Raw genomic sequence first — 57671 nt, 5'->3', positions numbered from 1 at the left:
TGATAATACTAATGCTGGTGTAGTTGCCAAGGCAATTGCTCCAACACCAACCAAAATATTTTTATATCCTAACATTATATATCATCTCCTGGTAAAAATATTTATATGCAATTCCATAAATATTATTTACACTTTCATTATATTCTTTTCTAATTTGTTAACAATATTTTTAATTATAATTATTAAAGTATCAATTTTGTTTCAAATTTTTGCAAAAATAAAGTAAATAATTTGCATACAATTATTAAAGATGTTATTTGCCAATACAAAATTATGCTATTGTCATATTTATTACACTCATTATTTACAATAGTTTGTTAAACTAGTTTTGTTATTTTTATTGCTAATAAAATTGCAACATAAGTTTCAAAATGAGTAAACAAAAATTATTGTAGCTATTAAAAGTTCAATTAGTGCTCAACAACGAAAAGAAATAATTAATGTTTCTTGGAACAGTGGTCTATTAATTATATAAGTTAAATATTCACCATACATATTTTTACCAACAGAAGAAATTGCGATAGGGAAAATATAAGATATCAAACTAATATTAAACTTTTTTCTAATTAATGTTTTTAGGATTAAAATATAAAACAAAAGACTTGCGAGTAGGGGAACATTACCAAGAATTAAAATGATAATATGGGAAGCCTGATTTTTTTCTACTTCCACAAAATTATAATTATAAGTTAGCATTAGTACAACATTTAATGTTATTAAGAAAATTAGAAACGAAGCTAAAAATTGTTTATTTCGATTAAAAAATAAATATCCTAATCAAATAAATAAAATTAAAAAAATCAATAAAATTAAAACAATGTATCATAGAATTTGTAAAAAAATTATATATTTTCTACCAAGATATTTAACATTAATAATATTACAAGTAATAAGGCCAATGGTTGGAAGTAATCAACTTGGATCTGCAAATCTTAATTTCAAAAATGTTATGTGTTGAAATACTCAAAAGAATCAAAAAATAACAGCTAAAAAGAAACCCAAAAAATATATTGTCATTCCTGCTTGATAAATTCATCCAACTGTTAAAGATGCTGGACTTTGTTTTGCCAAAATAAAACGTCCAATAGCATTAATCCCCATTGGTAAAAAAATAAGTAGCCATAATTTATTTGGTGTCTTAATAAATTCATGTCATGTTTTCTCAAAATTTACTAGTAGTTTAATAATTATTAGACAAATAAATATTAAAGCAATAGCAAAAGTTAAATATGATAATCACAACGCTTTAAAATGAAAACCATGATTAGTAGTAAACATATTTCAACTGTTTCCTATGACTAATATACCCAAAGCCTATGTATTAGAATTTAAATTATTTATCGTAGAGGGGCTTACTTAATTTAATAAATACATTTTATTAAAGTATCAAAATATCAAACATGTACTAAGATATATTACGTATAAACACGGAAATATTAAAGCTAATAATAACAAAAGATAGAAAGGAAATGATTAATGAAAAAATTATTGTCAATTTTAGGGTTAGCTGTTTTAACAACATCTAGTGTAACAACAGTAGTAAGTTGTACACCATCAGTTAATCATACTGAAACTATTCATGATAAAATCAAAAAATCTTTACAAAAACCAATTAATTTTGATGATAACTGAATTATTGACTACAGCGAATCAAAAGAAAAAATTGAAGATTTTTCTAATAGTATTATTAATGGTCGATGGACACTATTTAATAAATTGGTTACTGATTTAGTTACAAAGCAATTAATAAAAGATATTCCAAATCTTTTAAGAATGTACCCGTATTTTTCGCTTTCAGCAGCAGTTACTATTAAGAGTTTTAGTGGTATAAGATTAAGCATTCAGGAACAAACAAAAACAACTTTTAATTATGATGTGGGATATAACTTAGAACAATTGCAAGATATTCCAGCATCTGATTTGCAGGCAAGTAACCCAATATGAGATCCAACTTCAGATATGCTTTCTCTTTATGATGGTTCATCATTTGGACAATTTGTAATTGAAGGGATGGATAATCAAAATGAAATGTCATTTAAGGAAAAATCATTTATTAGTGATGATAAAACAAGATTAAATTATTTATCTGGAATGTTAAATAATAGTCGCTCAATAGTGGCATATGATGGTGAGTATAAAAAATTTTTAATGATGGGATACACTATTCCATATATAGAATTAGAAAAAGCTGATTTTCCAGAGCAAGATTTAATTAAACAAATTTATGTTGATAAAGAAATTTTTATTAAAAATAAGAAATTTTTATTAAAAAGTCTTTATGATAGCTTTATAGAAGAAAACAATGTAGAAGATTTGATAAAATGCATGCCTTCAGTATTAGACGATATGGATATTGATATTTCGCTGGTTAGAGCAGTTTTAACATCTGAGATTAAAGCAGATAAGAAATTGGAATATGTTTATGGGTCAAAACCAGGATATTATGACAAAGATATGTTGGTTATAAATGTTGAAGTAAAATTAAAAAAGGGTGATGTTGTGTCCGACATTACCATTAATGAACAATTAGCTTTAGCTATTTCCTATGTTTAATAGAAACAGAGGGATGTACTTATGAAGAAAAAAACTTTGTCTGCTCGTGAAGTAGTTGATAAAATTTTTAATATTGGTCAAAAGCCAATTTGAAAATCTAAACGATTTATCAGTTTAATTTCAACAGTTGTATTATTGGGAGCAACTGGAATCACGACAGGATGTATATTAGCAAATAATAAAACCGAAGAACAAGTATATTATAAATTTGATGGCAAAATCTTTAGCTCAAGATCAAATGCAATTGGTTATGCTATGAATAATGCTGATACAAGATCATTAGGATATAATACCAATAATTATTTATTTGATGGTGAAGTGTTCCAAAATCGTGAATCATTAAATAATCATTTGAAAGATAAGTTTTCAATTAGTACGGTAAAAACTATTAGAAATCCAGATGAGTACACTATTAATAGCGCTGGAGAGTTATCACGTGATGTTTTGACAGCATCATATGAAAAACCATTAACAGTTTATAAAGGAAATGATGGTAGTGCATATCTGAATAAAGATGAAGCACTAAGTACTTTCCAAAACTATCAAAAAATATATAACATTGAGGGTGATATTCGTTATAACGAGTATGAGGCAAGAGAGTTATATGAAAATTCAATTAAGAAAAAATTAGAAGACAATGCAAATAGTAAAACTACTTGTTATATTCAAGGTGCTATTTGTGAGACAGAACAAGAAATTAAAAATTGATTAAGAAGTAGTGTGAAAAATGGTTTTGAATATCAAGGCCAATACTTTTCAGATTATAACTTTTCAGATTTTAAAACAGTAATGAACAATATTGATCAATATACTGTTGATAAATATGTTAAAGAAGTAGTAGATCCTGATAAAAGTTCATATTGAATTTCACATGATAAAGGTGATTCAAATGATGGATTTTTTATTGGACCTAAATATGTTGAAACAGCACAACAATTGCCAAGTGTTCCAAAGTTTAATGAAGTTAGTTCATTTACACCGTCATTATTTTTTATTGGAGCAGCAATGCAACCATTTTCACAGTTAAGTGATTATCTGTATGAAAAACAAAATGTGCAATATGGATGAAAGAAAAGAAATTTTAAAATCTTTTTAGACTTTTTAACTACCAATAATATATTGTCTAAGCAAACAACTGATGATTTTGATGAGCTTATTAAGTTTTTAAAAATTCCTAATCAAATTCTTGCTGATGCCACAATTGGACTAGAAGATATCTCTGATCCAAGTTTCAATGATTTTCATAAATTATTAGTAGCCATGAAACGGATCTTAACTTTTGTTAAAGTATATGCTTCATCAGTAGAAAATACAGCAACAATATTAGAAAAAAGTTTCAAAGAAATGATTGTTGAAATATTAAATAATAATAAGGAAACTATGTCAGTGTTATTAGATTATACTAATCAAGATGATAACAAAGGGGCAGATGTTTTACTTAACAATGAAATATCATTTGATGATGTTTATAACATGTTTTTAAATCAAGCAGCATTTTATGAAGAAAATAGTGAACGTCGAGCAATTCTAAACATTGTTGAAAATATTCAATCAGCAGTTGATAACATTATGAATGTTATTGGTGCAGGAGCATCTATTGCTGGGGGATTTAAGGATTTGTACGGTTCAAATAATAGTAGTGATAAAGCAATTCAAGAAGGTCGTAAAAAATTGAATAGTGAATTAAAAAATTCAGTGAATAGTAATATGGATGTTGTTTTAGATAAGTTACATATTAAACCTGATACTTTTAAAGCACCTAGTTCATATGTTGGAGCAATTCCAATTGCAAATATTATTACGGGAGTATGAGAATTATCAAAAACATTAAGTTTTATTTCATTAAAAACAATAGAATTTAAAATTGATCAAAATAATTCATTGTACTATGTTGTACCAACTTTTAAAATTCCAATTTTAAATATTGAATTAACTTCAGCACAGCCGAATTCAAAAGTAACTGAATTAACACAATCACCATTAAAGTATATGTTACCAAGCGATGGTAGTGTTAAAGATAAAAAATTATATGAATTTAATGATCATTATTATTTATCAAAAGAAGCGGCTAAGAAAGATTTAATTGAACAAATATATTTACATCCAGAAAGATATGTACCAAATAAAAAATTACTAATAAATATTATGGCAAAAGATATTCCATATATTTTACCATCAGAAATTAGTAATGCAAATATTTGTGGAGCAACAACAGACGATCAAAATTGTATTAATCAAACTGATTATGATACAAAATTAAGTGAAGAAAAAAATAAATTTGTTGATCAAATCTTTGGTTTATATTATGAACCTAATAAGAAAGAATTCTTTTTAGATGGATTTGGTCATTATTTTGCAACAAGGCAAGAAGCATTAACTAGTTTAGCAGAAAATGTTGCTAAATCTAATTTTAATGTTTCATATAGCTATAAAACAAGAACAGGGAAAGAAATTATTACTGATACTAAAGAAGAAATAATTGATTTTATTAATAAGAATGAAGTTATTGATCAAAAACAAATTATTAATAGTGATTTAATAATATCTTCAGAATATGATAGTTTATCGGAATATAGTGGTATAAACTTTGATGTTTATAAAATGAATTACTATGGTGATTTAAAATATTTTATGTCATATGAACAAGCATGAGATTATTTAATGAATCATATTAATTATCAAGTATTAAACTTTGATGCAACATCAAATACTTTTGGATTTGGTAAACACGAATTCTTTTCTGAAAATGATTTTGTTGCATGAGTAAATGCAAACTTAGAACCTGTGAAAGCAAGTGAAGTCAAGGGAAAGGTTGTGAATTAAAATGTTAAAATTAATGTTAATAGCTTCATCAATCATATCAGTATCTCCATCAATTACATCAGTAACTTATTACTCAACAGTGGGAACTACTAATGAAAGAAAAATTAATGAACAAGTTTTAGCAGATGATATTCTGGCTAATCGTATTTTTAATGGACAAGTTAGTTATAGTGAATATGATGGTAAAACATTTTATTCGGATGAAGCTTTAAATGAATATTTATTACAAAACAATAAAGTAACTTCGTTAATTACTTCATCTAATCCAAATAAAATAATTAAAAATTATGAACATATGACATTAGATGATACAAAAATTTATGATGCTAATTTAGATAACTTTAAGCAATTATATCGAGATGCTTTTGGAAATATTGCCTATACTCGTCAAGCAGCTTTGGATACTTATACTAATGCGGGATTAGTAAAACCCCAATATAGTTATGATGGATTCTATTGGTTTGATTCACCAGAAGAAGCTAAAATCAACGAAAAATATAATATGAAAATTAATAAATCAATATACTACATGTTTAAAAATCAATACTATAATGCTTTCAATGACAAAGACATTAATGCTTTAGTGTCATTAATGGATGAAGGTTATTATGCGAATATTAATCAGTCATTAACAAATAAGCCACTAGTTAAACCAATTATTGAAAAAGGAGACAGTAAACTAATCTATGATTTACTAAAAAAAGATCTTAAAAAAGACTTTAATGGTGATTACTATGATTCAGTAACTAAAACAGAAACGAAATATAAATTATCAATTGCTGGAACTGGTTCTAATCGAGTTACGGTACAATATTATGATAAAAATGGAAAATTCTTAAATGGAACAGATTATGATAATGGTAAATCTATTACTGTTGAATTAAGAAATATAAATGCAAAAAGTGGTGCTGATTTTATTAATAAATTTAAGAATGTATCTTGAAACACAGGTTCAGAAGGAAGTTGATCTATTGGCCGATTTTATAAAACACATGATTTTGATGGAATTCAAGATGGCCAAGAGGTTAAGATTAGAATTAACTTAGTTCCTAAATGAAGTTATGCCGGTGGTAAAACAAAAGCACCGGACTTAGATTCTTATAATTTTGTTGATCAATCAGTTGGAAAAATTAAGTTATATAGTAATGAAAATAAACATGATGACCAATTTATTGATGTAACAGCTGAGAAAAAAGGAGTATTTTCTTCTGCAAACATAACAACAGAGGAAAAAACTAAATTCTTTTCGGAATGATATGATCAATACTATAATAGTGTTTTAACTAATTTTGGACCAGATAATAATCGCCAAGTAACTTACGATGATATTAAAAAAGGGAATTATATTAAAAATACTACCTTTGATGGTCAAGGGACAAAAGGATTTATTTATAAAGATAAAGCCTATGATGTAAACTATAATAAAGGTTATAGCCAATCATTAATTGAAAGTTACTTAAATTGAGTTCCAATTAAAGAAAAATTATTAGCAAAACCAGTTCAATATGAGGGCAAAACATTTTATGAATTAAGACCAGATTTCTTAGCAACAAAAGAGCAATTAGATAAATTCTTATATTTAGAAGGTAATTTTCAAACTAAAATAATGTACTCATATGGTCCAGAACAAGATGTATCTGATCGTGATGGGAGAATGCTAGCACAAACTTTACAAGAAGCCAAAGAAAAAGAGCTGATTAATGATAACAAAACTTTACGTAAGCAATATATGGCCTATGACGTTTTTGGTAACCAAGAATTAGCAACAAGTAGTGCCCAAGATGCCATTGCACAATTAACAAATAAAATCCAATTAACATCTAAATTTATTCATAAAAATGAAATTAATAGTTGAAATCCAAATCTAAAACGATCATGAGATTTAACAATTTCGGATGGACGATATAATGTTTATCGTATTGATGATGTAAATAATCCAGGTAAATTTATATATTTTCCATCGCAAGATTTAGCGTTAAAAGCTGTTAAAACAAATGCTAAACTTAGTTCAAGTGTTAATACTTTAGAAATTACACTGCCCAATCAGGGCAAATTGTCCCATTCATTTTCTATGATAATGATATTAATACTGTTATTGATAAAATTTATCGTTTTGAAAATTGAATTTAATAAATAACAATAGAGAATATAGTGATAAGTATCTATATCTTTTTTTATTTTTATTGAGCTCAATTCTAGACATGTCTTAAAACTTGACGAATAAATGATTAACATGAGGAGATAAGAAATTGGTCTATAAATCACCGGCATTAATAAACAGTTTCAAGATACACTGGGTAAAAAATAAAACTGATAAGGAATTTATTTATCTAGGTTTAGATGACACTTATACTAATTTATTTAAAGCCAAAAAGGAATTAGTTAAAACTATGATTCAATTAGCATTTTTGCATACTAGCATTGATTGAAATAAATCAACAGATAAACATAAATTCTTGGAAAATAAAAGATTATTAATGTATTTAAGAACTAATAATTTAAAAGAATTTACTTTAAATAAATTTAAAGATATTTTATGAAAATTTATTGATAATAGCTTTGATTTAACAAATAAAAACCTAAATGTAATGGGCGATGATTCTGAATGAATTAAAGAATTAGCTAATGATTTCCATTCTAATTATATTTTAGATAAAATTCATTTAATGGTTAAAATTCATCATTCCTTTAATTTTTAAAGACTAAAAATGATTCAAAGAGCATCTAATAAGATATCTTTGTTCTTACTCTTAAATTTGGTATAATTACTGTAGTTAAAAAGGTGATAGAATGCAAAATAACAAATTTAATTATTATAATTGAGCAAACAATAAATGAACTAAGAAATGACGAATGTCTAATGATGTTAAACAACGGTTATTAACCCTAAAGGCAAAAATTCATTTTATTCCTTTATGAAAACCAACAGAAGTTACCGTTGATCTTGATAATCATCAATTAATTATTCCAAAAAATTTAGCATTTTTAACACAAAAATACCAACTGCCTCAAACATCATATTATCTTTTTAAATATCATAATATCAATAATATAATGTTAGAATGTAATTATATTATTAGTAATTATTCAACAATTGTTGAAGCAAAAATTGATAAAAATTTTATTTCCTTACAATGATCTTTATCATACGGTGCTTACTTTTTTAAGAAAATTACAAATTATATTATAGCCCAGGATACTATTTTAGAAACTTATCGTGCAGCAAAAACCCGTAAACAACGGTTGTTATTTCGTCATAAGCATCAACATGCCTTTAATAAAACAAAGTGAAAGGAAGAATAAATTTTAATGAAAATGCGCTTAGACCAATTATTAGTTAATCATAACTTAGCTCCTTCCCGTGAAAAAGCAAAAGCAATGATATTAGCTAATAATGTTTTAATTAATAATGTTCCAGCTTTAAAGGCTGGTGACTTAGTAGATGTTAATAGTACTATTACTTTGCGAGGTGAACCATTAAAATATGTTTCACGAGCTGGGGAAAAATTAGCAAAAGGATTAGTAACCTTTCAAATAAAAGTTGATGATCTTATTTGTCTTGATATTGGATCATCAACAGGTGGTTTTACTGATTGTTTATTACAAAATAACGCCAAAAAAGTTTATGCCCTTGATGTAGGAACTAATCAGTTAGTTTGAAAGCTACGTAATAATCCACGAGTAATTTCATTAGAAAAAACTAACTTTCGTTATGTAACAAGACAATTATTTGAACCTGACCAAATTGAATTTGCTGCTTGTGATGTATCTTTTATTTCGTTAGATAAAATTATTCCACCACTAAAAGATATTTTATTATTAGAGCACTATGCTTTTTTCTTAATTAAACCACAATTTGAAAGTACAAGAGCCACTGTAAATAAGGGAAAAATAAATAGTAAAGAAACACATCAACTTGTGATTAAAAAAGTAATTAATTTAGCTCTTGCTAATGGTTTTAGCATTATTGGTCTTGATTATTCACCAATATTAGGTAATAAAAAGAAAAATATTGAATTTATTTGTTTACTACAACGAACAACAACACCAAATAATCATTTGTCTGATCTAAAAATTATTGAAATAGTTGAAAATGCTTGAAATTTCTTGTTATCTTAATTAAATTTTAGGATATAATATTATCGAAAGAAATAAAAAGGGGGATCAGAAATTATGGCTAAAGGAACAATGACTGGCGACGTCGCAACATTAATTGCAACAGATCATATTAAAATTGGTGATAACATAACATTTAAAGCAGATACCATTAAATGAGAGGATTTTGAATTAACAAATGTTAAAAAAGAATATAAAGTTATTTCTGCTGTTCCGAGTATTGATACTAGTGTTTGTTTATTACAAACAAAACAATTTAACGAAAAAATTATTAGCAAATATCCCGCTGTCCAATTAATAACAATTTCACGAGATTTACCATTTGCCTTACAACGTGCTTGTGAATCATTTATTAATCCCGAACATATTTTATTATCAGATACAAACTATCGTGAGTTTGGCCACAAAACAAAATTATTCTTTGAATTTAATAATTTACTAGCTCGTAGTGTTATGGTACTTGATCAAAATAATCAAATTATTTATCTGCAAATAGTATCACCAGTTAGTTCAGAACCAAATTATCAAGACATTTATCATTTTTTAGATACTTTGATAAAATAATAAATATCCCTTAAAATAAGGGATATTTATTATTTTATAATAGAAATTACCAAATTATTTCATTAAGAAAGTAATAATCATTATTATTAAAAAGAATAACATTGTTAATTTTCTATAAAAAATATATACTATTTTTTGTATTAACCCTATTTATCATTTTTATCGTCCATTTGTATATGAGAAAATTATCCATTAACAAATATTTTATTATAAGAGAGGTGTTTATTACAAGTATTTTATGAAAGGAGAACACAAAAAATCATGGCTTTCGAAAATAACAATACAACTGAAACAAAAAAAAGATTAGCAATGCCAGACAGTGTCTTTATTGGCTGTGAACAACATGCTAAAGAATGTTCAAAATGTGCGGCAATGCAAGAATCACAAAAGTCAATTTTAACATGCCAAATGTGTGAACAACCGGTGTTTTTCTGTCGCTCAAAACCTTGTGAGTATAAATTGCATTGTACTAATCCAGAATGTATTAAATCAAAACATAATTTTGTTTTTATTGGAAAAAATAATACCAAAACAAAAAGGTATCCAGATCAACAATTTCAAAAATAAATAATTAATAACCAATAATATCAAAACCATAGCCTTCTTTATAAAAAAAAGAAGGTGTTTTAATGTCAAAAATTTAGAAATTTATTTCAAAAATAATTAAAAAAAAAAAAAAAAAAACTTTTTATGATAAGATAAAAACAGATAGTTAAAAAGGACACAATAAAATGAATATTAAATTATTTTTACAACATTACATTTTATTAAGTAATACTAACGACCTAGAGCAATTAGATAAACACACTCAAACCTTAATTTGAGGAGGAGTAATTGGAGTTAGTATTCTTTTTATTGTTGTTTTTTTAGCAATTCATTTTTTTTACTGACAAAAGAAGAATAATCAACGCCATTCACAACGGTTAGGGGTAAATCGTGAACATGGGGTTTTATTTGAAATTAGACGAAATATTTTTTTAATTCTAACTTCATTATTTGCAATTTCCTTGGTTGTTGGTATTATCACTATTGTTAAATTAAATGTGTAATTTTTAACTATTTAAAAAACAAAAAATTACTATTTACAAAAAATTACTATTTAATAGAAAGAAGGGAATAGTAATGCAATATTTGCAAAAATTAGGAAAAGCTCTACAATTTCCAATTGTTGTATTACCTGTTGCTGCCTTGTTATTAAGGTTGGGGGGGGTTATGAATGACGCATCAATCAACCCTGAGTTATCACAAACAGGAACATTATCGGCTATTTGATATATTGGTTCTATCTTCCAAGCAGTTGGAAAAGCAGCAATTGAGAATTTAGCCGCATTATTTGCAATTGGGTTAGGGTTTGGAATGTCCAAAGACTTTCGTGGAGAAGCTGCTTTGGTTGCGTTCTTTGGATATCTTGTGATTAACAATTTAATGCTAATTGTTCCACAATGATATTACAATAATGTTTTATTAGGTCATACACCAATTGGTAATTTCCAAGATAATCAATTTTGAGAAAAACCACATTCACAAATTTTATATGTCTTTGATTTTAGTTCAGGAGATGCAACAAAGGGTTATGGTGCCAAATACAACATTAGTACAGGAGTATTTGGAGGTATTTTAGCTGGATGTCTTGTTGCTTTAATTTACAATAAGTATTCAAATATAAAATTACCAGCAGCATTAGGATTCTTTTCAGGACGTCGTTTTGTCCCAATGATGACTGCCGCTTACTTTTTACTTGGAACATTTGCTTTAGCAGCAATTTGACCTTGATTCCAATTAGGATTACAATATCTAGGTTATGGATTAGGTGCCATACCGCCATTGGGAGCATTCTTTTATGGTATTTTTAACCGGTTATTGTTGCCATTTGGTTTACACCAAGTATTAAATACTTATTTATGGTTCCAACAACCGATTATTGGTCATTTAATGAACTATCAAGGAACTAATTTATGACAAATTGTTAATGGTGCTTTACAATGAGCTGATTATACAATTAATAAAGACGGTGTTTTAACAATTAATGGTTGAAATTCAACTGGAATTATTACAACATTTAACGGAGATATTAGCGCCTTTTTAGGTAAATTATATGCTGATGCTAAATTTGGTTTTGCCGGTGGAAGTGGAATGTTCCAAGCGGGATTCTTCCCAATGATGATGTTTGGGTTACCAGCTGCATGTGCTGCAATGATTTTATCAATTAAAGATAAAACACGCCGCGCTGAATATGCTGGAATTCTAGGATCTGCCGCTGGAGTATCATTCTTAACAGGAATTACTGAACCAATTGAATTCTCATTTGTTTTCTTAGCACCAATTTTATTAGGGCTACATGCTGTTCTAACAGGTGTTTTTGCCGCAATAACAGTTGGATTTGGAATTCGTGTTGGATTTGGATTCTCAGCCGGATTTATTGACTGAGTTGTTTCAATGAAAACATCATGAGATATGGCAACAATTTCCGCCAACTTACAATCAGGAGTTTATAAAGTATTAGGAAATCCGTTAATGATTCTTCCAATCGGACTTATTCAAGGAGCTGCATACTTCTTTAGTTTTAAATACGTTATTAAAAAAATGAATTTATCAACCCCTGGACGAGAAGATGAAGCAGCAATGATTGCAAAATCATTAGGAAAAAGTGTTGAAAAACATGCTAAGAAAAAATCATTGCAAGAACAACAAACAGCAAATGCTACCGTTGCAACCTCAGCTGGAAATATTAATGTTCCTTTGCAAACTAACAGTTCGAATCAACGAATTGATATTCAAAAAGATCCCGAAGGACCATTAAAATTAGCACAAGTTATTTATGATGCAATTGGACATGATAATTTAATTAAAGTTGATAACTGTATGACAAGATTACGTCTAACAGTTGAAGACAACACTAAAATTGACCAACAAGCAATTAAAAATGCTGGTGTTGCAGGCTTGTCCTTAGTTTCAAAAACAAAAGGAATTCAAATTATTATTGGATTAAATGTTGAATCTGTTGCAACAAAATTATCAGAAATTTCTGGAAAGTAATTTTGAACTTAATATTTATTAAATAAAAATGTTTATCTTTGATAAACATTTTTTTAAATTCAAAAAAATCAATACAACCATTGTCATAACTTTTATTTCCGTTTTTTTTGATAATTATAAACTGATGTTAAAACACAACTTTGTGGTGCTCATTTAGTTAAAGTTTTTACCATCTTATTGACACTTCCTGTTATGATATAATTTTTACGTTTTGTTTTTAATCCCCGCATCAAACTTTTTCGAGCATATGTTGTTGTTTTCATTACTTTCACTGTTGAATGATATTTTGCATCTTTTTGATTACTACTGCGATTCCAAAAATCTGTTTTCAAGGGACCAGGACATAAAGTAATTACACGAACTGGTGATTTTGTTTTTTTCAATTCTGTATTAATTGCAACACCCAAACTTCAAACATAAGCTTTTGAAGCATAATAACTGGCAAAAACAGGAGCAGGGGTAAACGCTGCTAAACTACCAATATTTAAAACTCGCCCTTTATTTTGCTCAATAAAACGTTGCACAAATAGTTTTGTAAGAATATGTAGAGCCTTAATGTTTAAATCAACCATATTCATTTCTTGCTCTAAACTTGATTCATTAAAATATCCTCACACCCCATAACCAGCATTATTAATTAAAAGGGTAACATTTTCTGTTTTTACATCAACAAACAGCTGATAAGGATTATCTAAATTACTTAAGTCATAATTGATCATTTTAATTGCTTGGTTTGGATATTTTTCATGCAAAATATTAAGTGATGTTGTATCACGAGCAACCGCAATTACATTATAACCAAGTTTTAATAATTCTTCACAATAACAATAGCCCAAACCTTTACTAGCCCCCGTTACAACTGCTCATTCTAAATTATTTACTATTTTTTTAGCCATTTTGTTTTTGTTCACTCTCTAATTTTGGTTTTTTAATCACGGTCATATCAAATAATGCTTTACGATTTAAGTAAATATAATTTCCAGCAGCTACTAATGATAAAATTGTTGCTAAATACATTGGAATCATAATAACTTGATTAATTCATCCAAATTCATCTCATTGGCCAGTTTTTAAACTTTGTCCACCAAACATACGAAAACCAATAAAGAATAAAATTGTCATTCCAAACATTTCAACCGCTGCTCGAACACGTCCCAATTGATTAGCTGCCATTATCACTTTTTGTGCTGCCAAAATTTGACGAACAACATCAATTACAAAATCACGAGCAATTAAAACTACTGTCATTCACACAGGAATAATATTAGCACAAGCAAAAACAATTAAAACAGTATTTGTTAATAATTTGTCTGCAATTGAGTCAAAAAACTTACCAAAGGTAGTAACTTGATTATAACGACGGGCAATATAACCATCTAATAAATCAGTTAAACTAGCAATAATAAATAATACTCCAGCAATTAAATAACTAATTGGTAACGAATAAGTTACATTAGATCCTTTAATCATTAATCATTGATCTCAACCATTATATAGCGATGTTCCTGTAAAGGGAACAATTACCATTAAAACAATAATAATTGGTATTAAAAAAATTCGAATTAACGTAATACGATTAGCTCAATTCATTTTAAGTCCTCTTTTCTAAAATTATTTTTTTCTGACAATTTAATATTACTTACATATTATATTATATAAATGTATAATATTAAAGAAAGTTTTTGAGGTGACAAATAAAATGACACAAAAATTAATGCAATTATTACAACAAAAACAATGAACTATTGCAGCATATGAATCAGTAACTGGGGGTCTTTTTAGCCATCTTTTAACAAATGTCCCTAATGCTAGTCAGGTTTTTTTAGGTAGTATTGTTACATATACTAACGATATTAAAGTTAACGTTGGTCATGTTCCAGCAACTATTATTAATCAATATGGTGTTGTGTCTAAACAAACAGCCGAAGCAATGGCCATTGCTTGTCAAAACCAATTTAATAGTGATCTTGCTGTAAGTTTTACTGGCAATGCCGGACCAGGTCAACTAGATCATTTACCAATTGGAACAGTATTTGCCACTATTGTCTATCACCAGCAACCAACTACATATGAATTATCTTTAAATTCAACTTGACCACGAGAGAAAATAAAACTAATAGCAGTTGAAACAATAATTGGCCATCTTTTACAAATTATTTTAAAATCAGAAAAGGAATAATCAATTAAAATAGATAAAACTAATTAGAAAGGAGTGTTACAAATGGAAGACGATAATAAAGCAAATTCTGATAATACCAAAACCATTGACCAAGATGAAATCTTAAAAAATGTTATGAAAGAGATTGAAAAAGCATATGGTAAAGGGGCTATTATGAAATTAGGAGATAAGAGTAACTTAACCATTGAAGCGATTTCAACCGGTAGTTTATTACTTGATGAAGCCATTGGGGTTGGAGGATATCCAAAAGGCCGTATTATTGAAATTTTTGGTCCAGAATCTTCTGGAAAAACAACATTATCATTACACGCCATTGCTGAAGCACAAAAAAAGGGGGGAAGAGGGGCTTTTATTGATGCTGAACATGCTTTGGATCCAAATTATGCCAAAAAATTAGGTGTTAACATTGATGAATTAATTATTGCCCAACCTGATTCTGGTGAACAAGCATTGGATATTTTAGAAACACTCGTTAAATCAAATGCAATTGATTTAGTTGTAATTGATTCAGTTGCGGCATTAGTGCCAAAAGTAGAGTTAGATGGTGAAATGAGTGATATTACAATTGGGGCTCAAGCACGGCTAATGAGTAAAGCACTACGAAAATTAAATGGTGTTATTAATAAAACAAATTCAATTGTAATTTTTATTAATCAAATCAGAGAAAAAGTTGGTGTTATATTTGGAAATCCTGAAACAACAGCTGGTGGTCGTGCCTTACGATTTTATGCTTCAGTTCGATTAGACGTTCGTCGAACAGAAACATTAACCACCGCTGGGATTGCCACTGCCAATAAAGTTAAAATTAAAGTTGTCAAAAATAAAGTTTCTCCACCTTTTAAAACAGCAATTGTTGATATTAATTATAATGAAGGCATTGATAAATATTATGAATTAATTGACTTAGCAGTAAAATATGATATTTTAGAAAAAACAGGAGTATGATATGCTTATCAAAATAATAAATTAGGACAAGGACGTGAACGAGTAAAAGAGTATCTTAAAATGAATCCAAGTGTTTTTGATGAAATTTACCACCAAATTATTAATAGTTTTAAGATTAATGATTAAATTTTCTTTTCCAATATTCCAAGGAAAAAATTGCATTTTTCTATAAAATATTATATAAATAAGATAGCAGACACAAAACTGCTGATAGGAGGGCATAAGTAATGAAGAAATTACTAGCTATTTTAGGCCCAGCTATAATTGCTGCTAGTTCCGCAAGTATAGTTAATATTAAAAATATTAATCCTTATCAGAACAATGAAGAACTATTTTATAATGAAGAAGAAGAGGAACAAGATCAGAACGAAAATACCCACTTTTTTAGAGCTGAAATTGATTCAACAAAATATGGTGATGAGACAGAACAGCTTTATACAAGTATTTGAGATGAAACTGAAGCTTTAAAACAATTTGTTCATAAAGTTCAACAATTTCGTATTGAAAACAATGTTAAATCTATAAAATTAAAAGAATTTAAATCAAAATTTTATAGAACAGCTTTTTATGGTAATAATTTTGCTATAGGACAAGATAAAGATACTTATATTAACCTTATTGAAGGCTTTTTCTTTGGAAAAGAAATTGAAATTTTAAGCCAAAAGGTAGAAATTGAAAAAGTTGATGGATATGGAAACTATAGTTGAGCGGTAACTGTTTCGGCTATAATTGATGGAACGCATTACTCAAATGTTAGTTTTGATACATATCATTCTAAACAATATTTTAATGCTCATCAAATTTTAGGAAAATTTTATAATTATATTAAAGTTGAATATGAAACTCATTACAATAAAATTGAGGGTTATGATAGTGAATTTAATTCAAATATCTTTTTAAAAAATTTAGGATTTTATTGATATCCACAACAAATTGTAGATTCATTTAACAAGTGAGATTATAATAAAATTGCTTTAGATTATGTTAACTCAGTATTTAAACAAGATCTTCCACAAATTAAAGCAATAGGCGTAACTAAAGCAAAAACTATTATTGACAAAGTTACAACTTTTAAACCTATTATGGGACCTAGTGGCAATTATTCTGACAATACACAAATAATAGATAATTTTATCTATGTTCGTTTAGAATCAGATTCTGCTGAGGGAACTTATTATTTACTAATTCACAATATTCACCACTAAATTTGTAATTTAATAAAAGAAGAATCTTAATTTGAAATATAAATGTTAATTTAAACAAGTAAAAAAACAAACTATTTTCAATAGTTTGTTTTTTTATTTTTAATAATCTTCAACAATTGTAAAACGCTGCTGTAAATATTGTGGGTTTATAATCTCATTTGTTAAAGCTTTTGCCCCACTAAGATAACTTGCAAAACTATCACCACTAGAATTATATAAAGCACTATCACTACTTTTGGCTTGATATAAGCCTCGTGGCGGAATATCTTCAAAATCCAAAGCTGGTGATAAATATGATCATGCTATACTACTACTTTGTAATAATTTTAAAACTTCATAATGGCCATAAACTGCTGGCTTTCAAGCTGCTAATTCAACAGGAAAATCATCTATTGGAATATCAATTAATCTAGTATGTTCATTTGTTCATAATGAACCTGCACCACCACTTCAAACAATTCGTTGTTGATTTTCACTTGCAATTGTAATCATATTTTTTGCAATCAAAACTAATTCTTCAACACTATGTGCTCCAACAGTTGAAACGAGAACATCTTGCCCAACCGCCTGGGTTTTAAGGTTATTAAAATCCTTAGCATTTCCCGTTAGTTCTGTAATGATAACGTTATTATGATTATTAAGTTCATTAATAAGTTTTTGTCCCAGTTTTCCCTGAGCACCAACTAATAAAATTTTCATAAATTTCCTCCTTAGGAAATATCTTAACACATTTTACTATTATGAAAGTAAAAAAATAAACTAAATAAAAAGAGAAAAATATTGAAACCTACTTGTAATAACTTTACTAAGTTATATGATACTATATATAAGCAAAATAATTATTAATTAGGAAGGAAACAACTATGAATCCGAAATTTAAACCCTTATTTGAACCATTTACTTTTCTAAACGGGATTACCATATCATCAACAACCGCAATGTTATAAGTCCTATGATCATTTTCTCTGGTTTTGAAAATGGTAAATATACCCTTGATGAATTAAATTATTATCAAACTCGTACTAAAAATTTAGGAATAGTAATTATTGGATGTAGCTATTTTAATCGTAATGGTAAGGTTTTTATTAGTCAACCAGCAATTGATAATGATAAATATATTCCAAATTTAGCAAAATTAGCTAATATTATTCATCAACAAAATAGTTTAGTTATTATGCAAATTCATCATGGGGGCGACAATGTCCAGCGGCCACTTTACTTGATAAACAACCATTATCTGCCAGTGTTGTTAAATCATTACGCCCAGAATCAATTGAACCACGAACAATGACCAATGAAGAAATCAATACAATAATTGAAGATTTTGGTGCGGCAACTTTACACGCAATTAAAGCTGGTTTTGATGGGGCTGAAATTCATGCTGCTAACACTTATCTTATTCAACAGTTTTTTCATCACGAATCAAACCAACGGAATGATCAATGAGGTGGTAATTTAACAAAACGAAAAGTATGCGAGATAAAACTAATCCAACCCAACAATTACCAGTATTTTTACAACGATATCAAGGTAAAATCCCTTTAATTGGTGTTGGTCCAAAAGATGCTTTAAAAGGGTTAGAAAACGGATTATCATTGGTTGCGATTGGTCGGCAACTAATCATTGATCCACAATGATTAACAAAAGTAGTAACTGGTGAAGAAAAAACAATTAATGAAGCTCTCAACTTAGCAAATATTAGTGGATTATCTATTGCCCAACCTTTAATTGATCTTTTTGTTGAAAATGGACAAAGTTGAAAAATTAATATTATTAATATTCCAAAATAATTCATAAAAAACTAAAAATTGTCATTTTTTATGTAAGATTATTTTTTTTATTATTACTTTTTACATAAAATAATTTGTTAAATTAAAAAATACTTGCAAAAATTTTGCAAATAAAATATAATACTTATGTAGTTAAGCAAGTTACATAAAGACTAATTAGTTATTAATATGGTCCAATCTTAATAATTAATTACGTTTTTAATTATATGTTTCCCTTGTAAAAGACTACAAAACTATGCTGTAATTTCAATTAAATACACTTTATATAATTGTATAATCATTTAACGGTCCAAAATGTTACTTTTATTAATAAAAGTAATTTGTTTATAAAATTATTGAAATAATAAAATATAATTGACATTACAGAAAAATCTATATGTTGCCTTTGAAGCGCTTTACTTTAGTTAAAGCGCTTTTTTTATAGTAAAATTAAACAGATAAGTTTATAATTATTTTAAAGAACATTAATTAAGAGGGGAATTCATAAATGCAAGATGGATTAGAAAAACAATTAGAACATAATTTAAAAGGATCAGAACAAGCAATGTTTGACGCATTATTAAAAAGTTATTATTTAGATGATGATCAATTAGATTATTTACATAAATATTACCAACCAATTTTTACTTTTGCTGATAATGAAGCCTGTATTTGTTTAAGTAAACAAAAGTATGAAACTTGTTGTAAACCAAAAGTATTAAATTCAATAAAAAAACATGAAGAATATATTTCAATTTTACAAGCAGTAGGGGATCCAACCTTAAAAGAACAATATATACACCAAGAAACAACTCATTATCAACGTGTTTTAGAAGAATGTTCAAACCAAACATGTATTTTACAAGATTGTAATAATAAAGTATCAAAACATACTCTGTATCCAATTAATACAAGTAAAAATTGTTATTATTTAAATCGTTATAATTCAAAACATTTTTTTAAAAATATTAAAACACCGTTTTTAGATACAGTAAACGAAGAGCAGTCACCCTATTCATTTAATGTTTTTTGTCAAAACCATCTTGATGAATATGTAACGGCGGAAAAAGAACTTTCACCACAATTAATTGCCCTTTTAATAAATATCAATGATAACTTAATTGATCATCAAGAAGTTTACCAAACTTATGTAGATTTTTATCATGATTTAAGTGTTGCTGAACAAGTAATTTTAACAATTAAACTACGTCGAATTATAAAACTACACTTGATTTATGAATTAGAATTATATCGGTTAATTAATGATCTTGATAATATAAACCGTAATTATATTATTAAGAAAATTATGTTGCCAAAAGAAATTCATTCTATAGCTTGAAATGATATTTTATTAGCTCAATTAACACCAATTACATTTCAAGCTATTAACTCACCAAATAATCCATTTTTACCAAATAAAGTTTTATATAGTCAGTTAGTTAATAATAACAAAAATGGAGAAGTTCATTTTATTTATCACAAAAATAATCGAATTTTTAGTACTTACTTTGCTGAGTGAGAAGAAAAAAATAAAAATGAAAAACAATGACAAAATTTTATTTCTAGTCTTGTTATTAATCAAGGAACACATTTTTTAATTGATAAAAAATACTATGATAAATTAAATCAGAAAACAAAAGATTTAATTAATATTTATTACTATAATCGGTTTGAACAACCACGAAATTCAGCTGAAGAATTAATGTTGCAAACTTTTATTAATAATTTTAATAACGGCATTAATATTTTAAAATAGAAAGTGGATAACAATGACAACATTAGGATGAATTATAATTAGTATTTTTATTGTTTTATTGATTGTTTTTATTAGCTTTTTTGCATGGTTTTATCGCAAAAAACAACATTTATTTTATGAAATTTATAAGCAGTTGGAAATTGACAATCAAGAATACATTAATAATAAGCTTTCAACTCAAACATTACAACAAATTGCTGTTAAATTCAAATTACAACCTGGTGAAAAAGTATTCAGTAACACACCCGTTACTATTTATCTTCATCGCCAATCAACTAAAGATTCTTACAAACCCCAATCAAAATATCAAATTTCTTTTGATAATGGTATCAGTGTTGGCTATGGTGATGGTAAAAAAATTAAACTGATTGAACAAGTTCCATTCCAAACAGGCCATCTTTTTATTACAAACCAACGAATTTTAGTTATTAACAATGAGATTACAACAATATGAGATTTAAAAAAGATTGATAATCTTGAATTAAGCATCTTTCGGATCAATAATACTTTATTACAAGGGTTTTATTTATACATTGAACAAAAACGTTTCATGATTATTGTAAAAGGTTTTGAAACCCCATATTTAATTTATAAGGTGTGAAAAAATAATGAGTAGTTTATGAATTGGAATTATTTTATTTGGAAGCATTTTGGGAACAACAATTATCATTGTTCTAATTTTAGCTTTATTTCAACAACACAAAATCAAACAATTTAAACAAAAAAGAAACGAACTACAAACTGCCATTAATGAAAATCTCTTATTTTTAAATAGTTCATTAGCTGAAATTACTATTACCTATGAGTTACCTAAAAATGAAAAATGCTATTATCAGGCAAAAATTAATGGCTATGAAATTATAAAGAAAAAGGAAATTAATCAAAATATATATTATTTAAAACAACCAATTAATTTACAATATCACATTGAGAATCTTGTTGGTTATTTAAATCTTACTACTGCAACCGGAATTGAAACAATTAGTGGTGAAATTTATGTTACCAATTATCGCTTAGTTATTACAACAAAGCAACAAAATTTAGTAATTTGATTAAGGGATGTTAATTTTGCTTTACCTAGTATTTTTAATCTTAATGGCTTATATCAAAGTGGTTTTTTTATTAGTACAAATGAAAAAATCTATCGTTTTATTACAAATGATGTTAAAATATCAATGACAATTTTTAAAGTATGACAACAACAGAAGGGGATATAGCAAATGACGATGCATATTATTTTAATTTTTACTTTAATTCTAATGCTTGCTTTATATACCTTTCATATCTTATTTTTTTTACATTATCAAAAGCAAAAAGAAAATAACCAGTTCACGAAGGAATACAAGTGAAAACAAATGTTAATTTTTATTTTTGTAACAATCTATTTTATCTTAACACCAATTAATGTTTTTATTATTGTTGATTATATTTTACTAATGACCTTAACAAATATTCCTAATGTGCTAGTTTATTTATTTGTCATTATTGCAATTTGTAATTATGTTTTAATTCTTGGCTACTTAATTATTCAAACTTTAGTTAACAATAGTTTATGAATTAAAACTAATGATCAAACAATCTATTTTTTAGACGAAGAAATTGTTTTAACACAAATTATTGGCATTGATATTAATGGTTTTTTTAACAAAGTCCTTTATAATCTTGATGGTGAAACGGAAAAAAAGGTCATTATTGGTAAAAAAACATTCCAATTTCTTGAACAAATTAATGTTGCAAACTAAAAGAGATTACCTGTTGGGAAAACAAGTAATCTCTTTTTTTCTGCTTGGAAAACAAGAATAATTATGTTGGCGAAAATAAGGGTTTATCTTAAATTATTTTATGGTAACTTATATAAAAAGAAAAGATAAGAGATAACCTAAAGGGGAGAGATAGTAGTGTAATAATAAACCCTTAAAAATATAATTATTCTGTTTACTTTAGAGATTTAGGAAAAATATTTTTCCTTATTTATAGTATACTATCAATTTAAAAATAATACAATATTTTTTTATTTTTTAATAAAATAAAATATTTTTCCAAACTGGTTTTTCCTAATTTTAAATATTTATTTACATGTTTTAATAAATTACTTCATTGTCTTTTCAAAAGCATCTCGATCAAATCAACTTCCTAAGCCTAATCTTTGTTCTGACAAATAAAAAGTACTAGCTGACACCATTTCCTGGCCTGGTGGTTGTAATGCTAAAATTTTAATCATTCCTGTTCCTGCTTGCACATAAATGCCTTCTTCATCAATATTAATAACTTCACCCGGAAAAAAGATTTTCATTACCATCACAAATGTTTCATCTGGAAATAGTACCCGAGCCTTACCAATATATCACTTTTCATTGTCTAATAAAGTATATGCTGTTAATGCTGTATTAATAAATGTTACCACTTCTTGATCAGATTTAGTTCAATCAATTTTGTTGTTTTTCATTTTGAAAAATTCTCCTATTTTTAAGTTATTATACATCTTTAACAAGCAATATTAACAAAATTGTTTTTCTATTTTAAATAACTCTGTTTTAAGTTATAATAATGATAAATATATGAAAAGAATAGGGGAATTTTATCATGGGAGTACCAACATTTTGTCCAATTCACTTGAAAATTCATGAATGTCCAGAAAACAGTAATAAAGCGATTTCAAGTGCAAATGAAACAAAAATTAAAGCTAAAATGGCACGAATGCTAAATCCAGCGGCTACTACTGAACCAGAAAAAGCACAAGCTGCAGAAAAAGGAACAATTCAATATATTTTAGAAAATGCAAAAAAAAATAATAGTACTATTAAAAATAAATTAGGCGTTGAAGATGAAGAGGGGAGAAGTGTTGATGTTGATGAAAATGACATTAAAGCTAAAATGGCACGTTTACGAGCCTCAGTTAATGGGTCTCAAATTGCAACAAATTCCAACTCAACTTCCCCTACTTCTAATCAACAAGGATCTCAATTACAGGAAATAATTGATCATGCTTATCGTGTTAATCGAGGCATTGAACGAATTAAGAGTCCAGCAGAAGAAAAAATAACAGCAAAAACAATTAATCTTGATGATAAAACCACAACCAATAGTAGGACAAAAACAGTTAAAAATGGTTCTAATAACAATACTACTGCTTCTACTAAACAAACAAAACCTAAAGCTACTAATTCTTCAAATAAAGCAAATAATAAAACTGTTGTCTTAACAGCTGATGAAATTGAAAACTTAATTGAAAAAGCAGTTATTAAAGCAATGGCAAAAGAAAAAGATAATAAAAAGAAAAGGGGTTCTTAACAGATTATATTCCTGTAGTCCCCTTTTCTTTTTGTATTTTAAACATTTCTGTTAAAATTTGTTCTACTTCTCAGTTTCATCATTTTAAATCTAGCATACTTGCAATTTTTGTAACACTAAAACGATATTTAATTACTTTTGCAGGATTACCACCAACAATAGCATAGGGTGGAATATCCTTTGTTACAACACTACCAGCACCAATTACAGCACCAGTGCCAATTTTAACACCTGGTAAAATAATGGCATTGTAACCAATTCAAACATCATGCCCAATAACTATATTTCCTTTTTGCGGAGTAGTTTCTCGAAGCATTGTTATTAAATTCTGATCATTGGTTAAAAATGCGATCGGATAACTTAAAAAATTCTCATAATTATGATTTGCACCATTCATTAAGAATTTAACATTTTTTGCAATTGAACAAAACTTTCCAATAATTATTTGATCATTTAAATAAGGAAAATGATATAAAATATTATTATTTTGAAATTCAATTGCTTCTTGCTCTTGATCACAATGATAATAAGTATAATCACCAATTACAATATTTGGATTTGTGATATAATTCTTAATTAAATAAAAACCACTAATTTTTGTGTTTTGCTTACTAGTTGGTGGGATTATCATTAATTTCTTACTCATTATCCTTGCTCCTTAGCTTTGTTTCATCTAAAATTCGTTGATCGGCCTGAATATATTTTGTTTGCGCTTGTAAAACATATTTTAATTCCACTAATTTTTGACCAGTTAATAAGATATCTTTTCGATATTTTTTGTTAATTTCCTTAATTAACTTAACTGTTGAACTTTCAGACTGAAAATTAGATAGGGAATCAAAAGAGATTTGTTCTTTAATATCATATTTACTAATAATCCCTCGTAATCCAACTCCAATTAATCGAATTGGTTGACCCATTCAAAATTGATCAAATAAACTAATAGCAGTTGAATAAATATCATCTAATAGATTAGTATATTTTGGTATTGTTTGTTGTTTTGTAAAACGTTTTCGATTAGTATTTTTTAAAGTAACATATACGACATTACCAACCATTGTTCGTTTTTGTGCTCGTTGACTGACATGTTTTGATAACAAATAAATTTTATTTTTAATTTCTTCAAAATCACCTAAATCATATTCTAATGTTGTTTCATTACCAATTTGTTTTAACTTATTATGTTCAAATAATAATTTGTCACTTCCCCCACCCTTTGCTCGTTCTACAAAACTAATTGCTGGTTTACCTAATATTGTTTCTAATAAGGGTAAATCAGAAAACTCTGCTAAATCTTTAATTGTCATAATGCCAAGAGCATTTAACCGTTCTGTAGTTTGTTTACCAATCCCAAATAATTTATTAACCGGTAACGGATCAACAAGATGCGGAATGTCTTCTGGGCGAATTAATGTAATTCCCATTGGTTTTTTTAAATCACTAGCAATTTTTGCTAAAGATTTATTATACGAAATACCAATACTATTTGGCAATCCCAACTGTTGAAAAACATTTTGCTGCATATCAATTGCTAATTGCATTGCTGTACCATATTTTAAATAAATATTTGTTACATCAATATAACACTCATCAATTGAAGCAACCTCAATTTGATTAGTATAATGGGAACTAATAAAATCAAATAATTTTTGGGCAAATTCAACATATAACTCAAAATCAGGATTAACAATTTTTAACTGAGGATAAATCTCTTTTGCCTTATATAATGGCATTGGACTATTAATTCCTAATTTTCGTGCAGCATAATTTGCTGTTGTTACAATTGCTCTTCGTGATGGCGAAGATACCACTAATGGTGTTGCTTCTCATTGTGGGTCTAATGCTTGATGACAACTAGCAAAAAAACTATTCATATCAATATGAAAAATAACTTTCATAACAAAACTCCCCTACTCTATTCTTATAAACCAAATGGTCCAGTATATTTATAAATCCGTTTAAAAATAAAATTATATCCAAATAAATAGGTAAATTGAATTCCCCGAGCATAACTGCGAGCAATTATTCAATCATCATATAATTCAGGAAATTCTTTTTTAACAAATGGACGCATTTCTGTTTCATATAAATTTTCTAAGTTTTGTTTAAAGTGGCCATTAAAACTTAATAAAATTAAATAAGCCGCAATAACAAAAATTAAAATTAAATTTAAAACACCATAATGTTCAATAAAATAAAAAAAATTAAGATCTAATAAGTTTGGATTTGTTTTAATAAAAACATAAAAAACAATAATAAGAATTGATAATATTAGAAATAAAAATAATAATAATGGTGGAGCTAAATACAACAGTAAATTCATTGTTCGTACATGTCGATTTCTTAGGTGTAGCTGAGTAGCAAAAAAAGTTCGTCCTAAAACATAGTCTAAACCCATTCCTGATAAAAAATAAGACTGATTAAATAATTGTAAATCATTAATATAAAATGTTTTCTTTTTATAAGAATTAGTAATTAATACTTGATGTGGTTTTCGCACTACTTTTAGGCCACTAATTTGTTTTTTGGTTAAATAACGATCAATTACTTCTAAAGATGTCATTGTTTGACTAGGGGTATTGTTTAAATTTGGAATTGGCACTAAAATATTCCGGTAAGAAACAATTAAAAAAATTAACACAATAATATTGATTGCAACAAAAAAACCAATTAAAATAAAGGCAATTTCACTATTTCCTAATATCATCTAAATCATCCTTTGCTCTTAGTTATTTATCCTATTATAACTTGAAAATAATAACATTGATAGACTCTATTTAATAAAAATTACTTTTTTTTGCAAAATAAAAACTGATGTTTTAAGAAAACTAAAAGTTATTTTACTCATCAGTTTTATTTTGACTTGTTTCCTCGGTTAATTCGATTTCACCTTCATTAATTTTTTGCAATCGCTCTTTTACAATTTGGGACAATGATGTTAAACTACCATTATTTAATTTCATTTGTAATAATTTTTTTCGTTCCTCATTATTTGGATCTGCCGCTAATTTTAATAATCGTAATCGTTGTTCATAACTTAAATGATCAGGGTCCAAAATTTCATCTTCATTAATAAAAAAAGCTTCTTCTTTACTTATGGCAATCTTTTGTTTTGCATTTTTTAAAATATCACTCATAGCAGGATTCTGATCTGATAAACTTTCATCAGAAATGGTAGTTATTTCTGCTTCTATTAAAGGCAACTCTTGGTTAATTTCATTTGTTATTGAATTATTAAAAGTTGGTTTAGCAATAACTTCTCCTTGAACTCTTAATAATAAATCAGAATTATTAAAATATTTTTTTTCCAAATAAATTTCATCACCACCAGCACGTGGTGTTGCATCCAAGACAATTTTTGCTGGCTTATTCAACAATTCTTCTAATGTTTCTGGAACAAAAAAACTATATTTTCGGCGACCCTCAACACGAGGTTCTTGAACACGATTACGAAGAACATCTAATTTTCGGGTAATTAAATTACTTTTTGATTTTTGTCAACGATCATAAATTTGGTTAACATCTAAAACTGGTTCAATAGCATCATTTTCATCAAGTGGCATTAAGCGATGCTCATTATTTAAATTTAATTCATCTAAATCATTTAATTCTGCTGATTGATCAACTTCAACTGGTTTTCGAGGCTGTCCTGACAAGCTTTCAATTTGATCAGCTGGTGCTAATTCATCGTAACTATCACTATTATTAAACAAATCATCATCTTGTTTTTGAGTAACATCAAACTTATTATTATAATATGAATATGTTTTATAATCATCAGAGGTTTCAACATTATTTACAATGTTTCGTTCCAAGCGAATTTCATCAGCATTTGATTTAACAATTGATGTTGGTCGTTTTGCTGGATCAAATTCATTAGGATCATAATCATCTCAATAATCAATGACTTTTTTTGTATCCCCCATTGTTAAAACCCCCATACTTTTTTACCTATATATTATACTACAATTTTAGTTCAAAAAAAAGACCCCATATCTCATTCCACTATAAAAAAATCATATACATTTTAGACCACTTAAAGTTAGTACAATATATTAGGAGGTAAAAATGAGTAATAACATACTTAAAGAAGAAGAATTATATTCATTACAAAGAAGAACAAAAATTTAATTATGAGAGAAAACTCACAAAATTTATTAATTAAAATGTTTTATCAATCAAAACAGACCTTTTATAATTAAGCTAAAAAGATAAAAAATTTTATAGCCAATAATTTTGATTTTAATCTTTTATACAAAAAATCTGCAAAACCCATGAAAACAAGAAATCATTATCCTAAAATTTATAAGAAATTAAAACAGATAATGGTCCTGAATATGTTTACAGTTACAAACCCGAATATAAATATCATAAAAGCGAATTTACAAAAGCGTTAAATGAAAAAGGAGTTGCTCATCAGACAACTCCAATTCGTTCTCCCCGTAACTAAAATAAATTTTTTGAATATCTACCCCGATATCCTTCGGATATCAATGATATCAGAAAATTAATTAAGATCTTTCTTAATTATTATAACAACATTCAGCAACATAAAAACATAAATCTTTTAACACTGGCAGAAGCTATGTTAAAATTTTTAAAATACTAACTAGTCTAAAATGTATATAATGTATTACAGTATTTTTTTGTTTTGATGTAAAAATTAGACGTGTGGTAGCAATCACCCTAAAGCAAATAATATAATTCATAATTTTTGATAATTAAATTTAAAAAAGGTTATTTAAAATAACCTTAATAATACTTTTTACTTAATTAAAATAAATTGTAAATGCTGAACTCAATTTAATTGATGCAACTCTTTCAACAGTTGATCAACCAACACTAACTTATAATGTTATAAAAATTAAAAAAATTAACATAATAAGTTTTACAAAACAAAAAACATCACTTAATAAAATTTTATTATCTTTTATTAAAAAGATATATTTTATCAAGCGATGTTTAAAATTATTTTTGCAAAAAATAATAAAGTTCTTCACTAAGATTATTTAGCTCGTTTCATTGAATTCATAACTTTTTTAATGTCTGCTTCTGAAGGTTTTCTTCCCATTTGCATATACATTGCTCGAATTTGTTTTTCAGTAATTGGGGGATTATCACGTAATTGCTTTTGAACAATTTTTTTTGTAATTAAAAATCCTAATACCCCACCAATAACTAAACAACCAATTCCTATAATAAGTCCTGCTCATCAAGGCATCTAAAATTCCTCCTTTTGTCTTCTACCAATTAATTAACCTATAATTCCTATAATATTTTAACATATTTTAAGGCATTAATTAAATATTATAATTATATTTCACCTTAAAAACACAAAAAAGGTTAAAAGACTATACTCATATATCAATAATATTCAAGTTATCTGTTAATTTTTGAAACACAATATTTTTGTCTTTAGTAATAAAAAAGAAAATATAGTTTTTCAAATTATCTTGTATTTGCTGCCCAGTAATAATAATATTATCGCAAAAATTCATGAATTTAACAGTTAAAATAGCATTTTCATTAGACACAACTTTTGTGATTAATACCAAATCATTATTTAAAATATTATTTCGATATAAACTACCATCATTTAATAACAAATAAAGATAATAATTATTATCTCATGACGGAGTCGCAATTAAACTAATAATAGGATTATCTTCAAACATAGTTTCAACAACTAATGTTGGTTTTAAAGAATTTGTCACACGATATAAAACCATATCAAGTCCAATATATAAATAGTTATTAATAACCATCATTAGAACATTTTTAGTTTCAGTATCTCGAAAAGAAGCAATTATATCTCACTGGTAATTATGAAAACGAATTAACTTTTTAGTTTTGTCTTCTGGAAAAGTAACAACAAAATAGTCACTTCCAAATAAGGAGCAACTAGCAAAAATTTCATTAAATTGAATTTCATCATCAAAAATAAGAGTTTGGTGACTTGTTAATAAATTCTGATATTCAATATAAAGTCCTGTCTGCTCTCTTTTTTGATATAAATAATATACCAAAAGGTCTCCCATTGTTGATTGTACAAAATTGACACATTTTATTATTAAATTTTGTGGGAATAAAATTTGTTTAATTTTTATTTTTGTTAAACCATTAATTTTATAAAAAATAATATTTTGATCAAAATATTCAAAAAAGTAAAGTTCTCCCTTAAAACTAATTTTGTTACGATAACTATTATTTGTTAAATCACCAATTTTAGTTACTTTATTTGTAGCATACTGATATATCGCGTTATTTGTTACTAACAACATTCCCTCATAATTTGCCATTTTCACTCCTTTTTTTACAATTTTAACTTAATTCCTAATTCATCTAATTGTTTTATATCAACTGGGCTTGGTGCTTCTGTCATAGGATCACTTCCTGAGGCATTTTTAGGAAAAGCAATTACATCACGAATTGAATTACTATTTGTTAAAATCATTGCCAACCGATCAAGGCCAAATGCAATTCCACCATGAGGTGGCACCCCATAATTAAAAGCATTTAAAAATCAACCAAATTTACTTTCAATTTCTTTAGCAGTCAATTGTAATGATTCAAACATTTTTTGTTGAATATCACTTTGGTGAATTCGAATACTTCCCCCTCCAATTTCATACCCGTTTAACACCAAATCATAGGCATTAGCTCGTGCAGTAGCTAAATTTTGATCAAAATTAGCTAAGTATTCTGTTGTTGGTGCAGTAAAAGGATGATGTGCTGCTTCATAGCGGTTTGTTTCATCTGATCATTCATATAATGGTCAATTAATAATTCACAAGAAATGATACTCATTAGGAGGAATTAAAGCAAACATCTTTGCTAATTCAACACGAACTGCTCCTAATGCTTGGCAAGTAACCGTTTTTTCATCACTAACAAAGAAAAATGTACCCAGTTGTTTATCACTAATTTTTAATAATGCTGTTTTTTCTGCATCACTAATAAATTTTGCAATTGACCCTTCCCACACATTATTTTCTTGTTTAACTCATGCTAATCCTTTTGCTTTATTTTGTTGAGCAATTCGGGTTAATTCCTCAACTTGTTTTTTTGTTACTAAATGCGGAATAAAAATTCCTTTTAAACTAAGATTATTTTGTAAGGCACTAGCAAAAATGCTAAAAGTTGTTTGATCAAAAATAGTTGTTGCATCAAATAATTGTAAATCATAACGAGTATCTGGCTTATCTGTTCCATACTTTTCAATCGCATCATCATAATTCATTTGAATAAATGGTGTTTTAATTGTAACTTTCATTACTTCAGTCATAATAACCTTAAATAATGCTTCAACTAGCGTGAAAATATCTTCACGTTCAACAAAACTCATTTCTAAATCTAATTGTGTAAATTCTGGTTGTCGATCACTACGTAAATCTTCATCACGAAAACACTTTGCAATTTGAAAATACTTATCAAACCCAGCTAACATTAATAATTGTTTAAATAACTGCGGTGATTGTGGTAATGCATAAAAATTGTGTAAGCTTTGGCGTGATGGTACTAAAAAATCACGCGCTCCTTCTGGTGTTGATTTGTTTAAAATTGGTGTTTCAATATCAATAAATTTTTGCTCTTGCAAAAACTGTCGAATTGTATTTATTAAATGATTTCGTAACATAATTTTTTGTTGCATTACTGGTCGACGTAAATCTAAGTAACGATATTTCATTCGTACATCTTCTAATGCATCAGTTACATCATTAATAATTAAAGGTGTTGTTTGTGCTTTTGATAAAATTGTTACTGTTATTACACTAATTTCAATTTCACCTGTTTTTAACTCTAAATTCTTATTTTTTCGTTCAATAACAGTTCCCTCAACACGAATAACAAATTCATTACGAACACTGTTTATCATCTCATATTGTGAATGTTCAGGTTGAACCACAATTTGTGTAATACCCTCACGATCACGTAAATCTAAAAAAATAATACCCCCCATTCGGCGATTTTTAGCAACTCATCCTTCTAAAACAACTTTTGTTTGAACATTCTTTAATGTTAATTCCCCACATGTGTGTGTTCTTTTCATTATTTATTCTCCTTACTTAAAAATGTGATAATTTTCTCAAATTTAACTTCTTGTTCTTTGCCAGTTGTTTGGTTTTTAATTTTAACAACATTTTTTTTCAATTCTTCATCACCAATAATAATGGCATTCTTTGCTTTTAAACGTTCCAATGATTTAAATTGTGCTTTAACACTTCGTGATAAATAATCACAATCAACACGAAAACCACTTCCCCGCAATAATAACAATAATGATGTTGCAAAATAACGGGCATGATCAGATAAACAAATTAAATAAGCATCTAAATAAGGTTCATCAGCTAAACTAATTTGATTTTCCGCTAAAGTTAATAATAAACGTTCCAATCCTAATGCAAAACCAACCGCTGGATAATCTAAACTAGGTTCAAAACTATTTACTAATTGATCATATCTTCCCCCACCTAACAAAGTTAATTCATGATCTTGTTTATCAACTACTATTTCAAAAACAAGAGAAGTATAATAATCTAACCCGCGCACTAATTTATGATCTAATACAAATGGGATAGCTAATTTTGTTAAAATATTTTGTAAATTATTAAATTCAGTTTGATCACTTTCTGATAAATAATCATAAATTTTTGGTGCTTGATTAAACTTTTTGCTATCAATTTTACAATCTAATACTCGCAACGGATTTTTTTCCACTCGAATAATACAATCAGAACATAAATCTTGGGTTTTTAAAAATGTTTTTAAAATTTCAATGTATTTTGTTCGTTCTGAACCAACTGTTAAATAATTTAACTTTAACATAATATTTGGTAAACCAAGTGCTTTTAAAAGATTATAACCAAGTAAAATTACTTCAACATCTAATAAATAATTTTTAACACCAACAACTTCAACCCCAAACTGATTAAATTGTCGTAATCGCCCATGTTGTGGTCGTTCATAACGAAACATACTGCCAAGATAAAATAATTTTAATGGTAGTTCATATTTTCCATACAATTTATCTTCAAGAATACTACGAATCACAGGGGCTGTTGCTTCTGGACGTAATACAAATTGACGTTCTTTTTTATCTAATAATTCAAACATTTCTTTAGTAACAATATCAGTTTCCGTTCCAACAGCACGAACAAATAAGTCTTTTGCTTCAAATACTGGTGTTCTAATTTCATGATAATTATACTGCATCACAATATCTCGTAAAATTAATTCTAATGCGCTTAATTCACTAGCTTTTTCATAATATATGTCTTCGGTTCCCCGTGGTTTTTGAATATTCATAATTTTCTTTCCTCTCTAAATAAAAAACTAAAAGATTGCCTAGGAACGAAAAATCGCGGTGCCATCCTATTTCATTATCTTTTAGTTAATGCGCTTAATTGTCAAAATCTATTAAATTTTTATAATGAAGTTGTCAACACTGTTTAAAAGTTAATAGTTTTCACCAACCACTATTTCTCTGAACAATTATTTTTAGCAATAATTTCTTTCATTACAAATTATACCTATTTTTTTAAAAAAGTAAATTAATTAAAAGAAAAGGTTCCAATTATTTCATCCTATCTTTCAATAAATTATACGGTTGCTGAGGCATATTTTTAAGTATTTATTTAAATAATATTTTTAAAATTAATTTTTTGAGCAATTTTAAATAACCATGAAAAACCTCTAGCCTTTTATTTATCTTTAATATGTCATTTGGTCATCTCCACAAATATTATAACAATTTGCTTTTTAACTTAATATAATCCCTTTTGTCATATTTAATGTTCCATAGACATGTGAAAGTGAATTATCCACATGTACACGTTGATGATTAATAATTTGTAAATAATAATTACTATTTTCTTGATATCATATATATCCTAAATAAAAACTTGTAGAACAATGAGCAAGCTCTTCCATAAAATCATCATTGGTACCTTTTTTGGATATTGCAATTTCCCATTTGTATCTTTGATATGGCTCCAACTCCTATAATATTTTAACTTTTTTAACAACCCAAATTCTTCATTGTAAATTTTAAACTTAAATGTTATTCTAAAAATTATTTATCTATAATAAAAAATAAAAGAGATTATTTATATAATTTATTTAAGGAGGAATAAAAAAATGAAAAAACTATTAATATTAAATGTTAACAGCAGCCAGCGCAAGTGCTGGAGCTAGTAGTATAGCAAATATTATTAACAAAAACCAAAATGAATTAGTAAAAACAAGTAATTTAAAACTTAATTATTATGATTTTGATGAAAACAGCAATGATAGTTACTATTTTGGAGGAACAAATCAAGGAACATTAACTGAATTTAATCGTACTAATTCATCTATTAATGGTGTATGAGGTTCACAACATTTTTACAACTCAAAATTACAAACACAACACTGAGATATGTCAGATGCTCCTGTTAGCGATAATTTTAAAAATTATAACGAAATTACAATCTTCAATAATGAATGACACTTGGGATTGGCACAAGCTACTTCTCGAATAGCTTTACAATACTATAAAGGTTATGATGGAACTTATAATTTTAGATTCGCAGCATTTAACAGTAAAACAGATTGATCTGCAACTTACCCTCATTTTTGAGGAACAGTATAAAATAATATCAAAATGAAATATCTATAAATAAGGAAAGGTTCAATAAAACTATAACTTTATTTATAGATATTTTATTAAAAAACTATAAAATAATTATTTGGCCTAAAATTTAAATAAACAAAATCTTAAATTTTGTTAAAGTGGCTTTTAGTTAATTAGCATAATACTAGATTTGTTGACAATTAAACAAAATAAAAAAATTAAGTAAATTTACTTAATTTTTTCTTTTAAAATAAAGAAGTAATAATTCTTCAACTTAATATTAAAAATAAAACCATTGCTGTTCCAAAAAATACTCAGTGTAAATTACTTTTTAATGTTCCGAAAATTGTTGATGAATTGTTGATAATTAAATTTTTATTCTTATTTTTAAAATAAAGCAGTAAAGCACCAATCAAACAACAAATAACTATTAAAATTGTCCAAACAATAATAAACACTATCACTTTATTCTCCTCCAATCTGTTTTACTGTAATTCCTTTTTCACCGAAAAACCTTTGTATAATAACATTAAATTTACTATTAGTAGTTACAACAAAAAAATCATTTTTTTGGCATTTTAAATCATTCACTATTTCATGTAATGGTGACACAAATATTTGATAAATTTCAACATAATTAGTTAAAATAATTGTTTTCTTAAAATTAAGGTTATTTTTCCCAATAATTTTAATTTGCTGTAATATATTAAAATTAATTAATTGACAAATAATATCATTGATTGCTTTGGTGCTTAATAAGATTTGATATTTTTGCATTAAAGTTTTACTTAAATGTTTAAACAATCAATCTTCTCCACAGAAAAATTTTTCCATTATTATTTTTTTCTCTTGACGGATAAATAAATAAGATTTTTGTTCTTGTCACCAAATCATTGCTTGATAATGATTATCTCAAATTGGTGTAATTAAATTGTCATTTTTACAAAAATCAATTTCTGGAATTTTCAACATTAATGCTTTAATTTTGTCTTCTAACAAAAATGGATATCAAAATACTAAATGATTATTCTTAATATATTTTTTTAAAACATATTGAAAATATAATAAGCAAACAGTTTCATCGGCTATTCTTGAATCATCCATAATTTTAACAATCCGAACATTATATCCCTTCTGTCGTAGAAATTGTTGACTAGTATCACCCACTCCAAGCACTTCATTTGTTTTTAAATCATAAATAACATATAATGGGATTTTAAATAATACTTTATGTTTAATAAAAACCGTTAAAGTATCATTAATAATTATTGCCTCTAATTTATTCATTTTCTTTTCCTCGGAAATTACCAAGAGTTTCTCAAGATCAATTCATTTGTTCACGAAAATGCAAATAAGGATAGTTCTGAAAAATAAATTGATATATTCCTTCATTCACACTCATATTCGGATAAAAATTTTGTAAATATAAAGTTATTGCTTTAAAAAAGTTATCTTGTGATAATTTATTGTTTAGAACTAAATACATAAAAACTAAACTAGCACTGCGCGAAACACCACGTTGACAATGAACATATATTTTTCCTTTATTAATATTGTAATTAATAAATTTTAAACCTGCAATAATTGCATATTTATTAATATCATCAATAAAATAACCATCATCTAAATTTAAAATTAAAGTAGTTGGAGTTTTTTTAAAATTTGGATACTTAATTTCATCATAATACGAAAAATTGTAAGAGATATCTGTTGCTTTTAAAACATAATCAATGTTATTTGGTTGTGAAAATTGATCACCAAGATATAAATTATCAATGATTTTCATTTAATCTTTAATTTCTAGAATTTTTTTAACATCGCTAGCAATATTCACAACTTTCGGTCCAAAAATACTATGAATTTCAGTTTCATTATATTTAAATCCAAAAGCCCCTGCCGCTTTTGCCAACTCTTCATTAAATAATGTTTTATCTTTCACAACCACTCTTAATCGACTAATACAATTAGCAAAAGTAAGAATATTTTCAACACCACCATATGCTTTAATTATCATTTCTGCTTGCGACAATGGCAGTAATCCATTTCCATTATTAGTATTATCTTGTTTTAATGCTTCTTTTTTTGTTGGTAATGTAACGGCTTTTCCTTCACGACCAGGTGTTTTAAAATCAAAATACTTAATCATCCCATAAAATGTTCCAAAGTAAAGTCCTGCTACACAAGGACCAACAATAAATAATCCTCACACACGTTCGATTCTTGTTACATTTAAAGCATTAACAACAATTCAAGTTACAATACCACTTCCACGTGTTGAAATTTGGGCAAAACCAGCAAGATACATTGTTAAATAAGTTATCCCAGTAAATATTGTATGAATCAAATATAAACATGGTGATGCAAACAAAAAACTAAACTCAATTGGTTCTGTCACTCCCGCTAAGAAACTTGATAATGCCGCAGCAATTAGGACTGAACCTGCCACCTTACGATTTTGTTTTGGAATCATAAAATACATTGCTAATGCGGCAGCTGGTAAAGCAAACATATTAGTTGGAAATGTACCATTAACAATTCAAGTATCTTTTGCCGTAATTAATAACCCATCCCCTAATTTTGCTAAAGCTACATTATAAATTCCTTGAATTTCAACTCCTGCTACATTTTGATATACTGCTCCAACAGCAGTGTAATATAAGAAATAATTAACAACTTGGTGTAAACCAAACGGAATTAATAGTCGATTAGTAAAACCATATAAGAAGGGGCCTCCTGCTCCCATTGCTGCTCATGATTTTCCCACAGAGACTAAACCCGCTGAAATTGGAATTCAAATTAAGGCTAATAACATTCCCAACAATCATGCCACAAGTGTTGCAGCAACTGGTGAAAATCGCGGCCCTCCAAAAAAACTTAATCACATTGGAAACTTAATTCGATAAGTATACTTATGAATTACATAACCAATTAACCCAGCAATCATACCACCAAATGCATTATAATTAAAACCTATTTTACCAAATCGAGTTATTAAACCATACATTTGCGGTTGTTTTAATCACGTTGGATTTAATAATCCAATCATAAATGATGATGAAAAATATAATGCCGCTAAACTTAATAAACCTGATAATCCTGCTGCAAGTTTTTCCTCTTTTGCTAAACCCGCAGCTAGACCAACGGCAATTAAAAAATCAATATTGGTAATGGCAATCATTCCAATATCTTTAATCGCATCAGCAACCGTTTTTAACGTTCCTGTATACGTATTAAAATGTAAGGAAATTGATTGCATTGCATAACCAATGGCACCAATTAATGCCAATAACGGAATGATCGAAACCGGAACAATAATGGCACGGCCAAAAGTTTCTAAACTTCGTCTTATTTTACCAAGAAACATCTTCGTTATATTTCAAATTGCCTTATTTTTTATTGTGTTCATTTTTTAATACCTCCTATTCTTATTTTAGTAAATTAAAAAACAATTAATTTTGCAATTAATTGTTTTTATTTTGCTTAATATTTGTTTTAGTAGTAATTCGTTTTGTCTTAATCTTTTGTCAATATTCTTTATCTAACTCTTTAACCTGTAACCCAATTTGTTCAATAATTTGATCTAAAATAATTTGCACAATGTATTTACCATTCATTGGAAAAATATCAGTATCTAATTGGGTTTCATCAATCACCTTGCCATGAAAGTGATAATCTAATGAATCCTTATCAACAAAAACATTTGAGGATGAAACAATTATTTTTAACATAACAGGTTTGTTTTTAATTAATGTTAAATAACGCTGGACCTTAATATTTCTGCCCCCAATTGTTAAAATTAAGACAACGGTATTTTGATCAAGATTAAAACCTTTTTCATCATATAATGATGATATTAACGTAACATCAAACTGAAAATATAATAGTTGAAAGTAAAAGAACTGTCCCAAGATTTTACTATTGCCAGTTGCAAAAATAACTATTTTTTTAGTTTCATACATTGTCATTGCTACATCATTAATTTTATTAAAATCCAAGGCATTTAAAGAATGAATAATTCCTTCACATAAAGTATTTTTGTATAAACGAGCAACTGGTTGTAAAGTTGTTACTAAAAAATCACTATCAATTGCAAAGAGCTCATTTTTTGCCGCCTTAAAACCATTAATTCCTATTTTTTGAAACAATCGGGTAATTGTTGACAAACTAACATGAAATTTACTTGCTAACTCTTTTAATGTCATATTACTAAAAGCAGTAAAATTATTTAAAATATAATCAGCAATTTGTTGCTCTGTTTTGGTTAATTCATTAAAGTGCAATCGCAATTTATTAAGTAGCATTATTGTTGGTCCTCATTATTATTTTTATAGTTTGGTAAATATGACTTGATATACTATTACTACCTACTATTTCTGGGGCTAATGCAACAATTGTTTGAACTAAAATGTTTAATAATTTGTTCATATTTGTCCTCCTGAGCAGATTTTAATCTGCTTCTTTTAATTAAATAAGATTCTTAACAAAAAAATAAGATTTTTAGATATAAATTTGAAAAATTTTTTACTAAAATAATATAAACAATAAAAAAACAGGTTTAAGTTGGAACAACTTAAACCTGTTTTAATTATTAAGCATCTTCTTTATAATATTTATTTCAAGAAGCAATATCATCACTATCTTCTTTCTTTGCTCCATTTAATGATGGTTCAGTTTCACCATCAACCTTTTTATTTTCAATACTTTCTTTTGTTCGATCAACAATAAATTCATTTTCTGGTGCAGTTCGGTTTTGTAATGATGAAATTTGCATTCTAATTCGCGACATTGTTAAATTATTATCTTTGAATTCAATTATTCATTGAATTGGTAATGCTAAGGGATCAATTTTTTCGGAATTACGAATTAACATTAATAACATATTAATAAATTTTCCAAAACCTTCTTCACCAACCCAATGATTCATTTCTAATGGATCATGTACTAATTGATTTTTTACTAAATCATAATTTGAAGCATGTGCTTCTGTAATTCTCTCAGCTCACTCTGATTCAGAAATTAAATAAAAGTTCGTTGATAAACTACAATTAAATAAATGTTGTTGATTTTTAAATAATGAAAAATTAAATTTATCAACAATAATAGCACTAATACTAATTGTTATACCTGATAAATCAGTTACATCATTCATTCAACGAAAAATTGCTTGAACATAACGAAGAATAAATTTCAATTTTCCCGATGAATAAAGAACTGTTTTTCAACTTTCATAATCAAATTGATATTCTGCATCATGACGAACTTTACGAATATTCTCATCAGGTTCTAAATCTAAGAAGTCCTCAGCTGATAAAATTATCATATCTTTTTTCATACGATTGCTCCCCTATAAATATAACCTATGTATTTAATTTACTAATAAATTATATCACAAATTAAGGAATAAAACTACCGCTTTGATATATAAAATTTTTAGAGATGGTAAGAAATAATTGGAACTTTTAACAATAAATTTTATTCGGGATAACAACAATTATCCCCTCAAACAAAAGACTAAACGTCTTTTTCTTATTTTTTTAAGATCACTGCTCCCATTTTTGTCACAATTATTTTATTATTAATGGCATTGGACTATTATCCCATTTTGAATGAATTCTTTCATAATTATAAAATTTAACATATTCTTTAATATCAATTATTGTCTTATGATTTTAATCATAAGTACCAAATGTTTTACAATTTATCTTTCAACCTAAACAACTTTAAATTCAATTGTTTGTAAAAATTCATCAGTTTTATCGGTATTTGTTTCTTTGTAACTTGGTCCAAAGAAAAAACTATAAGCAAAATTACTTCATTCAAAATTGATTGCATTATCCTCTGAATAATATCCACTTTTACTTTGTTTTCAAAACAATTGAAAAGCAAATGATTTTGTTTCTTTTATTAAATTGATTTTTCCATCAACGATTCTAATAATACTATTTAAATTCACTGTTGAGTTTAATGTACTTACAAATATACTAAAAACTTTTATAAAAACTTGTTTTAAATTAAAACTGACAGTATTATTTAAAGAAACAGCTGTCTTTATTAAATTGTCAAAATCATCTTGGTTCACTTTAAAAACAAGTTTGTCATTGTATGTTTCAATTTGATAATACTGTCATAACTGCATTGTTGTTTTCGCAAATTGATTTAAGTCTTCATCAATTTTTGCTTTTTCTTTTATTAAATAAATCTTATTTTTTAAATCTATCCTTGTGCTCTTAAATGGTAGGTTTTCAATTGTTAAAGTATCTGGTCTAAAATAGGCCATAATACCCTTAACATAATAATCTTGTATAGTCCTTGGGCTAAAATAATTTTGCTTATAAAATTCCAAAAAATTCTCGGGTGTTAATTTCTCAGCATTATAACCTTCCCCAGCCCACGGTAAAACCGAATTGGATTTAAGCATCCTATTATAGAGTTGAAACTCCCTATCATAATCATAACTGTAGTCTACTCTTCACATCCCAATCCGACCCTTAAATACAATCCCTATTGCCCTTAATTCTTGCTCAATATGAGGTCAAACAGTATTTGAAACATATATTCTATCAAAACTGATGTTTGATTTAGCAACAGCATTATAGTTTTTCTTTTTAAAAAGCTCATCAATAAAAGCAATAAAATAGTTTTCAAGGTCCTCCTGAATACCGTTTAAAGCTTCAATATCATTGCAAATAACAACTAAACCATCAATGCTATCACGTTGTTCAAGGTTTTTAAATTTAATTTGGTATGAAACCTTGAAATTAATTGTAATTCCCATAATACTATTATTATTAACGGTAAGTAATTTTGCTAAATTATCAAAATTAATATGACTTAACGTAAACATAATATCATTTGGTTCAATTGATAATGGCATTGTATGCAAATAAAAATTAGAATATTCATTTGCAATTTCACGATTAATATTTTCAAATTCTGTTTTGAATCCAGTTACTAATTGATCAAGAAAACGTCACTGACTAATTTTTTTTCCTACTAAGGTTAAATTATCATGTTTTTTTACATTATCAACTAATTCTTGAAATTTTGTAATTTGATCAGGATAAGTGTTAATATCAATTGTTGCTTTTTTATCTCATCATGCTTTAAAAGTTTCTTTTACTTTTTTCATAATTTTATTGATAATTTCAACATCATTTGTACCTTCTCCAGCATCATCATCAGGAACATGCTTTGGATGACTATTACAACTAATAATGCTATTAACCGTTGGTACTAATAAACCAGCACTCGTTAAAATCGTTAACAATTTTTTCATTTTTAAATCCCCCTTTTGTAAAAAACATTTATATTTTAATTATTATATTTATTATTATATTTAAAAAAAAAAAAAAAAAAAAACAAGAGGGTCATCTTTGTTTAATCATGTTTATATAAGTGCTTCCTTACTAAAAATCCGGACACATTATTCATAATGATAAAATATAAAAAAATTATCAATTGAAATAAAACTGCATAATCAATTAAAAAAGATGAGGAAATAGATTTATTAAAAAGCTATATCGGAGTTTAAAATCAATCAAAAAGAAACCATTAAAACAATCAAAATCTTAACTGAAAAATATTCTTTAAATAAACGAAAGATTTTTAAACTCCTCAATATTTCTAAATCAACATATTACTACAATATAAAAAATCAACAAAATTAGAGTATAAAGATGAAGCAAGATATCAAAAACTAATAAAAATGCAAAAATAAAATTTCAATGCCCTAGGTGCTAATTTAATAATAAAACATCAAAAATACGAACAATTAAATTCGTTTTCTACTACCGAAAAACCTGCTGGTAACTATATGTCCAAAGGAGTTGTCAAACGAATTAAACAAAAATATGATATATATCCAAGTTTTTACAAAATAAAAAGAAAAATTAAATCTAAATCCAGTAATGATCAACCAATTTTTGTACAAAATTATGAATTAAACCAATTAAATCGTAATTTTAAAATTTACCAAAAAAAAATAAAATATGAGTATTAGATGTAACATTTATTATTCAAAAAACTACTAAGGAAATCTATTATCGCTGTTCTATTCAGGATTTATATGATAGAAAATTATGCCAAGTTATTTATTCAAAAAAATGATAGTAATTTAATAATAAACACAATTAAAAAAGCTATTAAGAAAAATAAAAAAGATCTAAATGGTCTACTCCTCCTCCTAGATCAAGCAAGCGTACATATCTGCCAAAAAATGAGAAATTTTTGTGCCAATAACAATATTACCTTAGATTTCTCTAATGTCGGAACGCCATTAGATAATGCTGTTAAAGAAAGCGAACATAGTCGATTTAAATGTGAATTTCTCTATCCTAATATTAACAAATTATTTTTCTTTAATAAAGAAAGTTATAAGTTCTGAACAATTCTTACTTAAGTTTAAGAAGAAAAACCTAATTTTTGATTTCAGAATGTTCATGCAGTATATACGATAGCACTATGCTTTGAATGTCCAAAACTAAAGCCTAAACTTCATCACATAGTAACATTTTGTATTGAAAAACTACGACTTCCTGTAGATGCATAGTTAAAATCTAGTTTTACCCAATAAGAGCGAAAATTTTGCAGAGAAAATAATTCAAGATCTGGCAAAGTTTTAGCAATATCACTTTGTTTAAAATCTTGTAAAAGTCTATTATAAACATCTGCAAGATTTACAAGATTTTTACCTTTTCAGCGTTTTTCGACTTCATCAAATAAACTTCTTGAAATATAAAAGGTACTTCAACCTAATAATTTTAAATCAACATTATAATATTTAAGAAATGCAACAATAATATTTCCGAAGCTAGTTAATTTTGTTGTTAAACCATTTTGTGATATGTTAATTTGAATCATTAATGGTTTATTATCATTAAAACCACTTGCTAACAGTGGTAAACCAGCAACAATTATTTTATTAAAATTAATACTAAAAGTTCCCAAAATTAAGTCCTTACTTGTATCTTCAAAAATTTTCATATTTGATTGATAAAACTTAACAAAATTTTCCGGCGTTAAACCAACAGGTTGTTTTCCTGACCCTGCTCATGCAACTGAAGTCTGATATTTCATCCTATCTTTTAAGACAGTTCAAATCCAACAACCATTGATTTCCTAAAAACAATTTTAATTAAGTTCGAAATGGTGGTGAATATTGTAACGTTCCAGTAATATTAGATAAACTATTTAAATATAACTCTTTCACCATAAAATATTTATCATCAATTTCAAAAGGAGCTTTAATCTCATAATTAACAGCAGGAACATAATTAAATTTTGAATAATACTGTGGGTCTCCTAAAATAAAAATTGCTTGATACCCCTTTTCAGTTGCTTTAGTTTCTAAAAATTTAATTAATTGAGTTCCAATCTTTTGTCCTTGATATTCTTTCTTAACTGCAATTGGTGCTAAACAAAGTAAGTTATTATTATCATTAATTGTAACAGTGCTTAAAAAAGCATGTCCAACAATTTGATTATTAATAATAGCAACAACATCAAACGATGCATCATACTCAGGTAATAATCTTAAATTATCAACTAAAATATGTTCAATAACATCTTTCTTATCATTAGTATTAAATGCTTCAAAAATAAGTTCTCTTGTCTCTTCTTTTTTGTGTTCTTTAATTGTTCGAATTTCCATAGTTTTTATCCTTCTTTAATATAATTAATTATACCGAAATATATAATATTTTAAAATGTTTCCTCCTACTAAAGTTGCAATTACATCGTCTCTTGTGTCATACACTAATTTCCCTGCATTAAAAGTAATTAATGTTGGTAATAAATAACTATTGATACAAACATAATGTATATCAACAATATCACAATTAAAAAAATAGGATTAAAACTAATCCTATTTCATTCTCTTTATTTATAATTTATTATCCCCTTTTTTATATGGAGATTTAACAAGTGTCCTTTTAAATTAGTTTTCCAAAATTTGATCAAAGATAATATTATTTTTAGAAATAATATTATATGGTTTTAATTGATATATTTTATAATTTTTCAGATTATGGATTATCTTATTATGCTTCATAATAAAAAATCTAACACTAAAAACAAATATGCCATTATTTATAAATATTTCCATGCAACTTCGATCTACCAAAATTCTAATCGTTTTAATAACTATATTTTCTTTTTAATTACAGGAGGTAAATTATTAATATCATTATAATCACAATTACTTCTGTCAATTTTAAAAATGTTATTTGAATAACTAATAATAATTTTTTTAGTTTGGGGATTTTTAATTATAATTTCAAAATTATCTAAAATATTATTTGCAATAATCTCAAATAATCCATTATTATAGTGATTATTCTTAATTTCCCTAACTCTTAGTTGTTCAAGTTCTTCAATTGGATTTTGATAAATTTTATTATTTGCGATAAAAATCTCTCTAGGTATTGTTAACTGATAGTTTCATACTTTGGAATGTTTTAAATTAGAAGCCGAATTTCCTAATCATCCCATTAGCATTTTTTTATTTGAATTTTGAAAAATTTGTGGAGCATAAAAATCAAACCCATAATCTAATTTAGAAAGATTTGACAAGTTTGAAAGATTAAAATGCTCATCAATTGTTAAAGTTTTATAATAGACAAAATGTCCTCCATCATTTAGTGAATGATATCTTTCTGCACAAAATATAATTGCTTCATATCCATTATAATTTAAATAATTTGGACACTCAAGCATATAATTTGGTAATTCTTCCTTTAAATTAAGTTCTTCATTACGAATAAATAATCATTTATCTTTTATAAATTTATATATACTTATAACACCATTATTATCTTTTGTCTGAGCACCATTTAGCATAAATTTATTAATCCCCTTTCTGATTATGATAGGGTCCCGAAAATGTCCCGAATATTTTGTCAGGTCCTCTTCAAAAAGGATTTTTTTAATTGTTCTTTTATTGAGGAAATCAATTTTTGCATTAATTGTATATGCTGTTCTTTTTTTATTTCCTATTTTAACATTTCCTGTATAAAAAATTTCAAAACCATTATTATATTCTGCACTCCCTGAAAAAGTACCATCTTGATCAAATTTACAACTTGGAGTAACTACGATTCCTTCATATTTATAATCAATAAAATTTTTTGTTGTATATAAACATCATGATTTTTTCTTATGTTCTGATGAATATGGAACATTTTGCATAAAAATATAATATATATCATTAACTTTAATTAAACCATTAGGGTCATTGATAAGCCCTGAAAATGATGATAAGTGAAATTGATTAGTATATCAGTCCTTTTCTTTTTCAATATGCATTTCTTCAAATAAAATTAAATCATTTTCATTTAGAAAATTTGTTGGTTTCTTTTTCATAGTGCTCCTTTATTGTCTTCATTCAATAAAACTTCATTTAAAATAATATGGATTATAATAACTAATTCTATATTCAACAATATCACCATATATTTCATATGTTTTACCAACATCTACTATTGAACATGAAATATTTGCTGTATCAAAATATGTTGATAAATCCTTATTCATTTTTCATCCATATAAAAAATTTTTTTGAAACATGACTTATTTTTAATTTTGTAATATTTTCAATATATTTGAATAAACCATTATCTTTTAAGTATTTTTCATTAAAACTTTGAAAATAATTTAAATTTAAAAAGCTTTCTTGATAAACAATAATTTTATCATCAATTTTTCTATTACATTTAAAATGCAGGAATTTATGATTTGTCTTGATATTAAATAAATTTTTAAACTTTGAATTCATTTCATGAATTTTAAAAGCATAATATGAACTGATGGCGTTTGGATATAATTCTCTAAAACTAAATAAATTATTATTTGTTAATTTATCCATAACTACAAATCCTTTCCCATTGACGGCTTTTACAAGTTGTAGTTCAATCAATTTATTAAATGCCCTTTTAATTGGTTGTTCAGAAAAATGAAATTTAGTTTTTAAAAATTGCTGACTTGGTAAAGTTTCACCATTTTTAACTCTATTTTCTCTAATTAATAACATTAAATAATCAAATATAATATTTCATTTTTTGCTAGTTGTCATATATTTACCTCCTGATAAATATATTTTACTTATTTTTTAAATGCTGTTTTAAACTTTCTTTACCTCATTTTGTTTTTAATAGTCCAAATGCAGTTCCTGCTGTTACAATTGTTGAAATGCTCATCGCAATAATAGCATGTCCACCCATAGGAACATTTTGCAAAATAGAGTTAATATTATTTTGCTCAAAAAATTGCCTTGTATGTGTTGTTGTTCAATCAAATTGAACAAGACCAATTCATGATGCACTACCTAAGGAATTTGCAACGGTATGACTCATTCCAAGTCATCAACCACCAACCATTGCCCCAATTGCTGCAGATATAAATAATGGTTTAACTTGTAAATTTATTCCAAACATTGCAGGTTCGGTTATTCCGGTATATGCCCCAATAACTCCTGAAAGCCCCTGTGATTTTTCTTTTTTTTCTTTAGTAAAAAAGATAAACATTAATGCAGCTGTTCCTTGGGCAATATTAGAAACACATGCAATTGGTGTAATAAATGTAAATGTATGACCATAATGTAATTGTGAATCAACAATTAGTTGGGTTTCTATTGGTAAAAATCCTTGGTGTAAACCAGTTACAACTAGAAATGGATAAATCCCAGCAAATAATGCTCCCCCAAAACCAATCATATTTCAATTGGTATATTTAAAGATTGCTTGTAATCCTATGGAAAGACCTCTCCCAATAATCTCACCTAATGGTCCTATTACTCAAAATGCTAATCATGTTGAAATTATTACAGTTCCCAATGGAACAATAATTATTCCAATAACATCAGGAACAAATTTTCGCATTAATTTTTCTAATGAACACGACAATAATAACACTAATAAAATTGGGACAATTTGAGCCTGATATCCAACTAATTTAATTTTAAAAAAGCCAGTAAATATTGTGTAATATATACCAACAATTTCGTTTTCTTTCGGAATAATAATATTTGTAGGAGGATTTAATGGATCAATTCCCATCTCTAATAAATAATTTAATCATGCCTTATGAATTGCTTTATCAATAATCTCCTGATCAGCATTTATATTAAATTCTAATAAAATTGGCGTATTAGTTGCATAGCGATTTAATAATCCTGGTGATATTAATATTAACCCCATCGCAACTCCTAGAAATGGATTTGCCCCCATTTTTTTCGCGGTCGTATATCCCACAAACACAGGAATCGAACCTAAAATTGCTCCACCAATAACATCAAATAATTTAATAAACCCGGAAGTAGGTGTTATGGACTTAACAAGAGACATTAACGCTAGCGACATTCCCCCTGCAATAAAAACAGGAATTAGAGGAACAAAAATTGTGGAAAATGAATTTAACCCTTTTTTTGTCACCATAAAAATATTAGTTTTAAAATTTAATTCCTTTCTTCATAATTTTTCTTTTACTTTGTTATCAAATGGATCTGAAATATTAGTTTCATTTAATTTATAGACCTTATAAAATTTATCAACAAGACCGGTACCAATTATCAATTGATGTTGATTATCAACGCAATTGTATCCTTTGAAAAGTTCAATCTGTTTTAATTTTGATACATTTACTAAAGTGATATCTTTTACATAAAAACGAAATCTTGTTGCACAATGAAAACATTCTTTAATATTTTCTTTACCACCAACTGCTTCATAGAAATCTTGAAGATAATTATTTCAATCAATTTTTTTGATATAAATCCCCCCTTCACATCAATAATAGCAAGACTCAATTTAAATAAAATACCTATGATTATAGGTTTTTTAAATTCTATATGTAATAACAAAAAAGAAATATTTTAAAAATATTTCTTTTCTATTTTTCTTTATTAAAGAAAGTTATAGGTTCTGAATAATTCTCACTTAAGTTAAGAAACAAAACCTAATTTCTGTTGTCAAAATGTTCATGCAGTATATACGATAGCACTATTCTTTGAATGTCCAAACCCAAAACCTAAACTTCATCACATAGCAGCATTTTGTATTGAAAAACTACGAGCTCCTGTAGATGCATAGTTAAAATCTAGTTTTATCCAATAAGAGCGAAAATTTTGTATAGAAAATAATTCAAGATCTAGCAAAGTTTTAGCAATATCACTTTGTTTAAAATCTTGTAAAAGTCTATTATAAACATCTGCAAGATTTACAAGATTTTTACCTTTTCAGCGTGTTTCAACTTCATCAAATAAACTTTTTGAAATATAAAAACTAGTTCAACCTAATACTTTTAAATCAACATTATAATATTTAAGAAGTGCAACAATAATATTTCCGAAGTTAGTTAATTTTGTTGTTAAACCATTTTGTGATATGTTGATTTGAACCATTAACGGTTTATTATCATTAAAACCACTTGCTAACAATGGCAACCCAGCAACAATTATTTTGTTAAAATTAATACTAAAAGTTGCCAAAGTTAAGTCTTTACTTGTATCTTCAAAAATTTTCATATTTGATCGATAAAATTTAACAAAATTCTCAGGCGTTAAACCAGCAGGCTGTTTTCCTGATCCCGCTCATGCAGCTGGAGTTTGATATTTCATTCGTCAATCTGGTAAATTTACATTAATACTATTTTCATTATTTATTGTCGCAGTTTGTAAATCTAAAATATCTTGAGTAGAATCATAATTTACTGATTCCATAATTTCCTTTGTCACAGCATTGTCTTTAAACATGGCATCTAAAAAAGTTAACATATTTTTATTAATTAATGTTGTATCATGTTTGTAATAAACACTAAACTTTTCATATGTTTCTTTAAAAGCGACATTTTGGTCAATGATAATTTCAGGATTCTTATTAATAAAATCAATTAAAACTTTTCCAATTTTATTAGTTAAATCAAGCATTAACGTTTTAATCAAATTAGGATTATTTGTAATAACATATTTAATGTTAAATCTTGTTGGATTAGTTAATGTTTTAAATGATCCCGTATAACCAAAACTATAATTTACCACAACTGCTTTTAAATCCTTAATTGGTTCTGTGGTTAATTTTTCTAATTGTGTTAAATCAACATAATTCACTTTTAGAGTTGAAGGACTAGTTTTAAAAGTAAACGGCATTGAGTCAACATAATAATTAGAATATTCATTGGCAATTTGTCGATTAATATTGTCAAAAACTGATTTAAAATTATTTTCAAAAAAATTATTTATTTGTTCACCAAAAACAGTTTTTAAATCCAAGTCATCTTCTTTTTTACTTGAATTAACTAAACCAAATAATTGATTTAACTCCGGAATTTTATAATCGTCAATATTAAGAACGGCTTTTTCATTTGCATAATTTAGAAATGCTGTATGAGCTTCGTTCATAATTGATAATAACACATCTAAATCTTTTCTAATATCATTATCATCTTCAGCAGGATTAACATCTGGTTTAGTTGAGCAACTAATAACTGTTGTAACTCCCGTTGTTATCAAGGAACAAGTTCCTAATAAAGCCAATACTTTTTTCATATTTTAACCCTCTCTTGTAAAAATTATTTATACTTTAATTGTATTTAAAAAAAAAAAAAAAAAAAAAGTGGGTATACTTTGTTTTTATGTAGAATTAAACTATTAATTTTGGGAGGATGTGTACTTCTAAGTGAGAACAAAAAAATAATTTCTTAAAAATAAAAAAATGTTTTACTTAAAAACATTTTTAACTTGTGGTAAAAACTCAGCAATTTGTTCTTTGGATAATACTTCGGTAAAAAGGTGTTCACGAACACCATTATCAACAACAGAAGTTGTTGTTGAATTAGCAATTTTTTTTAATTCTAAGACACTATTCCCCATTGCCACAGTATAACCAACACTTTTCGCAAGTTCAATATCATTGTAATTATCTCCATAAAAAATAAATTGATGAGGATCATATCCTTTTAATTCACATAATTTTTTAAAAGCATTTCCTTTATTGATATTTAATGCTTGAATATCAAACAAGTCTTTTTGTGAAAATACTCCTTCAATTTGATCTTTAAATGGTTCATTAATAAACTGAACACGGTCTAATTCGGCTGTCGAGTTAAATGGAAATAAAATTTTTAAAACTTGAATATCATTATTTTTTAATAATTCTAAATAATTTGTTTCAGTATCTAATGGGATCTGATAATTATTATCAACTAATTGTTCATTATATTTCATCATCAAGGCAATTCGTTTTGAATGAGGATGACCATAAATCATACTTGCTGTATAAACAATATGATCAATATCATGTTCTAATGCCATCGTAAGAATTTTAATTGCTAAATCTTGCGATAAGGTCTGTTGATATAAAACTTCATTGCTAATAGGATCTCGAATTAAAGCACCATTACAAGAAATAATTGGTGTTTTAATTTTTAATTTTGCAAAATATTCTTTTGCCATTAAGTCCAACCGACCAGATGCTAAAAACAAATGATAATCACTAACTAACTGGTATGTTTGTAAAGCTTCATAAGTTTCTTCATTAATTACATAACCTTCACCGGCTATTGTTCCATCTAAATCGGTAATAACATAAGGATATTTTTTAAAAAGATTCATATAACCTTCTTCCTTTCTAACTATCTACCTTTAATTATAAAACTAAATGAACCGTTTTCGTAAATTAATTTTAATGTTTTGGTCTGTTTCAACCATTAATTCTTGCTTTGACATCCCTTTAAAAGTAATTCATCCTAATCCTGCAATAAATAAAGAATAATCTCCTGGCTCTTTAATTATAATTGTTTGTTCTTTTCAGGTATGATAATCTTTTAATCTTAGCGAAGCGTGCATCAAGTGGTGCTTAAAATAATGCTTTTTATTTGCCAGTTTTGTTCGATGTAATGTAATATTATTATTTTTATAAAAATGAAAGCTTGTTCTTAACCCTTTTAAAAAAGAAAAACTTGCTAGACCCTCATAAAAAATCGTTTGCTCAGGATTTAATTGAAATGTAATTGGTTTTAATAATTTATTAGTAATCATTTTCTTATCATTATGCTCTAGATAAGACATAATCGTATGGTTATTAACAACTCCTGGGGTATCATAAATTTTATGTTTAGTTCCTAATTTAACTTCTATATTGCCAAGTGTTGTTGCAATATTATTAGAAACTGTTATTTTTTGTTGATAATTTGTTAATTTAATTAAACTATTTAACAAGGTACTTTTCCCTGTATTTGAACTACCAACAAAAACAATGTCCTCTGTTTGATGCTTTATATAGCGGTATAATTCATCTAGTGAATAATTTTTTAGCCCACTAACTAAAATAATGTCCTCAATCCTTGCAAATAAAGGTGAGTTAATAAAAAGTGTTTCAACAAAACTAAGAATTTGGTTATTATTAATTAATTTTTGAATTAAATCAATTTTATTAATAATTAGTGTTACTTTATTATTTTGCAAGATTTGTTCTAACGATAAGTTTCGTGAACCATCTAAATCATAAATATCCAAAACATAAAAATAATGGTACTTTAAACCAAAATTATCATTAAGATTTGCTAAAAAATCAGTTTCATTTAAATCATAATCAATTAATTCATTATAATGTGTCAATCGAAAACAACGATAGCAATAATCTTGTGTTAAATTTTCAACATATCCAATTTGCCCTTCCTTAATGTTTTGCAAAATAACACCGCAACCCTGACATTTTTTACAAGATATCATAATCTAACCCATATTCTCCTTCATCAAAGAATCCTTTATGCAAAATGTTTTTTTGTGCTAATCGCTTGTAAACCAAACTTTCTAGTAAACGGATAAATCGATTTGACTCATCAACTCCCGTTACAGGAACAACCAGAATACTTTCCATATGCGCACGGTTAGCAAATAAAACATCAGTAATTAACTGATCACCGACCATAATCATTTCATGAGGATTAACATTAAATTGTCGTGAAATAATACGAAAATATTTTAATAATGGTTTTTTTGCATTCCAATAATAATGTTTAATTCCTGCTTTTAACGCAAAACGTTCTACACGTTTTCGCGCATTATTTGAAACTAACACAAATCTCATTCCTAAGTCTTGGACCTTTTGAATTAAATTTAAATTATCTGCATTTGGAATTCCACGATAAAATGGCGTTAAAGTATTATCTAAATCACAAATAAAAACTTTAATTCCATGTTTTTTTAATGATTCAAGATTAATTTTATTAACATTTTGAACATAAATTGATGGTTTAAAATAATTTAATAATAAATTTTGATTCTTTTTTTTCCCAAAAATTTTTTTAGCCATTATTTAAAAACCCTCATTTCCTTCTTTTACTATTATACCAAGATTCAAAAAAAAAGTTATTCCTTTCCTCTTAAAAATAACTTTTCAAATAATTTAATGGATTGTAATTTCATTAATAAGATACTTATCATGCTGTAATTCAACAACAATTTTAATAATCTTATTATTAATTTCATATTCAAAAACATTGTCAATTGTCTGTGATAATACCCCTACTTGTAAGGCATTAAAAGTTTGCTGCATTGTTACTTGTAATTGTTGTTGACTAACATTAAAATCATTAATATATTGATTTATTGTTTTAAATGCTCCTTCAATTCCTATAATATTTTCTAAAATATCTTTTAAATAAAATATTGGTGTTTTATCAACAATTACATTATTTTTAAACCCTAAAATTGCAAATAAATTATCTGGATCTAATAATGCATCTTGTAATAAATATGAGTCATTACTTGTTGGTGTTAAAAAACTATCAAATAATTGATAAACATCTTGAGCATTAACAAATGCTGGTTTGGTAATTGCCTGATTCAAATCTGTTACAACATCAACAATACTTTTTGTTCCGATGATGTTTGTAAACTGGTTTGCTGGCATTCATTTTTGTAACGGATCATTTAGCATTGTTCTTAAATTTTTAATATTAGCTAACGGTGAATCTGGTACTATCATTTTTAAAATATCGCCCAAAATATCGCCCTGATATAATGCTGAAAACAAATCCTTAATTGCAGCAGAATCTGCTTTAATTTTATCAATTACTGGCTTAATATTTGCTGGAAGTTGATTAGCTATTAAGTCGTTACTTAAAAATGCAACCATATCGTCTAATGTTTCTTTTGCTGAAATTGTATTAATTAAATCTCATACCACATTACCAAGATAAATCTTAATAGATCCTAATATTTCAAGTGGCATATATTTATTAATAAAAACTTTCCCTATTGCTGATAATCCTGCTGGAGTCAAATTTTCCTTTGACAAGAAGGCAATATTAGCCAAAGGACTTGCTTCAATTTGATGATGTTCAGAACTTTGAAACAAAATTGCAATTAAACTACGGATTCCTTCACCATTGGTACTAGTTAACCTAACTGATAAATCATTAAAAATTTTTTTGAAATCAATTTTCGAATTTAACTTATAAGTTGTCGTACGAACAGTATTAATTTCTGCTCAAGTTGGACTTTGTGTTGCATCAAATTGATCAAGGTAAGTTAAAATAATTCGAACAAAACGAATAACTTCACTAATTGCTGTCAAATTATTCAAGATATTAAATTTAAATGCAATTTTGTTATTCATTACATCAACAATTGTTGTTCCAAATTGATTCAATGCATCAAGATAATTTTTTAGCATTTCCTTGCAGATTTGCTTTATCTTTATAGTCAAAACGTTCTGTTTGACCAGTTAATTCATTAACAGCGTTAACAAGACCAATTACGCCCGACGTTAAAACCTCTTGATAATTCATATTTTTGTAAATTGAATCATCAAAAGCATCACGAAAAGCAATTAAGGTACTTTGGTCCAATAAATCGTTTGCAAATCTTAAAATTGTTGGTGATAAAAACTCTGACAATAAGTTTCCATCAATAACTAATGATAAAACACCAGCTAGTCCTTGGTTAGCAATCATATCTAACATCGTTGAACCCATAGATGCAATTTGATTAATTGTACTATTTGCACTTTCTGGTTTAATAGTATTTGTTAAAACTAAATTAGTTGTTAAATCATGCTTCAAATAACTTTCACCATAATACCGATTAAACAACTCGGCATAACGGTTATAATCATATAGATTTTCATTTGTATCAGGTTGTTGTGGTAAATCTTTTAAATACATTAGTTGGACAAAATTATTCATTAAATAATTAAAATCATACTGATTTTCATTACTGATATAAGCAATTTTAGCAATTTGACTATTTAAAGCCAACAAACTAGTTTGTGAATGTGGAACATCTGAATTAATAATTCCGTTATTTGTGCAAGCAACAACTGGTACTGTTGAAGTTGTTAATAAAGAAATTGTTCCTAAATATGCTAATAACTTTTTCATTTTATGTTCACCCCTTTACCGTCGCATAATAATGTTCCATTGCTAACTGATGCACTTCACGAGTTGGATGCACATCATCAAAAAAGAAATAGTCATTAATATCTGCATTAACAGGAATATTAGGATTTCGTTTTGCATTTAAAACACCTGTTTCTAAAATTTTCATAAAATCCATATCTAAGGTATTAAAATTAACTTTAAGTTCTGCCTTTGCGTGTTTAGCCTTAAATTCCTCCATTAAAACTGGTAAATTATCATATAATCCTCATTCTCGAACAGCATGTTCATAATAGCGATTAGCTTCTTCAATCACATTTTTAACTCGAAAATGAAATTCGGTCGAAAGATCATTTGCTCGTTGTTTTAACTTAGCATCACTATTAACATAACGTGGTACCAAACTAACATTTGGTGCATCAGAAAAAATAATTTTTCTAATCCCATTATTTAACAATGTAAATAATGCTTCTTGGATTCGCTCAACACTCTGCTTCATTAATGCTAACTCTGTTTGAGGGTCAGAAGTATCAACTAATTGAAATAAATCATTACCCCCAATTTCCATAAAAACTAAATCAGTTCCTCGTAATTTATGTTGACTAACTAAAGCACGAGCTTGCTTTTCAATCGTAACTTGATTTAATAGTAAACCCCCCATTCCAGCAACATCAGCAGCAGTAGCCCCACCAATTGCGTAATTACGACCAAACTGAGAATCATTATCATTTGAAATCCCTGGTTTAATGGGTTTAAAACCTAGTTTATCATTTAATAAAACACCCGCTGTCTTACCATTACTAAAACTTCCATATTGATAATTTTCTACCTCAGTTTCATTATCAGTTCCTAATTTAAAATCAACCTTAAAGTTATTTTTTACTAATTTTTCAATCCCATGGGAATCACTTAAACTATCTCCTAAAATATAATAATTTGTAAATTCTAAATTACTTTCAGCATCATCAATTGCCTTTGATGTATCAATATTTTTCCCAATTAATAATACTGCATCATTGGGCTTGAGACGTCGATCTTGAGCAATTGTACAACTAATTACCGTAACTGTACTAACTGTTGTTAAAGTAAAGACTGTTAACAATGTAAAAATTTTTTTCATTCATATTTTCTCCTTTATTAATTTTTAATAATGATAATCACAATCACTGGTAATATTGCAGCTAATAAAAATGGTCACATTAAAACAAAAACAGTTCCAGCTCTTGTTGTATCTAATGCACTAACAAAATTTGGATGATACAAATCATTAACCGTAATTGGCGCAATAATATCTTTTTCTGTTAATGCGGTATTAATAAAAATAGTATCACCACCCATTGCTGTCATTGCATAAGCCAAATTTTTTAATTGCATATTTAAGAATCAAATCTTATTATTGACAAGATATGTTCCAATTGATTTATTTACAACTAAACCATTAATATTAGGTCCTGTAATATCAACCATCTGATCATAATTATTTTGATTATTGATTGTTTGTTGAACAAGCGCATGATGATGTAAAGCACTACTAAACATTTGATTAATGCCCCCACTCTTAAACATTCACTGGATTCCCGTGTTAACATAACCATAAGAATGAAACTTCACTGCAACACTTTTATCAAATTCAATTAAATCAAGGCCAACATTATATAAATCAATGTTTTCCCGATTGGTAATCGTTGACCCTCAACGATTATTGAACCAAGTATCAGCAAATGCTAAATATTCTTTTTTAATTGCATCATTTTGGTTAGGATTCTCATAAAAATTTAGCGATGATAAAATATCTGCTTCATATGATGATTTTAAAACAGTATTGACAAGCGTCTCATAAATCTTAACATTACTATTTATAACAAACTTTCCTTGAGGAAAAGCACGTTGAATTTGTGTTTTTAAACTATTTATAAATTTTAAGGATTCTAATCCCATTCCCGGAATAGTTAAACCAACTCCTAATATTAAAAAAATGCTAAGAATTCCAGTTAAAATTCCTAGTCAAATAAATTTTATTTTCTTTGAAAGATTACTTAACATCTTATTTTTCCTTCTCATTTTATATAATTATTTTTAAAGATAAGATAAACCCATCAAATTTAGTTATCATTATTATAACCAAATAATTATAAAAAGAAAGTGGTTTTTAAAATTTAATAAAAGAACTCATAAAATTAATTAAACAAAAATTAAAAAAATGACATTATTTTTTTGTCATTTTTTTAAGACACGTTATTTTTTACAATATCTGATAACTTTTTTATCTTACGTTCATCCCTTTATTATCTCATAATAATGTTCCATTGCTAACTGATGAACTTCACGCGTTGGATGAAAATCATCAAAAAAGAAATAATTATCAATACCTGCATCAGCAGGAATATTAGAGTTTCGTTTTGCATGTAAAACACCTGTTTGTAAAATATTTTTAAAATCTATATCTAAAAGA

61 protein-coding genes and 1 pseudogene (2 of these 62 cut by a window edge) are annotated in these 57671 nt (G+C 26.8%); 23 read left to right on the top strand and 39 right to left on the bottom strand.

The annotated features are described in order from the left end of the window. Positions 1 to 75, bottom strand: the 5' end (the start) of a protein-coding gene (locus E7Y35_RS01625; protein ID WP_283272615.1) for a hypothetical protein. The gene continues 420 nt to the left of window position 1, outside the view; only the first 75 of its 495 coding nucleotides appear in the window; its start codon is at positions 73 to 75; the stop codon falls past the left edge of the window. 225 nt (positions 76 to 300) lie between these two features. Beyond that, positions 301 to 1278, bottom strand: coding sequence for an SLAC1 family transporter (locus tag E7Y35_RS01620; protein WP_283272614.1), 978 nt, complete (start codon positions 1276 to 1278; stop codon positions 301 to 303). Positions 1279 to 1476: 198 nt separating this feature from the next. On the opposite strand from E7Y35_RS01620, the gene E7Y35_RS01615 reads away from it, so the two are divergent. The 10 genes from E7Y35_RS01615 (at position 1477) to E7Y35_RS01570 (ending at position 13092) form a co-directional block, all read left to right on the top strand. Further along, positions 1477 to 2553 (top strand): lipoprotein, encoded by a 1077-nt coding sequence (locus E7Y35_RS01615; RefSeq protein WP_283272613.1) that lies wholly within the window; start codon positions 1477 to 1479, stop codon positions 2551 to 2553. Between the two features lie 21 nt (positions 2554 to 2574). Beyond that, the gene (locus E7Y35_RS01610; protein ID WP_283272612.1) at positions 2575 to 5376 is read left to right on the top strand and encodes a hypothetical protein; all 2802 of its coding nucleotides are present in this window, start codon (positions 2575 to 2577) and stop codon (positions 5374 to 5376) included. 1 nt (position 5377) lies between these two features. Further along, positions 5378 to 7513, top strand: coding sequence for a hypothetical protein (locus E7Y35_RS01605; protein WP_283272611.1), 2136 nt, complete (start codon positions 5378 to 5380; stop codon positions 7511 to 7513). 112 nt (positions 7514 to 7625) lie between these two features. Then, complete coding sequence (locus E7Y35_RS01600) at positions 7626 to 8075, top strand: hypothetical protein (RefSeq protein ID WP_283272610.1); 450 nt, start codon at positions 7626 to 7628, stop codon at positions 8073 to 8075. 91 nt (positions 8076 to 8166) lie between these two features. Next, the gene (locus E7Y35_RS01595; protein WP_283272609.1) at positions 8167 to 8679 is read left to right on the top strand and encodes a hypothetical protein; all 513 of its coding nucleotides are present in this window, start codon (positions 8167 to 8169) and stop codon (positions 8677 to 8679) included. Between the two features lie 6 nt (positions 8680 to 8685). Then, positions 8686 to 9495 (top strand): TlyA family RNA methyltransferase, encoded by an 810-nt coding sequence (locus E7Y35_RS01590; protein WP_283272608.1) that lies wholly within the window; start codon positions 8686 to 8688, stop codon positions 9493 to 9495. A gap of 54 nt (positions 9496 to 9549) precedes the next feature. Next, positions 9550 to 10056 (top strand): redoxin family protein, encoded by a 507-nt coding sequence (locus E7Y35_RS01585; RefSeq protein WP_283272607.1) that lies wholly within the window; start codon positions 9550 to 9552, stop codon positions 10054 to 10056. Between the two features lie 261 nt (positions 10057 to 10317). Continuing rightward, positions 10318 to 10623, top strand: a complete 306-nt coding sequence (locus tag E7Y35_RS01580) for a hypothetical protein (RefSeq protein ID WP_283272606.1) — start codon at positions 10318 to 10320, stop codon at positions 10621 to 10623. Between the two features lie 164 nt (positions 10624 to 10787). After that, a complete protein-coding gene (locus E7Y35_RS01575; protein WP_283272605.1) occupies positions 10788 to 11105 on the top strand; it encodes a hypothetical protein in 318 nt (105 codons plus the stop codon). A 73-nt stretch (positions 11106 to 11178) separates the two neighbouring features. Beyond that, complete coding sequence (locus tag E7Y35_RS01570; RefSeq protein WP_283272604.1) at positions 11179 to 13092, top strand: PTS transporter subunit EIIC; 1914 nt, start codon at positions 11179 to 11181, stop codon at positions 13090 to 13092. A 92-nt stretch (positions 13093 to 13184) separates the two neighbouring features. On the opposite strand, the gene E7Y35_RS01565 is transcribed toward E7Y35_RS01570, so the two are convergent. Beyond that, a complete protein-coding gene (locus tag E7Y35_RS01565; protein WP_283272603.1) occupies positions 13185 to 13988 on the bottom strand; it encodes an SDR family NAD(P)-dependent oxidoreductase in 804 nt (267 codons plus the stop codon). After that, a complete protein-coding gene (gene pgsA, locus E7Y35_RS01560) occupies positions 13981 to 14682 on the bottom strand; it encodes a CDP-diacylglycerol--glycerol-3-phosphate 3-phosphatidyltransferase (protein ID WP_283272602.1) in 702 nt (233 codons plus the stop codon). The genes E7Y35_RS01565 and pgsA overlap by 8 nt, the downstream gene beginning before the upstream one ends. A 109-nt stretch (positions 14683 to 14791) precedes the next feature. On the opposite strand from pgsA, the gene E7Y35_RS01555 reads away from it, so the two are divergent. From E7Y35_RS01555 to E7Y35_RS01545, 3 genes are all read left to right on the top strand, one after another. Continuing rightward, on the top strand, positions 14792 to 15271 hold the full coding sequence (locus tag E7Y35_RS01555) for a CinA family protein (protein ID WP_283272601.1): 480 nt from the start codon (positions 14792 to 14794) through the stop codon (positions 15269 to 15271). A gap of 42 nt (positions 15272 to 15313) precedes the next feature. Then, positions 15314 to 16342: a recombinase RecA gene (gene recA / locus E7Y35_RS01550; RefSeq protein ID WP_283272600.1), complete on the top strand. Its 1029-nt coding sequence runs from the start codon at positions 15314 to 15316 to the stop codon at positions 16340 to 16342. Positions 16343 to 16443: 101 nt separating this feature from the next. Then, positions 16444 to 17421, top strand: coding sequence for a hypothetical protein (locus E7Y35_RS01545; RefSeq protein ID WP_283272599.1), 978 nt, complete (start codon positions 16444 to 16446; stop codon positions 17419 to 17421). Positions 17422 to 17520: 99 nt separating this feature from the next. Here E7Y35_RS01545 and E7Y35_RS01540 read toward each other — a convergent pair whose 3' ends face one another. Next, a complete protein-coding gene (locus E7Y35_RS01540; RefSeq protein WP_283272598.1) occupies positions 17521 to 18120 on the bottom strand; it encodes an NAD(P)-dependent oxidoreductase in 600 nt (199 codons plus the stop codon). Between the two features lie 187 nt (positions 18121 to 18307). Between E7Y35_RS01540 and E7Y35_RS01535 the strand changes: the two genes are divergently transcribed. From E7Y35_RS01535 to E7Y35_RS01510, 7 genes are all read left to right on the top strand, one after another. Then, entirely contained in the window at positions 18308 to 18736 is a 429-nt protein-coding gene (locus E7Y35_RS01535) for an oxidoreductase (RefSeq protein ID WP_502957512.1), read from the top strand. Next, positions 18637 to 18966: an oxidoreductase gene (locus E7Y35_RS07115; protein WP_502957511.1), complete on the top strand. Its 330-nt coding sequence runs from the start codon at positions 18637 to 18639 to the stop codon at positions 18964 to 18966. Before E7Y35_RS01535 ends, E7Y35_RS07115 begins: the two co-directional genes overlap by 100 nt. Beyond that, positions 18894 to 19211 carry a beta/alpha barrel domain-containing protein gene (locus E7Y35_RS01530; RefSeq protein ID WP_283272596.1) on the top strand — a complete coding sequence of 106 codons (318 nt, stop codon included), beginning with the start codon at positions 18894 to 18896 and terminating at the stop codon, positions 19209 to 19211. The genes E7Y35_RS07115 and E7Y35_RS01530 overlap by 73 nt, the downstream gene beginning before the upstream one ends. A gap of 487 nt (positions 19212 to 19698) precedes the next feature. After that, entirely contained in the window at positions 19699 to 20946 is a 1248-nt protein-coding gene (locus E7Y35_RS01525; protein ID WP_283272595.1) for a hypothetical protein, read from the top strand. Positions 20947 to 20959: 13 nt separating this feature from the next. Further along, positions 20960 to 21562, top strand: a complete 603-nt coding sequence (locus tag E7Y35_RS01520) for a hypothetical protein (protein WP_283272594.1) — start codon at positions 20960 to 20962, stop codon at positions 21560 to 21562. Beyond that, positions 21555 to 22163 carry a hypothetical protein gene (locus E7Y35_RS01515; protein WP_283272593.1) on the top strand — a complete coding sequence of 203 codons (609 nt, stop codon included), beginning with the start codon at positions 21555 to 21557 and terminating at the stop codon, positions 22161 to 22163. Before E7Y35_RS01520 ends, E7Y35_RS01515 begins: the two co-directional genes overlap by 8 nt. Before the next feature lie 3 nt (positions 22164 to 22166). Then, positions 22167 to 22688, top strand: a complete 522-nt coding sequence (locus E7Y35_RS01510; protein ID WP_283272592.1) for a hypothetical protein — start codon at positions 22167 to 22169, stop codon at positions 22686 to 22688. Between the two features lie 347 nt (positions 22689 to 23035). On the opposite strand, the gene E7Y35_RS01505 is transcribed toward E7Y35_RS01510, so the two are convergent. Next, positions 23036 to 23392, bottom strand: a complete 357-nt coding sequence (locus E7Y35_RS01505) for a DNA-3-methyladenine glycosylase (protein WP_283272591.1) — start codon at positions 23390 to 23392, stop codon at positions 23036 to 23038. Positions 23393 to 23529: 137 nt separating this feature from the next. On the opposite strand from E7Y35_RS01505, the gene E7Y35_RS01500 reads away from it, so the two are divergent. Next, a complete protein-coding gene (locus E7Y35_RS01500) occupies positions 23530 to 24237 on the top strand; it encodes a hypothetical protein (protein ID WP_283272589.1) in 708 nt (235 codons plus the stop codon). Positions 24238 to 24241: 4 nt separating this feature from the next. Here the strand turns inward: E7Y35_RS01500 and E7Y35_RS01495 are convergent, their stop codons facing one another. The 8 genes from E7Y35_RS01495 to hisS all read right to left on the bottom strand — a co-directional run bounded on the left by E7Y35_RS01495 (position 24242) and on the right by hisS (position 33543). Then, entirely contained in the window at positions 24242 to 24883 is a 642-nt protein-coding gene (locus tag E7Y35_RS01495; protein WP_283272588.1) for a CatB-related O-acetyltransferase, read from the bottom strand. Then, complete coding sequence (gene dinB / locus E7Y35_RS01490) at positions 24876 to 26135, bottom strand: DNA polymerase IV (protein WP_283272587.1); 1260 nt, start codon at positions 26133 to 26135, stop codon at positions 24876 to 24878. Before dinB ends, E7Y35_RS01495 begins: the two co-directional genes overlap by 8 nt. A 23-nt stretch (positions 26136 to 26158) precedes the next feature. Further along, positions 26159 to 26944 carry a hypothetical protein gene (locus E7Y35_RS01485; protein ID WP_283272586.1) on the bottom strand — a complete coding sequence of 262 codons (786 nt, stop codon included), beginning with the start codon at positions 26942 to 26944 and terminating at the stop codon, positions 26159 to 26161. A 133-nt stretch (positions 26945 to 27077) separates the two neighbouring features. Then, entirely contained in the window at positions 27078 to 28163 is a 1086-nt protein-coding gene (locus E7Y35_RS01480) for a hypothetical protein (protein WP_283272585.1), read from the bottom strand. A gap of 1079 nt (positions 28164 to 29242) precedes the next feature. Then, positions 29243 to 29458 carry a YneF family protein gene (locus E7Y35_RS01475; protein ID WP_004028146.1) on the bottom strand — a complete coding sequence of 72 codons (216 nt, stop codon included), beginning with the start codon at positions 29456 to 29458 and terminating at the stop codon, positions 29243 to 29245. Positions 29459 to 29588: 130 nt separating this feature from the next. Then, entirely contained in the window at positions 29589 to 30536 is a 948-nt protein-coding gene (locus E7Y35_RS01470) for a hypothetical protein (protein ID WP_283272584.1), read from the bottom strand. Between the two features lie 14 nt (positions 30537 to 30550). Further along, complete coding sequence (aspS, locus tag E7Y35_RS01465; RefSeq protein ID WP_283272583.1) at positions 30551 to 32287, bottom strand: aspartate--tRNA ligase; 1737 nt, start codon at positions 32285 to 32287, stop codon at positions 30551 to 30553. Continuing rightward, positions 32287 to 33543: a histidine--tRNA ligase gene (hisS, locus tag E7Y35_RS01460; RefSeq protein ID WP_283272582.1), complete on the bottom strand. Its 1257-nt coding sequence runs from the start codon at positions 33541 to 33543 to the stop codon at positions 32287 to 32289. Before hisS ends, aspS begins: the two co-directional genes overlap by 1 nt. Before the next feature lie 853 nt (positions 33544 to 34396). Here hisS and E7Y35_RS01455 point away from each other — a divergent pair. Next, complete coding sequence (locus E7Y35_RS01455) at positions 34397 to 34867, top strand: hypothetical protein (protein ID WP_283272581.1); 471 nt, start codon at positions 34397 to 34399, stop codon at positions 34865 to 34867. Between the two features lie 227 nt (positions 34868 to 35094). Here the strand turns inward: E7Y35_RS01455 and E7Y35_RS01450 are convergent, their stop codons facing one another. From E7Y35_RS01450 to E7Y35_RS01415, 8 genes are all read right to left on the bottom strand, one after another. Continuing rightward, positions 35095 to 35313 carry a hypothetical protein gene (locus E7Y35_RS01450; RefSeq protein WP_283272580.1) on the bottom strand — a complete coding sequence of 73 codons (219 nt, stop codon included), beginning with the start codon at positions 35311 to 35313 and terminating at the stop codon, positions 35095 to 35097. 1 nt (position 35314) lies between these two features. Continuing rightward, positions 35315 to 36136 carry a hypothetical protein gene (locus tag E7Y35_RS01445; protein ID WP_283272579.1) on the bottom strand — a complete coding sequence of 274 codons (822 nt, stop codon included), beginning with the start codon at positions 36134 to 36136 and terminating at the stop codon, positions 35315 to 35317. Then, positions 36129 to 36635, bottom strand: coding sequence for a dual specificity protein phosphatase family protein (locus tag E7Y35_RS01440; protein WP_283272578.1), 507 nt, complete (start codon positions 36633 to 36635; stop codon positions 36129 to 36131). The genes E7Y35_RS01445 and E7Y35_RS01440 overlap by 8 nt, the downstream gene beginning before the upstream one ends. Then, positions 36636 to 38255 (bottom strand): PTS transporter subunit EIIC, encoded by a 1620-nt coding sequence (locus E7Y35_RS01435; RefSeq protein ID WP_283272577.1) that lies wholly within the window; start codon positions 38253 to 38255, stop codon positions 36636 to 36638. 55 nt (positions 38256 to 38310) lie between these two features. After that, positions 38311 to 39150: a MurR/RpiR family transcriptional regulator gene (locus E7Y35_RS01430; protein WP_283272576.1), complete on the bottom strand. Its 840-nt coding sequence runs from the start codon at positions 39148 to 39150 to the stop codon at positions 38311 to 38313. Beyond that, a complete protein-coding gene (locus E7Y35_RS01425; protein WP_283272575.1) occupies positions 39140 to 39274 on the bottom strand; it encodes a hypothetical protein in 135 nt (44 codons plus the stop codon). Before E7Y35_RS01425 ends, E7Y35_RS01430 begins: the two co-directional genes overlap by 11 nt. Positions 39275 to 39437: 163 nt before the next feature. Continuing rightward, positions 39438 to 40181, bottom strand: coding sequence for a hypothetical protein (locus E7Y35_RS01420; RefSeq protein WP_283272574.1), 744 nt, complete (start codon positions 40179 to 40181; stop codon positions 39438 to 39440). Between the two features lie 378 nt (positions 40182 to 40559). Next, positions 40560 to 42125, bottom strand: coding sequence for a lipoprotein (locus tag E7Y35_RS01415; RefSeq protein ID WP_283272573.1), 1566 nt, complete (start codon positions 42123 to 42125; stop codon positions 40560 to 40562). 789 nt (positions 42126 to 42914) lie between these two features. On the opposite strand from E7Y35_RS01415, the gene E7Y35_RS01410 reads away from it, so the two are divergent. Continuing rightward, the gene (locus E7Y35_RS01410) at positions 42915 to 43247 is read left to right on the top strand and encodes a hypothetical protein (RefSeq protein WP_283272572.1); all 333 of its coding nucleotides are present in this window, start codon (positions 42915 to 42917) and stop codon (positions 43245 to 43247) included. Positions 43248 to 43249: 2 nt separating this feature from the next. Here the strand turns inward: E7Y35_RS01410 and E7Y35_RS01405 are convergent, their stop codons facing one another. The 17 genes and pseudogenes from E7Y35_RS01405 to E7Y35_RS01335 all read right to left on the bottom strand — a co-directional run. Continuing rightward, complete coding sequence (locus E7Y35_RS01405) at positions 43250 to 43924, bottom strand: hypothetical protein (protein WP_283272571.1); 675 nt, start codon at positions 43922 to 43924, stop codon at positions 43250 to 43252. Positions 43925 to 43982: 58 nt separating this feature from the next. Further along, positions 43983 to 44498 carry a GNAT family N-acetyltransferase gene (locus E7Y35_RS01400; RefSeq protein ID WP_283272570.1) on the bottom strand — a complete coding sequence of 172 codons (516 nt, stop codon included), beginning with the start codon at positions 44496 to 44498 and terminating at the stop codon, positions 43983 to 43985. 285 nt (positions 44499 to 44783) lie between these two features. Further along, on the bottom strand, positions 44784 to 44969 hold the full coding sequence (locus E7Y35_RS07110) for a hypothetical protein (protein WP_502957508.1): 186 nt from the start codon (positions 44967 to 44969) through the stop codon (positions 44784 to 44786). A 20-nt stretch (positions 44970 to 44989) separates the two neighbouring features. Further along, a complete protein-coding gene (locus E7Y35_RS01395) occupies positions 44990 to 46207 on the bottom strand; it encodes a glycoside hydrolase family protein (RefSeq protein WP_283272569.1) in 1218 nt (405 codons plus the stop codon). Positions 46208 to 46216: 9 nt separating this feature from the next. Beyond that, on the bottom strand, positions 46217 to 46378 hold the full coding sequence (locus E7Y35_RS01390; protein WP_283272568.1) for a hypothetical protein: 162 nt from the start codon (positions 46376 to 46378) through the stop codon (positions 46217 to 46219). After that, positions 46371 to 46916: a GntR family transcriptional regulator gene (locus E7Y35_RS01385; protein WP_283272567.1), complete on the bottom strand. Its 546-nt coding sequence runs from the start codon at positions 46914 to 46916 to the stop codon at positions 46371 to 46373. Before E7Y35_RS01385 ends, E7Y35_RS01390 begins: the two co-directional genes overlap by 8 nt. A 25-nt stretch (positions 46917 to 46941) precedes the next feature. After that, positions 46942 to 48414 (bottom strand): PTS transporter subunit EIIC, encoded by a 1473-nt coding sequence (locus tag E7Y35_RS01380; protein WP_283272566.1) that lies wholly within the window; start codon positions 48412 to 48414, stop codon positions 46942 to 46944. A gap of 75 nt (positions 48415 to 48489) precedes the next feature. Further along, positions 48490 to 48600, bottom strand: a pseudogene (locus tag E7Y35_RS07105) (PTS transporter subunit EIIB); the annotation flags it as partial. Positions 48601 to 48782: 182 nt separating this feature from the next. Beyond that, positions 48783 to 50384: a hypothetical protein gene (locus E7Y35_RS01375; protein ID WP_283272565.1), complete on the bottom strand. Its 1602-nt coding sequence runs from the start codon at positions 50382 to 50384 to the stop codon at positions 48783 to 48785. 171 nt (positions 50385 to 50555) lie between these two features. Continuing rightward, positions 50556 to 51449 (bottom strand): HAD family hydrolase, encoded by an 894-nt coding sequence (locus E7Y35_RS01370; RefSeq protein ID WP_283272564.1) that lies wholly within the window; start codon positions 51447 to 51449, stop codon positions 50556 to 50558. Between the two features lie 42 nt (positions 51450 to 51491). After that, a complete protein-coding gene (locus E7Y35_RS01365; protein WP_283272563.1) occupies positions 51492 to 52529 on the bottom strand; it encodes a GTPase in 1038 nt (345 codons plus the stop codon). A gap of 25 nt (positions 52530 to 52554) precedes the next feature. Continuing rightward, entirely contained in the window at positions 52555 to 53151 is a 597-nt protein-coding gene (locus tag E7Y35_RS01360) for a YqeG family HAD IIIA-type phosphatase (RefSeq protein ID WP_283272562.1), read from the bottom strand. A 93-nt stretch (positions 53152 to 53244) separates the two neighbouring features. Then, positions 53245 to 54516 carry a hypothetical protein gene (locus E7Y35_RS01355; RefSeq protein WP_283272561.1) on the bottom strand — a complete coding sequence of 424 codons (1272 nt, stop codon included), beginning with the start codon at positions 54514 to 54516 and terminating at the stop codon, positions 53245 to 53247. Further along, entirely contained in the window at positions 54452 to 55222 is a 771-nt protein-coding gene (locus E7Y35_RS01350) for an MOLPALP family lipoprotein (protein WP_283272560.1), read from the bottom strand. Before E7Y35_RS01350 ends, E7Y35_RS01355 begins: the two co-directional genes overlap by 65 nt. Before the next feature lies 1 nt (position 55223). After that, positions 55224 to 56339 (bottom strand): SGNH/GDSL hydrolase family protein, encoded by a 1116-nt coding sequence (locus tag E7Y35_RS01345; RefSeq protein WP_283272559.1) that lies wholly within the window; start codon positions 56337 to 56339, stop codon positions 55224 to 55226. 17 nt (positions 56340 to 56356) lie between these two features. After that, positions 56357 to 57262, bottom strand: coding sequence for a hypothetical protein (locus tag E7Y35_RS01340; RefSeq protein WP_283272558.1), 906 nt, complete (start codon positions 57260 to 57262; stop codon positions 56357 to 56359). A 225-nt stretch (positions 57263 to 57487) separates the two neighbouring features. Beyond that, positions 57488 to 57671, bottom strand: partial view of an SGNH/GDSL hydrolase family protein gene (locus E7Y35_RS01335; RefSeq protein ID WP_283272557.1) — the 3' end only. It continues 698 nt past the right edge of the window; only the last 184 of its 882 coding nucleotides appear in the window; its start codon lies beyond the right edge, outside the window; it ends in the stop codon at positions 57488 to 57490.

It is taken from the genome of Spiroplasma sp. SV19, from assembly GCF_030060925.1.
Lineage (GTDB): Bacteria > Bacillota_I > Bacilli_A > Mycoplasmatales > Mycoplasmataceae > Spiroplasma.
This window is presented reverse-complemented; position numbering and strand designations above follow the sequence as displayed.